The organism is Streptomyces phaeofaciens, from assembly GCF_014648915.1.
GTDB lineage: Bacteria > Actinomycetota > Actinomycetes > Streptomycetales > Streptomycetaceae > Streptomyces > Streptomyces phaeofaciens.
On sequence record NZ_BMSA01000047.1, the window covers coordinates 1 to 42,530 of the forward strand.

Consider the following 42,530-nt stretch of genomic DNA (forward strand, 5'->3'; position numbering starts at 1 on the left):
GGTCATGGCCGTCGCTGTCGCTGTCGGTGTCGGTGAGGCTGAGGTTGTCGCCGCGGGCGACGGTGTGCAGGAGTATGGCGCACACCGTCGCCGCGGCTGCGAAGCCGGCCGGGCTGCCCAGGACCGGGAGACGGCGCGGACGCGGGCTGCGACGTCAGGCTGGAGCAGTGTGCAGCCGTAGAGCGCGGCGTCGTCGAAGCCCTGCGGCGCTCGGCCCCATCCTTCCCGGTCCTCGTCTGAGCCCGCCGAGTCCTGCCTGGAGGCAGTTCGGGCTCAGCCGCCGCTCTTTCGACGGAACGACCGCTGACTCGCAGCCGGGCCGTGCGCGCCGTGGACCTTCGACGTGTCGAGGTTCGCGGCGGCGTCGGCGGTGTCCGCCTGCATGCCCCGCTTGCGCGCCAGGGCCTCCCGGAACTTGCGCTTCAAGTCGTACTGGCCGTCATCGTCGGGCGAAAGGGCAGGCCTCTCGCCGTCAGCCGGCTCCGAACCTTCGGGCGATGGAGACTCTGCGGCCATGGTGACCTCCTGGGGCCGGGCAATGGAAAGCACATCCTGTCATGCGAGTCACTGCTCAAGGCCGCTCGCAGCCCTCCGGTCACGGCGTCGCCTGCCAGTGGCGCCCCGCCGTCGAGCCGGACCGGCCACTCCCCCGCCAGGCCGAACGGCGAACGACGCGGTGTCCCTGTTCGACCACGGACAGGCAGCCGCCTCCCGAGGACGCAGGCGGCTCTCGTGATCACCACCATCAGAGCCGTCCGGCCGGCCGTTGGGCCGAAAGCATCTTGGTGAACGGGGTGACGGGACGCTCCAGACGTTCGCCGTCCACGGTGAGGTCGACGGTCTCGTTGTAGAAGGCGAGGAGCCCTTTGACGGCGCCCACCGCAGGCAATGGTTCGGGATAGCTCCAGAGGATGTTCGGCGGGGCCACGACCTCACCCCGCCGCGACCAGTAGGCGGCGGTCCCCTTGTAAGGGCACGCGGTGCTGTGGTCGGTCGGTTCGAACAGGTCGAGGCGGACATCCTCGCGCGGTATGTAGTACCGGGTGGGCAGACCGGTCTCGAAGACCAGGACCGGGCGATGGGTATCGGCGACGACCGCACCGGCGATCTCGACGACGACGTGGCGGCTGCTCGGGATCGCGTCCACCCGTTTGTGCGGGTCGCGGGGGTGAACGAAGATCTCTTCCTCCTCCTCGTACCAGTGGTCGAGGCCCCGGCCCGCACGCCGGAACCACTCGAACGCGATGTGCCCGGCCAGTTCGTCGGCCGGGAACGTCCAGGCCGCGTTCTCGATCAGCTCGCCGTCGGCGTCGAGGTCGTAGAAGATCCGTGATCCGGTGTGCGTGCCCGTCCGGGGGTTCTTCGCCGGGTGGAGGAGGTCCGCGCGGACCTCCTCGCGGGGGAACGCATAAAGCGGTACTGGCGTTCCGGGCTCCCATACGAGGACCGGGTGTCTGCTGTCCACGACGGTGAGGTCGCCCTTGCGGCCGCGCACGCGGCGTTCGCTGGGCTCCCACAGGAGACCTTCCGGGGTGGTCCTGATGTCTCGCGCGGTGGGGAACGTGGTCATGAGTGACTCTCCCTGCGGCTCGCTCACGCGGTCATGTGGGCAACGTGGGCTCGGTGCACCGGGCCGGGACCTGCTCGGGGGCGGCCGAACACCAGCAGGTACTCCTCGGCGCGGCTGCTTGCCTTCTCCCACACTGACACAGGTTCGACGTCGCGGACGTCCACCTTCACCATCGATATCGACCAGCGGAGGCGGCACCGCGGCGCACGGCGGGATCGGTGACTCTCTCCCCGGTAGGCGCTTGGGAGACGCCCCGCTGGCGGGCGCGGGGACACGCCTTCCCCAGGGCAGGCTGGGGCTGCGTCCCCACATCCGGCTGTCCCTGCTGGAGAAGGACCGCAACCGGGAGCTGCTCGCCGAGATGCTGGCACGGCCGGCGAAGCGCCGAAGCGCGGGCCGCGGCCGGATCAGGCGGGGGCCGGGGGCAGGGTCGCCGGAGTGGGGCCGGCCGGGCGGACGGTGATGCCGTAGGCCGCCCCGGCAGGGGTGGTGGTGAAGGCCGGGGTGTGGGACGGCAGCAGGTGTTCGAGCAGGACGGTGGATTCGCGGAGCGCGAACTGGAGGCCGAGGCAGGCGCGAGGACCGATACCGAAGGGGAAGTAGGCGCCCGGGTGGGCGGGCCGGCCGTCGGGGACGAGGAAGCGCCCCGGGTCGAAGCGCTCCGGGTCGGGCCACAGTCCGCCGTCGCGGTGGGTGAGGTACGGGCAGACCAGGAGATCGGTGCCCGCCTCGACCGTGTGGCCCGCGACGATGTCGTCCTCGGTCGCGTGCCGGGGCAGGATCCAGGCGGACGGGTAGAGCCTGAGCGTCTCGTGGACCAGGGCCTGGACGGCCCGGCGGCGTTGCGCCGAGCCCTCGCCGCCGGCGGCCAGGGCCTCCTCGCGGGTGGCGGGATGCCGGTCGAGGAGCAGATACAGCCAGGTCAGGGTGGTGGCGGTGGTCTCGTGCCCGGCGACCAGCAGCGTGACCAGTTCGTCGCGGATGAGCCGGTCGGTGTACTCGGGATGTTCTGCGGCGGCCTCGGTCAGGACGTGCAGCAGGCCCGGCCCGTCGGGGCCGGCCGCACCCGAGCGGGCGGCGTCGACGGCGTGCCGGGCGACCGCGTCGATCCGGACGAGGTCGGCGGCCACGGCGTCCTGGGCGTCGGTGACGTCGGCGGGCAGCGTCGGGAGGGCGGCCGCCACGGCGGCCACGGCGGCCAGTTCGCGCTCGGTGCCGTCGTCGAGCGGATACCCGGTGAGCGAGCGCCAGATGGCGTCCAGGGCGAAGCGGCGCATCTCCTCACCGACGTCGAAGGTCTGCCCGGTGCGGGCGTACCCGGCCCAGCGTGTGGCAGTGGTCCGGGCGGCTCCGGTGATCCGCTGCTCGTAGCGGCGCATGCCGGTGCCGGTGAACTGGGACTGCAACAGACGGCGTTGGCGCTTCCACGCCGTACCGGTGGCGGCGAGGACTCCGTCGCCGATCAGCAGCCGGGCGCGGTGGGAGCGCTTGACGTACCGCTCGGGGTGGTGGGCCAGCACGTGCTGGACGGCCTGCGGGTCGGTCACCAGGACCGTGCGGTTCGGGCCGTGGCTGAAGGCCGCGACGCCGCCGTACCGGGCGCGTACCCGGGTCAGCAGCTCGACCAGTTCGCCGCTCTCCGCCCGCCACCGCCGCACGAGTTCGGGCTCGGCCTCGGGTACCGGCCGACCTCCGCCGGGCGGGTGCGGGAGCGAATCGGGACCGGTCCGGGTGTCCATGGCGCATCTCCTGGTCGGCCGTTCAGCCGGTCGTGACGGAACACGGGCACCACGGACTGTACGCGATCGAAATCAACGAGTGACAGGTCGCTTCACGGGGCTTGAGGAGCGGCAAGGGTGGCAGAGGCGCCGCGCGTCGGACCGGCATCAAGTCCTCCGGGGCGAACGGAAGTTCTTACGAGAAGCTGACGCGGGACCGAAACCTCTTCATCCCACCCGCCCCACAGGCAACTCTGGCTCGGCACGGCACCGACGGGCGGTGGCGACGAGGGACGAGGAGTCAGGCGTGAGCAGGCATACCAGGCGCAGGTCGAAGTCGCGGGTCCGGATGACCGTCGCCGGCGGCGGCATCCTCGCATCGACGGCGGTCGCGACCACGGTGGCGATCGCCTCGGCGCCGAAGCCGAGAAGTCGACGGTCAGAACACGCTGTGCTGGCTGGAGCGCGCCGGTGACTTCTTCTACGGCGGCAACACCGGCTGTCGCACCGACCGGCACGGCAGGCTCGCACTCACCAACGAGATCGGCATCGCCGCACCGCCGTCAGCCATGTCCCAGGGCGTCATCGACCTGGCGGTGACACGGGACGAGAAGTTCCTGTACGTGCAGAACGGGACCTCCGGCACCGTCGACAGCTTCCGCATCGGCAGGAACGGCTCCCTCACCAAGGTCACCACAGCCTCAGGACTGCCCCCCTTCGCCGAGTCCGGCATGGAGGGCATGGTCGCGGTGTAATGAAGCTGCCGCCGCGCGGACCGGCGCCCCTGGGGACTCGTCCCAGGGGCGCCGAATCCGTTCCGACGTGGCCGGCGCCGTGACCGCAAGGGTTCACCGGCTCGCCAGCCGTGCTCGACGTCGGTCGGGCGCCTACCTGAGCTCGGCGGCGGTGTAGTAGCCGCCCGCGACCAGGACGTTCTCGTAGTTGGACTTGTCGACGTTGATCGGCTGGAGCAGGTAGGCGGGAACGGCCTTGACGCCGTTGTCGTAGGCCCTCCGGTTGTTGATGCGCGGCGTCTTGTCGTTGAGTACGTCGTCGGCCATGTCCGAAGCGACTGCGGCGAGTTCACGGATGTCCTTGTAGACGGTCTGCGACTGCTCACCCGCGATGATCGACTTCACCGAGGCCAGTTCGGCGTCCTGCCCGGTGATGACCGGGAGAGGCTTGCCGTCGGAGCCGTAGCCGTCCGACTTCAGTGCGGACAGGATGCCGAGGGAGATGCCGTCGTACGGCGACAGCACCGCGTCGACCCGTGCGGTCCCGTACGACTCGGCGAGGATGCCGTTCATCCGCTTGCCCGCGGTGGCACCGTCCCAGCGCAGTGTGGTGACCTTCTTGAGGTCGGTCTGGCCGGAGCGGACGACCAACTGCTTGCTGTCCAGGTACGGCTGAAGGAGGTGCATCGCCCCGTCGAAGAAGTACGCGGTGTTGTTGTCGTCCCCGGAACCGGCGAACAGCTCGATGTTGAACGGGCCTTCGCCGTCCTCCAGGCCGAGCTTGTCGATGATGTAGTAGGCCTGGAGTCGGCCGACCTGCTCGTTGTCGAAGGAGACGTAGTAGTCCACGTTCCCGGTACCGAGAATGAGCCGGTCGTAAGAGATCACCGGGATCTCCGCATCGGCGGCCTGTTGGAGCACGTCGTTGAGTGACGTGTTGTCGATGGCCGCGATGATCAGCGTATCGACCCCTTGCTTGATCAGGCTCTCGATCTGGGAGACCTGGGTCGCGGGGTCGTCGTCGCCGTAGACCAGTTCGGCCTGGTAGCCCTTGGCCTTCAGGTCCGTGACGATGCTCTTGCCGTCGGTCAGCCAGCGCTCGGAGGCCCGGGTCGGCATGGCGATGCCGATGGTGCCGCCCTTGGGGCTGCTCTCGCTGTCCTTGCCGCAGGCGGACAGGGTCAGGGCGAGGGCGGCGAGAGTGGCGAGCGCGGCTCTTCGATTGCGCATGGTGATCGTTCCTTGATCTTCTCGTCGTTGAGAGGATGACGGCATTTCAGATGCGGCAGGGCTGTGGCCGGATCGGCCGGGCATGTGGTCGGGCATATGGCCTGATCGGGCGGGCATGTGGCCAGGCATGTGGCCGGGTCGGCCGGGGTAGCCGGCCGGCAGGGCGACGGCGACACGGGCATGCCGGCGCATCCGTTGCCTGCGGTGGCCGGTGCCGGGTCCCACGGGGATGGCCATCGGAGTTGGTCCCGAACTCATTGGACGGACCGAACTCGAGGTGGAGGGCGCGGCGGCAGATGTTCGCGGCGACCTCGTGCATCACGTGCGCAGTTGCCGAGATCGTCGGCGTGTGCGGTGGACGTGCTTCAAATGGGGCGAGCGGCCGGCGGATCCCGTGGGGGCGGCCGAAGCACAGGGCGCTCGAAGTGTTGCCTCGGACACCGCTGGGGCACCCCGGTGTTCCGCGGCCCGCCCGTCGGTTCGCCGGTTCTGCCTGGCACCCGCGTTTCGCCGGTGCGCGCTTTGCCGGTGCGCGCCGCGACGTCCGTCGGGCTGCGCTGCGGCGTCCCGGATAAGTGGGTGCTGCTTCCGGTGCTGGGCAGGGCACTTGCCTTTCAACCGTTCGAAATACCGTCACACGGTCGGTATGTTGGCGAGACCCTAGGAGGCAGCGGGCGGAGTGTCAACGCGGTGAACAAAGGCGTTGCCGGACAGGTGATGAAGACGAGCTTCCGATCGCCGGCAGAGCCCTGCGCGCGCCGCGACGCCCAGCACAGCCGGACTTCTGTGTTTCCGCTGGTCAACGTCCTCGCGCCCGGCGTCGGCCTGGACGGCTGGGCGGCCATGCGGGGCGACCGCGGCGGTGTGGGGCGGCTGCGGCGGTGTGGGGCGGCTGCGGCGATGTGGGCCGGGCTCGTCCGTCGGCCGCCTGTTGCTGCCGCGCGGCGCCGACGGTCGCCCGGCTCGCGACCAGCAGGCCGCGGCGGCGGAGCCGTCGCCGACCTCTCCCCCTCATGCCGGTAACCGTCCTGCGCCTACTCCTCGGCACCCTCGCCACGACCCTCGGCGCGCCGGAGAGCCGGGCGGGTGAACAGCGATGAGCAGCCTCCGAGAAGAAGGGCTGGCGGGCCACCACGAACCTCGCCCGAAGGCTGGGCGGCGCCTGGAAAGGCCGGGCCTACGGCCACGAACCACGACGGCGCCGCCCGGTCCGCCGGGCCACCGCGATGGCTTGCCGGCCGCACGTTTGCACGACGGCCCGCTCCCACCCGAAACCCGGGTGGGAGCGGGCCGATCTCCCGGACCGTCGACAGTCCCTGACAGGAACCCCGACTTCCCGTTCAGAAGGCGGAGTTGGCGAACCAGAGCGTCAGCAGGTCCTTGTCTCCGTCGAGCGCGAAGAGCTCTTCGTCGTGGTGCAGGCGCCGCCCATACACGAGCAGCAAGAGGTCGGACGCGGTTCCCTGAACGGTCGCATCGGCGGGGTGAGCCGGCACAAGGGTCGTATCGAGGCCGAAGCCGTCGGGCCGCAGACGGACGACCCAGTCGCCGTCGCCGTTGCCGTCGGTCGCCCGGAAGCGGATCGTGCTGCCGGGACCGCGCAGGTTGGCGACCTTGGGTGCGAAGAAGGTGGCGAAGGGCAGGTTGACGAGGAACTCGTCGATCCCGTCGACCGCCGACGGGCGGTCGATCGTGGGTGGGAGGCCGAGCGCCAGGTCGGCGTCGGCCCGGTGCAGCAGGGTCTCGAAGAGCATCCGCCGTGCCCAGAAGCGGGCGTGCTGGTCGACGCCCCATGCCCACATGGGCTGGTCCGGGTCGGTGGCCGCGAAGGCGTCCTCGGCCACGGTCGCGCTTTCGGCCAGCCAGTCGGCGTAGTCGGCGTGCCGACCGGGGAGCCGCAGGTCCACCTCGCGGCTGCGCGGGGGTTCCTGGATGCGCGCGTGCAGCAGAGCCGAGAACCAGCGCTGGACGCTGCCGACGTGTTTCACCAGGTCGGCCAGCGTCCAGCCGGGGCAGCTCGGCACCGGGGTCGTCAGATCGGCGTTCTCGAGCGCCGCGACGAGTCGGCCGGTCTCCACCTTGATCTCCGCGCGGTGGTCGACCGGAGCCGGTCCGTGTGCGGGGCGGTCCGGGAGGTTCATCGTGGGGTGCCTTTCAGCGAGGGGGCGGGCTCGGGTGAGCGGCCGGTCCGGTGGCGATCTCCTGGCAGAACGTGTCGAGGCGTCGGCGGCGTCGAGCGGCCGGGGAACCGGCCCCCTTCGTCCGCGAGGTCCCGCCGGTGAGCGCGAAGGGGGCCGTGCCTGGCACGGAAGGAACCGCCTCCCCGGGGAGGCCTCGAAGTACCGGGCGGATCAGGCGGACTTGGCCGCGGACTCGACCTCCGCCTCCGCGCGTTCCGCCGTCTCGGATGCGACGGCCTTCCGCACCACCGGAGTGCGGAGCGTCTGCGCTGTCCTGAGTCCGATGAGGGCGACGGCGGCGACCAGGACGAACGCCGCTCCGGCGATGGCGAAGCTCAACGTGAACTGGCTTTCCTCGGGGAGGGCGGGCATGCCGGCGGGCAGCTGGACGGTCTTCGACGCCAGGAGCGATGTGATCACCGCGCTCGCGACGGCGCTGCCGACGGAGCGGGAGATGGAGTTGATGCCGTTGGCGATGCCCGTCTGGTGGGCCGGGACGCTCGCGACGATGAGCGCGGGCATGGCGGCGTAGCCGAAGCTGATCGCCAGGCCGATGAGCATGCCCGCGCCGATCACCGAGGGAGTGGTGTCGTGCGCGGTGGTCAGCCAGGTGAAGCCGAGCACTCCGAAGCAGGCGCCCGCGGTCAGCGTGACGCGTGCGCCGAGCCTGCCCACCAGCACACCGCCGAACTGGGCGCCCACGAGGGAGACGAGCGTGGTCGGCAGCAGGTAGACGACGGACGCGGCGAGCACCGAAGCGCCGAAGCCGTAGCCGACGAGGTCTTCCGGCATCTGCACGAGGTACGAGACGCCGATGAAGTGGGTGAACATCGCGAAGCCCAGCAGCAGGCCCGCCAGGTTGGTGAACAGCACCGGCCGGTGGACGAACATCTTCATGTCCACCATCGGCTCCTTGACCCGGCTTTCGGTGAGGACCCAGACACCCGTCATGACGACCGCACCGGCGAAGGCACCAAGCGTTCGGCCGGACGTCCAGCCCCACTCGTGCCCCTGCGAGATGGGCAGGAGCAGCAGCACCAGCAGCATTCCGAGGGTCAGCGCGCCCAGCCAGTCCGTCCGCCCGCCCGTCTTCGTCCGGGAGGCGGGCACCGTCAGCAGCACGCCTGCCAGTGCCACGACGGCGAGCACGGCCGCCAGCCAGAAGACCCGGTGGTAGTCGGGGTGGGAACCTCGTGTGAGGAGCCCCGCGCCGACCAGGGCGAGCCCGCTGCCGAACGCGAGCGTGCCGCTGACCAGGGCCATCGCTCCGTGCAGCTTCTCCGGCCTGATCTCCTCGCGCAGCACGGAGAGGGCGAGCGGGAAGATCGCGGTCGCCGCGCCCTGCATCACCCGACCGATGATCAGCCAGGTCAGGGAGGTGGTGGTGGCGGCGAGCACCGACCCGGCGATCATCACGACCAGTACACCGACGAGCGTGGGCTTCTTGCCGTGCTGGTCACCGAAGCGGCCGAGCAGCGGGGTGAACACGGCGGCTGACAGCAGGGTGGCCGTGGTCACCCAGCTGACGGCCGCCGTGGTGGCCTCCAAGTCGTTCTGGATGATGCCCAGGATCGGAACGACCAGGGTCTGCATCATCGAGACGACCATGGCGGCGAGCCCGAGCACCAGGACGATCCCGGTCTGTCCGGAGGATCTGGAGGACGGCGTCTGCAGGGAGTGAGACACGGAAGCTCTGCCCTAACTAGTTGAGAACGTCGATGCTTGAGAACTTCAAGCAATTGCCCAGACCGTATCCATCAATATTTGAGATGGTCAAGTTTCCTGGCTAAGGTGTGTCATATGACAGGGACCCGCGGTGTCGACACGGCCCAGCTCATGGAGCAGCTCTCGGTGTCGCTCGCCGCCTACTACGGCGACTTCACGGTGGCCGCGGCGAGCGAGAACCTCACGGCCAGCCAGGGCAAGACGCTCAACGTGCTGCGCCGGGGGCCCGCCGCGATGCGTGTCCTCGCCTCCATCCTGACCTGCGACGCCTCGAACATGACGGGGATCGTCGATCGACTGGAGAAGCGTGGCCTGGTACAGCGCGAGCCCAGCCCCACCGACCGGCGCGTCAAGAACGTCGTCCTCACCGCCGAGGGCGAACGCGTCATCGATGTGATCCGCGGGAAGATGCACACCACGCGGGCCGGACTCGACAGGCTCAGCGACCAGGAGCGCGACACCCTCCACGACCTCCTGGAACGCGCTTTCACCGCACAGCCCGCCGCCGCCTGAGCCCGCCCCGCCGGCCGGTGTCGGGGTCGCCCTGCGATCTTCCCGTTCACGAAGGGATCACGCCTCGTGCCTGCTCGTCGGATCGTCGTCGTCGGTGGCGGGGTCATGGGTTCCGCGGCGGCGTGGCGACTGGCCTCGCGGGGCGGCGAGGTCACGCTGCTGGAGCGCTTCGGTCCCGGGCACGACCGCGGCAGCTCGCACGGCACCTCACGGATCTTCCGACTCGCGTACACGGATCCCTTCTACGTCGATCTGGCGGTACGGTCACTGCCCTTGTGGCGGCGGCTGGAGGAGGAGACCGGACGCCAGGTCCTGTCCCTGACCGGCTCCGTCGACCACGGACCGGCGGCGATCACCGACGCCCTGTACGAGGCTCTGACCGCTTCCGGACGCCCCGCCGAGCGGCTGGTCCCTGAGCAGGTGGCCGAGCGGTGGCCGGGGCTCCGCGCCGACACGGGCGCCGTGTTCCACCCGGAGGCCGGACGCCTCCACGCCGACGAGGCGGTCGCCGCCTTTCAGCAGGCGGCGCGGGCTCATGGCGCCGATGTCCGGCACGGTGTGCGCGTGACCGGACTGTCGGTGCTCGGCGACGGCGTGCGGGTGGTGACCGAGGCGAACGAGGAGTGGCGCGCGGACGCGGTGGTCGTCGCCGTCGGCGGCTGGACCGCGGCCCTGCTCGCGGGCGGCGCGTCCGCGCCGGTGAGCGGTGTGCCGAAGTTGCGGGTCACTCAGGAGCAGCCGGCCCACTTCCCCGCGGCGGATCCGCTGTCCTGGCCCAGTTTCATCCACCACCCGGGTGCCGGTCTCCCGGCGACGGGCCGGACGACGGACGGTGTGTACGGACTCGGCAGCACGGACGGAGTGAAGGCGGGATTCCACGGGATCGGCCCGGTCGTCGACCCCGACCACCGCGACCGCACCCCGGACCTCGCGACCGTACGCGCCCTCGCCGCGTACGCCGAGCGCTGGCTGCCCGGCGTGGACCACACCGGGCCGGAGCCGCTGACCTGCCTCTACACGACCACCGCGGACCACGACTTCCTCGTGGACCGGCAGGGCCCCGTCACCGTGCTGGGCGGCTGCTCCGGGCACGCCTTCAAGTTCGCTTCCGTGATCGGCGAGCTGGCCGCCTCCCTGGTGCACGGCGAACCCGGCCCGTCCCGCTTCGCTCTCGGCCGCCGTCCACGAACCGCGCGCTGACCGGCCCGCTCCGAGACAAGTGGTCCACGGCAGGACATCGACCGCGTCGAGAAGGGACACCTCGTGACCGGATGGGTGCCGCGGCCCGACGGCGGCCGCCCCGAGGGCCGGTACTGCGCGCACGCCGACGCGGTGGCCACTCCCCCGGAGCGACACGAGGGCGAAGGGTGCGCGGAATGCGTCGCGCGAGGGCGGCACGCGTGGGTACGACTCCTGGAGTGTCTGGACTGCGGTCATCTCGGATGCTGCGACAGTTCGCCCGGCGCGCACGCCACCGCTCACCATGAGTCCACAGGTCATCCGGTGGCCCGCTCGGCCGAGCGCGGCGAGACGTGGGCGTGGTGCTATGCCTGCGAGCTGTACCTACGCCCCGTGGACGACGACGGTCCTGCGGCAGCGGAGGGATGAGCAGGGCCCTCCAGGGCGACCGTCCACCACGGACGACCGGCGGCGAGGGCGGAGCTTGTCCCGGAAGGGTGCTCAAGGGGTCGAGCCGCAGCACGTACGTCCCTCCTGGCTCGCGACACCGGCGCTCGGCGCCGGGTTCGCAAGTCGGCCTCGCAAGTCGGCCTCGCAAGTCGGCCTCGCAAGTCGGCGCCGAGCACGATGTCGCACCGCGCCGAATCGGCCGATCTTCCCGATCCCGATGACAGCCCCCACCCCCGTCCAGGCGGACCGAGATGCCCTCGCGCCCGCACGCCCCCGGCTCCGGGCCGCGAGACGCCGACTTTCGATCTTGTGCCGCCGCGCGGACGGCAGGCCCGCGAGCCGGGTCGTGCGGGGGCATGAGAGAAAGACCACCACTCGAACAAAAGGGATTTTCTGGATCTTCTACCTCTTTCAGCCTACGGTCGTAGGTCTACCCCTGACTTCTCACCACCCCGGGAGGGTGTGTGCTCCTGCGCTCCACGACCGACGACACCGCGGAGGGCCCGGCCGGGCACCGCGGTCACATACGCAAGACGGCGATCGCGACCGGTGCGGTCGCGATCGTCGTCGGCGGGCTGTACGTGGCGGGTCTCGTCGCCACCGGGGACGACATCTCCACGGGCACCCGGGTCGAGGGGATCGACATCGGCGGCCTGAGCCGTGCCGAGGCCGCCGACCGGCTCGCCTCCGCGGCCCCCGCCGCCTGGAAGGGCCCGATCCCGGTCACCATCGGTGACGAGACGACCACCATCGACCCCGCCTCGGCCGGACTCACGGTCGATGCCCGGGCCACCGCGGAGCGCGCGGCCGACCCGTCCCGCGATCCGTTCACCGTGATCGGCCGGCTCTTCTCCTCCGGCGACCGCGACATCGAGCCAGTCGTCTCGTTCGACGGGACGAGGGCACAGGCGGCCGTCACGGCGGCCGCGAAGGAGCACGACCGCCAGGTCCTCGAGGGAGCTGTCGCCTTCAAGGACGGCAGGGCGGTCGTGACGCAGCCCCACGACGGGCAGAAGCTGGACACGGACAAGGCAGTCGAGATGCTGCGCGCCGCCTATCCCGCGGCCGACGGCGTCGCGCCCGTCGCGCTTCCCGTCTCCGTGACGCGGCCGCACGTGCAGGGCGCCGAGCTCTCCCGATTCGTGACCGAGTTCGCCAAGCCCGCCGTGTCCGGCCCGGTCACGCTCACCGCGGGCGACAAACGGTTCCAGATCCCGGCGGCCACCCTGGCCGACCACCTGACCGTCAAAGCCGACGGCGGCCGGCTCACCCCGTCCCTGGACGCCCAGGCGCTGATGCGCGACCCGGCGGTGTCCCGTCCGCTCGACACGGTCACCGGCGAGCCCGTCGAAGCCCGCCTCGGGGTACGGGACGGCAAGGTCGTCGTGGAGCAGGACGGCCGCCCCGGCCGCACGGTGTCGGCCGAGGCCCTCGGCCGGGCGGTGGAGCCGCTGCTGACCAAGGAGGGCGCGACAGCCCGTACCGGAGCGGTCGCCGCCACGGTGACGCCACCGAAGCTGACGGCGCAGACGCTCGCCCGGCTCGGGATCACCGAGCAGATGTCGACGTTCACGGTGAACTTCCCGACCGCGCCGTACCGCACGACCAACATCGGTCGGGCCGTCGAGCTGATCAACGGCTCGGTGGTCCAGCCGGGCGAGGTGTGGAGCTTCAACCGCACGGTCGGTGAGCGTACGGAGGCCAACGGCTTCGTCGACGGCACGATGATCATGGACGGCCAGTATCGGAAGGCCCCCGGTGGCGGTGTGTCGGCGGTCGCCACCACCGTCTACAACGCGCTCTTCTTCGCCGGCGTCGAGCCCTTGGAGCACGGCGCCCACTCCTTCTACATCGAGCGCTACCCGGCGGGCCGGGAGGCGACCGTGGCCTGGGGCACGCTCGACCTGAAGTTCCGCAACGACTCCGGCAAGCCGATCTACATCAAGGCGAGTTCGACGGACTCGTCGGTGACGGTGAGCTTCCTCGGCACGAAGAAGTACGACTCCGTGACCGCGGTGGCCGGCCCCCGCACGAACACCACGCCGCCGAAGGAGCGCAAGGACACCGGCGAGACGTGCGAGGTGCAGGAGCCGCTGGAGGGCTTCGACATCAAGGTCGACCGCGTCTTCGCCAACCATGGTGTCGAGGTGAACCGCGAGACGTTCGGCACGCACTACACCCCGAGGGACAGGGTGGTCTGCGACTGATCGGCGGTCGGCGCGCGGCCACTCGGACGCGCACCGACGCCCGACGTCGTGGAGGGCGACGCTCCGGAGAGGCTCGCGGTGACCGTACGGGGCCTGCCTCCGCGGGCTTGGGGGGGCGCGTCGTCCCGCCCGTGGGCCGGCCGGGATCCACAGGGCCCACAGCGCGGATTGTCGGCCAATAGCTTCCGCGGTCGTCTCGGGCGCGGGAGATCGTGGTGGGGCGCTCCGGGCGTGCCGGCGGAGCGTCCCGCGCTTCGTCGGCGTCGTTCGCGGCCGTCCGCGTTCGGCTGCGCAATCGTTGCCCGGGCCGGGGGTACGTCCGGCGCCTCGGCACCGGACGCGGTGCACACGAACATGTGCCGTGCCTTGAGGACGATTCACCCGGTGTCGGGGGAAGTCCGCCCTGCAACGCCGTCGATATGCGGATGTGAAGCGGAACGCCTCGCACCGCGGGAGCGCCGTGTCGGCCACCCCGCCCGTCCCGCGTGCACGGGCGCTTGTTCCTGACCAGTCGGTCCTCAGCCATATGTACCTGTATCGGGTGACGATTCAACACTGTGTGGCACTTGTCGCTGACGTTTCCCCATGACTAGGCTCCCGCCCACTTTCACAGTTCACACACTTTCGACACATGGGGGCCGGCCGTCGGCGCGGCCTCCCGGGCGTACAGGGGGTGGGGAACGTCGACGCGTCACCGATCCGCCGGCCTCCCGGCCGGCCCGTCCCAGCGCACGACGAACACTCCCCCGCCGCCGAACGGCCGCGCCGCGCGAAGCGGTCGGACCCACGGGGCCGTCCGCCCGCTCCGGCGCACCGGGACCTCAGAATCCTGTGGTGGGTCAACGCAGTTGACGGGCTCGGCAGCCAGGCCTCCGGACTGGTCCTCCCGCTGCTGCTCCTGGAACTGGGCCACAGCCCCGGCACCGCGGGTTCGCTGGCCAGTGCCGCCGCGCTCACCGGGGTCGTCCTGGGGCCGCTCGTCGCGGTGCCGGCGGACCGGGGACGGCGGCGGCGCCTCATGACGGGCTCGGCGGCACTCGCGGCCCTGGCGACAGGGGTACTGGCTCTCACCTGTCTGGGCCGGCCCGCGTTATGGGTCGTGGTGTCGCTGGCCCTGACGGAGCGGCTGTGCGCCGTGGCCTACGACGCCGCGTCACGTGGAGCCCTCGTCCACCTGGCAGCCGTCGACGAGCTGCCGCGGGCGACAGCCGGGATGCAGGTCGGCGACCAGGTCTCACTCATCGTGGGTCCGGCGCTCGGCGGGGCCCTCTTCCACCTTGCCCGCCCCCTGCCCTTCCTGGCCGACGCCGTCTCCTACGCGGCGGCAGCTCTGGGCGTCCGGGCCATCCGCGCCCCCCTCGACACACCCGCCCCGGCGCCGGGCCCGCCGTCCGGTGCCGCGTCCCGTCAGCGCGGGACGTGGTCCGACCGGTTCGGCGCCGCGAAGGCCGGCGTGGTCACGGTGGCCGAGTCCCCGCTGCTGCGACTCGTCCTGGTCTGGACGTCGACGGCCGGGGGCGCGCTGACACTGTTGTTCTACACGGCGCTGTTCCGGCTGGGCGCGGACGCGCGGAGCGCGGCGGCCGGCCTGGTCCTCGCCGCGTCAGGAGCAGCCGGTCTGCTGGGCTCGCTGGTCGCGGCCCCCGTCGTACGCCGGCTCGGTGCGGCCCGCCTGTTGACCCTGACGGCCTGGCTGCTGCCCGTGCCGTGCGGCTCACTGGTGTGGGCGAACGGTGCGATCGGCTGGGGAGTGGCGTTCGCCGGGCTGTCCCTGCTGGTGCCGCTGATCACCGTGGTCCTGTCCAGCGCCGCCATCGCGTGCACACCGGCGGCGCTTCAGTCGCGCGCCGCGAGTGTGCTCGGCTCGGTCTCCGCGCTGGCCGCGGCCGGGGCGCCGGCGCTCGCCGCCGTCCTGGTCACCGCCTGGGACCTCCGCACGCCCGCGCTGCTGTGCACCGCGCTGTTCACCGCTCTGGCCGTGTACACGCAACTCAGGGCCCCTGCCGTACTGCGCGCGGGCGCCGCGGCCGCCGCCGGGACGGGAGAGAGCCGTGGGTGACACCTTCAAGGTCTTCCTCAGCGCCCTGCCGGAAGTGTGCCCACGCGACACGAGGCGCATGGTGCTGACGGCCGACGCCGACGGCCGCTGCGAGGTGTTCACGTGGGACGCGGCCACCCGAAGCACTCGGCAGGTCACGAACCGGCCAGCGGGCACGGTGCACTGCGCCATCGACGCCGACGCGTACGTGTGGTGGTTCGACGAGGACGCCGAGGGCCGGGGGCACTGGTGGTTCCAGCCGTTCGACGGAGGCTGCCGGCTGCCCGGTCTGCCGGGGGCCCCGACCGGGCTGCCGCGCGGACTGGCGGTGACGGCCGACGGGACGGTCGCCGCGGCGCTCGCACCCCGGCGCGGAGACACGAGGGTCCTGGTCGGACGGCGTGGCCGGGCCCCCCGCGAGATCCTCCGCATCGCCGGGGAGGGCCGGCTGAGCGGCATCACGCCGGAAGGCGATCTGCTGGCCCTCGCGACGGTGTCCGACGGCGCCGCGACCGTCACCGTCGTCACCTCGGCGGGCCTGATCGTCGCCGAGCTGCCCGAGGCCAGCGGCCCGGCCGGCCGATTATGGTGCCGGGGGTTCTCTCCACGGCCCGGCCGGTCCGAACTGCTGCTGGTGCACGAGCGGGAGGACGGCTACCAGTTGGCGACGTGGACGCCACGCCGAGGTCTGGTCACACACTCCTGGTGCGGTTTCGACACGGAGATCACCGCACGCTGGTACCCCGACACCGACGAGGTGCTGGTGCGCCAGGAGCGCCACGGTCGCTCGCTGCTGCACCGGGTGTCCCTGCGTGACCGTACCCGCCGCGTCGTCCCCACTCCCGCCGGGAGCCTGCTCGACGCGGCCCCGCGGCACGGCGGGGGGCTGCACTACCTGTGGACGGACACCGCCCACCCGCCCGTCCCGCGCGCCACCGACGGGGTCGCCCTGCCGACACCGGGTCTCCTGCCCCACGTACCCGGGCGGCACAGCGAGCTGTGGACCCCTACGCCCGACGGCCCGGTCCACACCCTCCTCAGCCTGCCCCACTCCGACGACAGCCGACTCGACGGCGCCGGTGCCGGTACGAGTGCGGGTACGGGTACGGGTACAGGTACGGGTACGGGTACGGGTACCGATGAAGTTCCGCCGCCCGTCGTGTTCCTGGTGCACGGCGGGCCCGCCGACCACGACCGGGACGCCTACGACGCCACGGTGCACTCGCTCGTGGCCTCCGGCTATGCCGTGGCTCGGGTCAACTACCGCGGGTCGACCGGTTACGGTCCCCGCTGGCGGCGGGCCTTCGGAACAGATGTCGGCCACCCCCAGGTGGACGACCTGGCCGCCGTACGAGCTGATCTCGTCGGTCGCGGGCTCGTCGACGGCCGGGCCACGGCCCTGTGGGGTGTGTCCTGGGGGGCGTACCTGGTGCTGCTCGCCCTCGGTACCCGCCCGGGGCTGTGGCAGGCCGGTGTCGCGGTGAAGCCGGTGGCCGACTGGGTGACCGCCCACCGGATGACCACTCCTGCGCTGCGTGCCCTGGACGTCCGCTGGTTCGGCGGCACTCCGGAACAGGTGCCGGAACGTTACGCCTTCAGCTCGCCCCTCACCTTCGCGGCAAAGGTGAGCGTGCCCCTGCTCGTGGTCGGCGCCGACAGGGACGTCAAGTGCCCGCCCCAACAGATCCGCAGCTATCTCGGCGCGCTGACCGCCGCGGGCGTGGCCCACGAGGAGATGTGGCTCGACACCGGCCACGACGGCTACGACGGTGCGACACACGTCGCGGTCCTGCACCGTTCCCTGACCTTCCTGCGTACGCGCCTGCCCGCGCCGACGCCCCCTCGCGTCCCCCGGCACGTCCGGGAGGACCCCGGTCCCGCCGACTGACACGGCGGGACCGGGTAGTGCACAGCACCACCCGCCCGAAGAACACGCCATGAACCCGAGAAGGAGGACGACCGTGCAGAAGGACATCATCCACAACGACCCGCTGGCCGGCGACGAGGAGAACCGCAGGCCGGGCATCGGCATCACCATCACCATCCCGTTCCGCAACGCCGCCGAGAGCGACGACGAGGAGTGACCCACGGCCCGGCCGGTCCGGTCCCACCGGGGCCGGCCGGGCTTCCTCCCGCACCTCCCGCACCTCCCGTCTCGCCGGCCGCTCGTGCGCAAGGAGCCCATCGTGCGCGTTCTTCTCGTCAATATGCCCTGGTCCCCGATAGACCTGCCCTCGCTGGCGCTCGGCATCCTCAAACGGAGCGTCGACGACCACGTCCAGGACGCCACGTGCGAGGTGCTGCACGCCAATCTGGAGTTCACCGACTGGATCACCAGCCGCTCCGAGTTCACGGCCGAGGACTACGAGTACTACGCCCTGTCCTCCTATTTCCTCGGCTGCGGCGACTGGGTGTTCTCCTCGGCGCTCTACGACGACCCGGCGTGGCGGGACGATCACTTCGTCGAGGTGATGACGTCGAAGCTGCGCAGGTCCCGGATGCGCATGACCCGGGAACTGCACCGCCTCGTACCGGAGTTCGTCGACGAGGTGGCCCGCCGCGTCGTGGCTCTCGAACCCGACGTGGTCGGGTTCACCTCCACCTTCCAGCAGAACACCGCCGCGCTGGCTGCGGCCCGGCGGATCAAGCACCTCGCCCCGCACGTCGTGACCGTCATGGGCGGGGCCAACTGCGACGCCGAGCAGGGCGCCGCCGTCCACCGCAACTTCCCCTTCGTGGACTACGTGGTCCGCGGCGAGGGCGAGGACGCCTTCCCCCGGCTGCTGACCGCGCTACGGGACAAAGACCCGGCCGCCGCTGCTTCGATCCCGGGACTGTGCCACCGCACCCCGGACTCCCGGCACACCGCCAACCCCATGCCGACCGGGCCGTTGCCGCCCAACGCCATCCTGCCCCCCGACTACAGCGGCTACTTCGAACGTCTCGCCGCGTCCGTGGCACGCAACTGGGTGGAGCCGAAACTGGTCGTCGAGGGCGCGCGCGGCTGCTGGTGGGGAGAGAAGCACCACTGCACGTTCTGCGGCCTGAACGGCTCCTTCATGGAGTTCCGCAGCAAGAGCCCCGACGTGTTCTACCAGGAGATCATGGACCTGGCGGAGCGCCACCAAGTGCTCGACATGTACGTGGTCGACAACATCCTGGACATGCGCTACCTGTCCACCGTCCTGCCCCGCGTCATCGACAGCGGCTACGACCTGCGCATGCACATCGAGATCAAGGCCAACATGCGGCGCTCTCAGCTGCAGGTGCTGGCGGACGCCGGGCTCATCTACGTCCAGCCGGGCATCGAGAGCCTCAACAGTCGCGTCCTCGATCTCATGGACAAGGGTGTCAGCGGCTGCCAGAACGTCCGCATGCTCCGCGACGCGGCGGAGACCGGGCTGTCGGTGTCATGGAACTACCTGCACGGCTTTCCCGGAGAGACGGCCGACGACTACGAACCCGTCATCCGCCAACTCCCCGCCCTGGAACACCTCAACCCGCCGGTCGACCTGTCCGCCCGTATCGCCATCGAACGCTTCAGCCCCTACTTCAAGCGCCCCGAACTGGGCTTCACCGGACTGCGGCCCGAGGAGCACTACCTGTTCACCTACGACCTGCCCGAGGCGGAACTGCACGACCTGGCCTACGTCTTCCAGGCCCCGGAACGCGGCATCACCGAGCCGACCGTCACCCTCCTCAACGACGGCATCACCGCCTGGAAGAAGCACCACGCCGACGCCCGCCTCACCCACACGGACCTGGGCGACCGGATCGTGCTGGTCAGCAGGCGGCCGTCCTTCGCCTGGCGGACCATGCAGCTCACCGATCCGTTCGAGACCGCGGTCTTCCGGCTCCTGGACCAGCCGCACACCGTGGTGGCGCTGCACCGCAAGCTGACGTCGGCCGCCGCCCCCGCCGGGGACGCGCCGTGCACGGCGCGAGATCTCGAGGCCCTCCTCACGGAGTGGGTCACGCAGGGCGTGGTGTTCACCGACGCGGGCCAGTACGTGCACATCGCCCCCGCCGCCGTGAACCAGGACCTGCTGCGTCTGGACTACATGCGTCACGCCCACACCAGAAGCGAGGCCGAGACCGGCGAGGCCAAGACCTCGGCCGGGAGCGGGACCGAGCCCGCGCCCGTCCTGTCCTGAGCGCCCGTCTCCCCACCTCCCGGCCGCCCTGTTCCCCGAACGGACGAAGGACCGAAGGACCGCATATGACAGCCACCACCGCATCGGACCTCGCGATACGCGCCTGGCGCGACCTCGACCCGCAAGCCCGGCACCTGCCGGGCATGTCGCTGGGTTCCCTCCCGGTGACCGCGCAGACCCACGAGGTCGACCGCCTCTGGGACCTGGGCGTGCGCCACGCCGAACTCGACGCGACCGTCGACCTGTCCACCGACGATCCCGCGAGCCATCGCGAGGCCGTCGACCGGCTGTGCCTGGTCCGCGACCTCACCGCACGCGCCGTCTCCGTCGACTGGGACCTTCGTCTCTCGCCCCGGGACTCCGCTCACCAGTGGAAGGTGTTGTCCCACCTCCAGCCGCCCCGCACCCTCACCGGCCTCGAAGACGCCGAGGAGGTACTGCACGCATGGCGGACCCGCCACTACCTGTGCAAGCTGGTCTGGCGCCAGGGGCCGGGCTTCATCCAGATCCGTGACCGCCGCTGGGGGGATCTGCGCCGCTTCACCGCCGTCGAACCCCACTACCGGGAGGCCATCGCCCTTCTCGGCCCCGGTGCGCACCACGCCGACGTACCCGTCGACGTACTGGAGGAGTTCACGAGCGAGCACCTGATCCTGCGCGTCGGTGAGCTGGCGTGGTGGCTGCCCTACCGGGTCTCCCGCTGGCTCCAGGAGGCCATGGCCGTGTGAGGCGGGCGGCCCTCGCTCCCGCTCGTGCGCCCGATGCCGGGCACTGGAGGGGACTACTGAAGGATGTGCCGGCTCCCGGCGCGGAGCTTGTCGACGATCGCGGTGGGAGCCTTCTGCGGCGAACCCGCGTCGTACGGCGGCCGGGGGTCGTACTCGGTCCCCAGCTGGACGGCCTGCGCGTGCGCGTCACCGGCGACGGTGCCGACCAGGGTGAGGGCCATGTCGATGCCGGCGGAGACGCCCGCCGCGGTGATGAACTTGCCGTCCGTGACGACGCGTTCGCCGGTCGGCTCGGCGCCGAACCGGGCAAGGCCGTCGAGGGCCAGCCAATGCGAGGTGGCGCGGCGGCCTTTGAGCAGTCCGGCCGCCGCCAGCAGCAGCGAGCCCGTACACACGGAAGTCGTCCAGGTACTGGCCGCATCGGCGGTGCGCAGCCAGTCGAGCAGCGCCCCGTTCTCCATCTGGCCGGACTGACCCGGACCGCCGGGCACCACCAGGATGTCAGGGGCCGGCACCTCCTCGAATCCCTTGTCCGCGACAAGCGCGAGGTCGCCGCGGTCGTTGCGTACCGGACCCGGTCGTTGGGCGACGAAGACGGTCTCGGCGTCAGGAATGCGGCAGAGCATCTCGTACGGGCCGACCGCGTCCAGTGCGGTGAATCGGTCGAAGAGGACAATCGCGATCTGCATGGTCTGCCTTTCAACGGGTGTGTTCAGCGGGTGGGTTCAGCGCATGAGTACGGGCGGAAACGACGGCGGTATTCGGCCGGAGCGGTGCCCAGGGCCTTCACGAAGGCGCGGCGCATCGCCTCCGGTGTGCCGTAGCCGCAGGCGCGGGAGATCTGCTCCACACCATCGGCCGAGTCTTCGAGGAGTCGCCGGGCGTGTTCGAGGCGCACGCGCTCGACATACCGGCCCGGTGTCGTCCCGGTCTCCCCCTGGAAGGCGCGGGCGAAGTGCCGAGGGGAGAGGCCGGCGCGCTCCGCGAGGCGCTCGACGGACAGATCCGCGTCCGGGTGCTCGGTGATCCACTGCTGGACGTCGCGCAGCGGCTCACGTCGGGCGGTCTGGGCGGCGAGTTGGGCGCTGAACTGGGCCTGATTGCCCGGGCGTCTGAGGAACACGACGAGATGGCGGGCAACGGTGAGGGCGGTGTCCCTGCCGTGGTCCTCCTCCACCAGGGCGAGCGCGAGATCGATGCCCGAGGTGACTCCGGCGGAGGTGGCGACATGTCCGTCGCGTACGAAAATCGGATCCGGATCGACGTTCACGGCCGGGTACTTGGCGGCCAGGTGGTCGCAGAGCGACCAGTGGGTCGTCGCGCGACGGCCGTCGAGCAGTCCGGCCTCGGCCAGCAGCAGCGCGCCGCTGCACACGGACACGACGCGCTCGGCGTGCCGTCCGTGCTCTCGCAGCCAGTCGATCAGACGAGGGTCGGGGCAGCGGGTGCCCTCGCCACCCGGGACGAGCAGGGTGTGCGGTGTCCCCGCTTCGGGCAGTGCGCGATCCGGGACGAGGGTCAGGCCGCTCGAGGTACGGACCGGAGCACCGTCGAGCGAGGTGGTGAGGATCTCGTAGGGCTCTCCACTGTGGCGCCCCGCCCCCGTGAACACCTCCAAGGGGCCGGTCACATCAAGACTCTGGACGTCGTCGAAGACGACGATCAGCACGGATCGCTGCGTCATGCCTTCATCCTTCGTGTCGGTCACGACGGCCGCAATGACGACTACCCCACTCTTTCTGCCATCGCGGGCCTGCCGGGATACGGCGTCAGATCACCGCCGGGTGCCGGAATTCGAGGGCCGGCCCGCTCGACGACGAGCCGCCGGCCGTTCGGGTCGGCTCATCGGCTCTCGCCGACCGCTCGGAGTTCGGCGTCGGCCTGCCCGGTCCATACGTGGGCACCGGACTGGTCGCACCCCATGACGGCACGGCGCAGTTGGGTGCGTGCTTCCACGGGACGGCGTCGGCGCCGCAGCCACATCCCGTACGCAAGAGGCGGCAGTGTCACGCGGCGAGGGCGCGTCGTGAATCGGCTGGCGGGCAGGGCGCAGCCCTCCTTCGTTTCGGCGGGAGTATTGACGCTTCCTGATACAAGTCAATAGTTTCAGTATCATCGGCTCACAGAGTCGTGCTCCCCAGGGAACCCAGCACAGCCGGGCCGGCCACCCGCACGGCACCGTGCGGCCGCAGCACCCGGATCGCACCCGGCTCACCTGCGACATCGTCATCCCGACCCGAACGTCAGCACTTCGCGGATCTGCCCCTGCACCGACACCGTGGCCACCTCCTGCCGATCGCCAGGCGCCTTCCGACGCCGGAGGTGACCACGGTGAGGCCGTCCACGTCGCCGGCATGACCGCTCACTCCGTGGGCGGGTGGCCGCGATTCCGACAGGAGGGATCACCCATGGGCCGCTACAGCCGGCTGCGCCGCATCCAGAAGATGGATCCGCAGCGGGACTTCGAGCAGATCTACCGGTGGATCATCCATTACGAGTTCCCCCGCGACTACCTCCATGGGACGTCGATCGCGTTCCTGCGCGACTACGGCGTCCCGCGCATCTCCCGACTCCTGGACCGCACCCAGGAGTTCGAACGCGCCGGCCAGAAGCGGTACGACGACACGGTGCTGATCACGTACGAGATGGTCAGCGAGGGGATGGACTCGGAGCACGGCCGGGCGGCCGCCCGCCACCTGAACCGCATACACGACCGCTACCGGATCCCCAACGAGGACTTCCTCTACGTCCTGGCCACCACGGTGGTGGGGCCGAAGCGGTGGATCGACCGGTTCGGCTGGCGGCGTCTGTCCGAGCAGGAGAGCGAGAGTCTGGCGCTGGTGGGCCACCGGATGGGCGAGATGATGGGCATTTCCGGCGCGCCCGAAACCTACGCCGCGTTCGAGCGACTGCACGACGACTACGAGCGGGAGATGTTCGCCTACGACCCCGCCAACCGCAGGGTCGCCGCGGCCACCCTGCGGATCCTGGCCTCCTGGTATCCGGCCCCGGCACGGCGGCTGGCGTCCAGGGTCTCGCTCGCCGTCCTGGACGAACCGCTGCTGAAGGCGCTCGGCTTCCGCCCGGAGCCGCGCTGGCTGCGGACCGCCGTCCACCGCATGTTCCGCGCCCGGGCGGCGCTGATCCGGCTGCTGCCGGGGCGACCGGAGCGGTTCCCGCGCAGGCCCAAGGCGCGCACCTACCCGTTCGGCTGGACCCTGGACGACCTGGGTCCGCACTGGGCGCACTCCCGTCCGCCGGCCCCGCTCCAGGACGAGGCGCCGCCGGAAGGGGCTCCCGTTCCGGCGCGGTCGCCCGTCCCCCGTACTCCGCGTGAGGAGACCCGATGACCGACACCACCCCTGCCGCCGCACCGCACGCCGCGACCTTCACCACGTACTCCCCCGCGACCGGCGCGCCGATCGCCGAACACCCGGTGAACGGGCCGGAAGGGGTCGCGCGCGCCGTGGCCCGGGCCAGGATCGCCCAGGCCGGCTGGGCGGCACTGTCCGCGTCCCGGCGCCGTGACCATCTGCTGCGCTGGAAGAAGGCGCTCGCCACCGACCTGGACGCCGTGGCCCGCACCATCGCCGAGGAGACCGGCAAGCCGGCCGGTGACGCCGCGCTGGAGGTCGTCCTCACGTTGGAGCACCTGGGCTGGGCCGCCCGCAACGCCGGGCGCGTGCTGCGCCGGCGGAAGGTGGGCACGGGACTGTTCACCGTCCACCAGCGGGCCTCGCTGGTGCACCGGCCGCTGGGCGTGGTCGGGGTCATCGGCCCCTGGAACTACCCCCTGTACACCCCGATGGGCTCCATCGGCTACGCCTTGGCCGCGGGGAACGCCGTGGTGTTCAAGCCGTCCGAGCTGACCCCGGGCGTCGGGGTGCTGCTGGCCGAACTGTTCGACGCCGCCGTTCCCGGGCATGCCGGGCTGCTCACCACCGTCACCGGCGCGGCGTCCACCGGGGACGCCCTGGCCCGGTCCGGGGTCGACAAGCTGGCGTTCACCGGTTCGCCGGGGACGGCCCGCAAGGTGATGGCGGTGTGCGCCGAGACGCTGACACCGTTCCTCGCGGAGTGCGGCGGGAAGGACGCGGTGATCGTCACCGCGGACGCGGACCTGGACGCGGCCGCCGACGCGATCGTGTGGGGCGCGCTGAGCAACGCGGGGCAGACCTGTGCGGGGGTGGAGCGGGTCTACGCGGTGCGTGAGATCCACGCGGCGCTGTGCGCACGGGTGGTCGAACGGGCCGAGGCGTTGCGGCCGGGTGCCGAGGCGGACGCCTCCTACGGCCCGATGACCCTGCCGGGCCAGGTCACGGTCGTCGAGCGGCATGTGACCGGTGCGGTCTCGGCGGGCGCGCGGGCCCTGCTGGGCGGGCCCGAGTCGGTTCGCGCCCCGTACGTCACGCCGGTCGTGCTGGCCGGCGTTCCGGAGGACGCGGCGGCGATGGCGGAGGAGACGTTCGGGCCGGTCGTGGCGATCAACCCGGTGGCCGACGTGGACGAGGCGGTGGAGCGGGCCAACGCCTCCCGTTACGCGTTGGGGGCCGCGGTGTTCTGCCGCAACGGGCGTGCCGGTGCGGTGATCGCGGCGCGACTGCGCGCGGGGGCGGTGTCGGTGAACTCGGTGCTGGGCTTCGCGGCGGTTCCGGCGCTGCCGTTCGGCGGTTCGCGGGACTCCGGCTTCGGACGGATCCACGGTGCGGAAGGGCTGCGTGCCTTCGCCTCCGTGCAGTCGACGACGGTGCAGCGGTTCGACCCGCCGATCGCGCTGACCTCCTTCGAGGTTTCGGCCGCCACGCGGGAGCGCGCGGTGCGATGGGCGCGGGCGCTGCACCGGCGCCGCTGAACGGCCGGGCGGCGCGCCGCAGGCCGGACGGACCGTTCGAGGGGACCGTCCGGCCGGTCAGGCGTCCAGCAGTGGGGCCAGATAGCGGCGGGCGAAGGCCCGGGCCTGGTCCTCGTCCTCCATCTCGATGCAGCTGGCGGGGTTCAGCAGGAAGGACACGGCGACCCGCACCATCAGCTCGGCAACCGGACGAAGGTCCTCGTCGGGACGGCCCTCGGCCTGTTGCGCGCGGCGCAGATGGGCCGTCAGGTACTCGACGGTGGCGGACAGCGACGAACTGCCGTGCACGGTCAGGTAGGGCAGCACCACCTCGGGTTCGAGGCGCAGCAGGCCGCCGAAGAGCGGATGGGCGCGGGTGTGGCGCAGGGCGACCACGAAGCCCTCGACGACCCGCTCCTTCATGGTCGGCAGCGCCGCCACCGCCGAGTCCAGCCGCTGGAAGAAGCGGCTGAGCTCGCGCAGCAGGGTGCTCTCGACCAGGTTGTCCTTGGTCTGGAAGCGCCGGTAGACGGTGACGCGGGAGACGCCGGCCCGCTTGGCGACGTCGTCCACGGAGGAGCGGCGCAGGCCCAGGAGGGTGAATTGCTCCAGTGCCGCGTCGAGGATCCGCGACGCCACGCGGTCCTCCGGCTCCGGCTGGACGAGGGCCCGGGCGAGCCACGAGTCGTTCGGGTCAGTTCTCATGGTGGCCCTCACGATACCCGGAGAACACCTTCACAGAGGCACTGAAACAATTATCGTGTCTTTGTAACCCACCGCGGGCCGGAACCTGACCGAGCCGCCGACCGGCAACCTGATCACGGAGGACCTGATGGGCAGTCGTCTCACCGAAGAACAGGCCGATTTCGTCGCGACCGTCCGCGATTTCGCCAAACGGGAGTGCGGTACCCGGGAGCAGCGCGACGCGCTGACCGCGGGCGGCCGCGAGGCCCACAGCCCCACGCTGTACGGCAGGCTCGCCGACCTGGGCTGGCTCGGTGTGTGCCTGTCCGAGGAGTACGGCGGCTCCGACGGCGGGCTGGCCGACGCCTGCCTGTTCCTGGAGGAGACCTCGTACGGGATGGTTCCGTGCGGGGGCTTCGTCACCACCGTCATCACCGCCAAGGCGTACGAGCGGTTCGGCACCGATCGGCAGCGGCGGGAGGTGCTGCCCGGCGTCGTGGGCGGCGACGTCCTGGCCATCGCCATGTCGGAGCCGGGCGCCGGGTCGGACGTCGGCGCGCTGCGCTGCCGGGCCCGGCGGGCCCCCGACGGCGGCTGGCTGGTCGACGGCCAGAAGACCTGGATCTCCAACGCGCACCATGCGAAGAGCATTCTGCTGGTGGCCCGCACCGGTGAGGACAAGCACGGCGGGCTCACCATGTTCCATCTGCCCGCCGGCACCCCCGGTGTGGAGATCCGGGGCATCGAGACCATGGGCGGCCGGGAGGTCAACGATGTCTTCCTCACCGGCGTCCGGCTTCCCGCGGATGCCGTGGTCGGGGAAGTCGACGGCGGCTGGCGGCAGTTGATGGCAGGGCTGAACTACGAACGGCTCTTCCTGGCCGCGAACATGCTGGGCCTGGCGCGCCGCGCGTTCGACGACGCCGTCGCCTACGTCCGTGAGCGCGAGCAGTTCGGGCGGCCCGTCGGCTCCTTCCAGGCGTTGCGGCACCGGATCGCCGATCTCGCCACCGAGATCGAGTGCACCCGGCTGCTGGTGCGCGAGGTGGCGCTCGACTGCGACGCGCAGCCGGACCGGCTGTTCCCGCGCGAGGCGTCCATGGCCAAGCTGAAGGCCACCGAGATCGCCAAGCGGGCCGCCCTGGAGGGCATGCAGATGATGGGCGGCTACGGCTACACCACGGAGTTCGACATGGAGCGCCACCTGCGGGCCGCCGTCGTCTCCACGGTCTACGGCGGGACCAGCGAGATCCAGCGGGACGTCATCGGGAAGACCTACGGTCTGTGAGACGGCCCCACGCGGCGGCCGCCCACCCCCGGGAAGGAGTTGGCGGCCGCCGTTCGTGTGCGGGAGGCCCGAGGCGCGGAAGGAGTGCGGCCCCGGGTCAGTCCCGGTAGAGCTCGGACAGCTCTACGGCGTACTTGTCCCGGATGACCCGACGCCGCATCTTCAGCGACGGTGTCAGCTCGCCGGTCGCCGGCCCCCACTCCCGCGCCAGCAGCTCGTACCGTTTGACCTGCTCGGTGCGGTTGAGCCGGGAGTTGGCGGCGGCCACCGCGCGCTCCACCTCCGCCCGGACGGCGGGGTGTGCCACCAGGCCGGGCAGTCCCCCGGCCGCCGCGAGGCCGTTGGCCGCGGCCCAGGCGGGCGCCGCCTCCGCGTCGAGCACCAGCAGGGCGACCAGGTAGGAACGGTTGTCGCCGTGCACCATCGCCTGGCCGATCAGCGGGTGTTCCTTGAGCGCGTTCTCCACCAGGGCCGGAGAGACGTTCTTGCCGGTGGAGGTGATGATCATCTCCTTCTTCCGGTCGGTGAGCCAGAGGTAGCCGTCCTGGTCGATCCGGCCGATGTCCCCGGTGGCCAGCCAGCCGTCGGCGTCCAGGGCGGACCGCACCGAGCCGTCCGGCTGCAGATAGCCGGTGAAGACGGACGAGCCCCGCACCAGGATCTCGCCGTCCTCGGCGATACGGATCTCCACGGACTCCACCGGGCGTCCCACCGAGCCGAGCCGGAAGCCGGTCTTCGGGCTGTTGCCGGTGGCCACGCCGGTGGTCTCGGTCAGCCCCCACGCGTCCATGATCACGATGCCGAACCCGGCCCAGAACCGCACCACGTCGACCGGCATCGGCGCCGAAGCGCTGGCCGACCAGGTCACCCGGTCCAGCCCGCCCGCGGCCAGCAAGGGCAGCAGCACGTCCTCGCGTGCGCGGACGTAGCGCTCCTCCAGCCCGACGGGCACGGTTTCGCCCCGCTCGCGGTACCCGACGTGCTCACGGGCGACCTCGAACGCCTGGTCGATGACCACCCGCTGCTCGGCCGGCATCAGCGAGAGGACGGCCCGCACGGCGGCGGACAGTTTCTCCCAGATCCTCGGCACTCCGAAGAACTGCGCGGGGCGCACCTTGCGCATCACCTCGCCGACCCGCGTGGGGTCGGCGCAGAGATGGACGTGCGAGGCCCGGTGACAGGGCAGGTAGATGCCCAGCATCCGCTCGGCGATGTGGGCGAAGGGCAGGTAGCAGATGTGCGCGACGTGCGGCGGCAGCTCCACCACGGCGTCCAGTGCCAGGGCGTTGGACATCACCTCGCGATGGGTGAGGACGACGCCCTTGGGCTCGCCGGTGGTGCCTGAGGTGTAGACGACGGTCAGTGGGTCCTCGGGGCGGGCGGTGTCCAGTTCCTTGGCGAACTGCTCCGGCACCGGTTCGCGGAACAGGGCGGAGTACGGGACGTGACCGTCCCCCGCTCCCGCTTCGGCCACCACCAGCCGCTCCAGCGGCGTGTCGGCGTCGGCCAGCAGCGGCTTCCACACCGCCACCTGGGCCGCGCCCTCCACGACGGCGAGGCGGGCCCGGCAGTTGCGGGCGATGTGGGTGATCTGCTCGGGAGCCGCGGTGCCGTAGACACTGACCGGGATCGCACCCAGGCGGACCAGTGCCAGGTCCGACAGCCAGTGCTCGGGCCGGTTGGACATCATCACCAGTACGTGGTCGCCGCGGCCGACGCCGAGGGCCCTGTAGCCGGCGGCGAGGCTCCGCGTGTGCTCGTGGATCTCCGCCCAGCCGAGCGTCGTCCATTCGCCGTCCGCGTCCGCCGACTGCCAGGAGAGGCCGGGGAGTCGGGGGTACCGGCGGGCGTTTCGGGCCAGCAGTTGTGGCAGGGTCCGGTCGGCCGGGTCGTCGGGCAGGTCGCCGGTGGTGCTGCGGGGTGCCGGTGTCATCGGAGCCTCCGTACGGGGTCGGTGGGAACGTCTGGGAGACCGGGGCGGTGGGAAGCCCCCGCGGGCGTGCCCGGTGGAGGTGGGGTGGACCGCCCAGGGGTCCGGGCCCCGGCGACGGACTGCCCTGCCCACGAAACCGGCGGGTGCGCGGGAGGCGCCGACTCGGGCCGGGGCGGGCCCTCGCGGCGGTCAGGAGCCGGTGAAGGTCTCGCCCCGCTCGGCCTTGCGCAGCAGCAGCTCGGGCGGGGCGAAGCGCGCGCCGTGCTTCCCGGCCAGTTCACGCGCACGGGCCACGAAACCGGGCAGCCCGCCCTCGTAGCCGTTGATGTACTGCAACACGCCGCCCGTCCAGGGCGGGAAGCCGATACCGAGCAGCGAGCCGATGTTGGCGTCCGCCACCGAGACGAGCACGCCCTCCTCCAGGCAGCGCGCCGAGTCCAGCGCCTCGACGAAGAGCATCCGCTCCATCATCTCGGTCAGGTCGGCGGGCTGCTTCGCGGGATCCGTGAAGTGCTCGCGCAGCCCCGGCCAGAGCCCGGCGCGCCTGCCGTCGGCGTAGTCGTAGAAGCCCGCGCCGCCGGACCGTCCGGGGCGGCCGAATTCGTCGATCATGCGGTCCACCACCGCGTCCGCGGGGTGCGGCTCCCAGGTGCGGCCCGCGGCCTCGACCGCGCGGCGGGTCTCCTCGCGGATCTTGCGCGGGAGGGTGAGGGTGAGCTCGTCCATCAGGCTGAGGACCTTGGCCGGGTAGCCGGCCTGGGCGGCGGCCTGTTCGACGGAGGCCGGTTCGATGCCCTCGCCGACCATGGCGACGCCCTCGTCGATGAAGCGGCCGATGACACGGGAGGTGAAGAAGCCGCGCGAGTCGTTGACCACGATCGGCGTCCTGCGGAGCTGCCGCACCAGATCGAAGGCCCGCGCCAGCGCCTCGTCGCCCGTCTTCTCACCTTTGACGATCTCCACCAGCGGCATCTTGTCGACCGGCGAGAAGAAGTGCAGACCGATGAAGTCCTGCGGCCGTTCCACCCCCTCCGCGAGGACGGTGATGGGCAGAGTGGAGGTGTTCGAGCACAGCAGGGGGTACCGCCGGCCGGAGTCCGGAGGAGCCTCCGGGGCGACAACCTCCTGTATCTCCAGGAACACCTTGCGCTTGACGTCCGGGTCCTCGAAGACGGCCTCGATCACCACCTCGCAGCCGGCCAGGTCCTGGACGTCGGCGGTCGGGGTGATACGGGCCAGCAGGGCGTCCGCCGTCTCCTGCGTCGAGTCGCCGCGCGAGACGGCCTTGGCACACAGCTTCTCGGAGTAGGCCCTGCCCTGCGCCGCCTCGTCCGCGGAGACGTCCTTGAGCACGACATCGATGCCCGCCTCGGCGCAGGAGTGGGCGATCCCGGCGCCCATCATGCCCGCGCCGACCACGCCCACCCTGGTCACCTTGCGCGGCTCGACGCCCTTCGGGCGGCCGGCGCCGGAGTTGACCGCCTGCAAGTCGAAAAAGAAGGCCTGGATCATGTTCTTGGTGATCTGCCCGGTGACCAGTTCCGTCAGGTACCCGGCCTCCACCACGAAGGCCGTGTCCACGTCGACCTGGGAACTCTCCACGGCCGCCGCGAGGATGTTGTGCGCGGCCGGGTGCGGGGCGCCGCCCGTCCTGCGCTTCAGCGTCGCGGTGAGAGCGGCGAATTGCGCGGCCGACTCCGGGTTCGAGGTCGAGCCGCCGGGGATGCGGTACCCGGGGGCGTCCCAGGGCTGTGCGGACCGCGGATGCGCTTCGACGAACGCTCGTGCTCCGGCGAGGAGTCGGGCCGGGTCGGCGGCGATCTCGTCGACCAGGCCGGCCTCCAGGGCGCGCGCCGGTCCGTACCGGGTGCCCTCCAGGAGGACCTTCCGCAGGGCGTCCGCCACACCGAACATGCGGACCGTGCGGGTCACTCCACCGCCGCCGGGCAGCAGGCCCAGGGTGACTTCGGGCAGGCCCACGCGAGCGTCCGGGCTGTCCAGCATCACCCGGTGGTGGCAGGCCAGAGCGATCTCGTAACCGCCGCCCAGTGCCGCGCCGTTGATCGCGGCGACCACCGGCTTGCCCAGCGTCTCCAGGACGCGCAGTGACCGCTTGACGCGCATCCCGGCATCGAAGGAGAGACCGGCGGTCTCGGGAGTGACGGAGATCAGATCGCGCAGGTCGCCGCCGGCGAAGAAGCTCTTCTTCGCGGAGGTGACGATGACACCCCGGACGGTGTCACGGCATTCGGCCAGCCGCGCCACGACCGCGTCCAGCGAATCGATGAACGCGGCGTTCATGGTGTTGGCGGTCTGGTCCGGGTCGTCGAGGACGAGGGTGACGATGTGGTCGTCGGACTCTTCCCAGCGGATGGTGGAAGGTCCCGCGGTGGTGTCCATGGCTGTTGTCTCTCGTGAGGGTGAACGGCTGTGGGAGGGGGACGGGGCGGGGCGGTCAGAGGCGCTCGACGACCGTGGCGACGCCCATGCCTCCGCCGACGCACAGGGTGGCCAGCCCGTACCGCAGGTCGCGGCGCTCCAGTTCGTCCACGAGGGTGCCGAGGATCATCGCGCCGGTGGCCCCGAGGGGGTGCCCCATGGCGATGGCGCCTCCGTTGACGTTGACCCTGTCCAGGCTCAGCCCCATGTCCTTGACGTAGCGCAGGACGACGGCGGCGAAAGCCTCGTTGATCTCGACCAGGTCGATGTCCTCGACGGTCAGGCCGGCCCTGGCGAGCGCCTTGCGGGAGGCGGGTGCGGGCCCGGTCAGCATGATGGTGGGATCTGCCCCGGAGACCGCGGCGGCGGCGATCCGGGCACGCGGGGTCAGGCCGTGTCGCCTGCCGACCTCCTCGTTGCCGATGGCGACCAGGGCGGCGCCGTCGACGATGCCGGAGGAGTTGCCCGCGTGGTGGACGTGGTCGATCTTCTCCACCCAGTGGTACTTCTGGAGTGCCACCGCGTCGAAGCCGGCCAGTTCGCCGGGCCGGGCGAAGGAGGGCTTGAGCACGGCCAGGCTCTCGGCCGTCGTGCCGGGCCTGATGTGCTCGTCCCGGTCCAGGACCGGCAGCCCGTTGCGGTCCCGCACGGGAACGACGGAGCGGTCGAAGTGCCCGTCCTTCCATGCGGCGGCCGCACGCTCCTGGGAGAGCGCCGCGTAGGAGTCCACGTCATACCGGGAGAAGCCCTCCAGAGTGGCGATCAGGTCGGCGCCGATGCCCTGCGGGACGAATCCGGTGACGTGACTGGTACGCGGGTCCAGTGACCAGGCGCCGCCGTCACTGCCCATCGCCACACGTGACATGGACTCCACGCCGCCCGCCAGGACCAGGTCCTCCCAGCCCGAACGGACCTTCGCCGCCGCCAGGTTGACGGCTTCCAGTCCGGACGCACAGAAGCGGTTCTCCTGCACGCCCGCCACCGTCTCCGGCAGACGCGCGAGGACCGCGGCGGTGCGGGCGATGTCCGCGCCCTGGTCGCCCACCGGACTGACCACCCCGAGCACGATGTCGTCGATCGCCGCCGGATCGAGGTCCGGGAAGCGGCGCAGGGTCTCGTGGATCAGGCCGACGACCAGGTCGATCGGCTTGGTGCCGTGCAGGGATCCGTCGGCCTTGCCGCGGCCGCGCGGGGTGCGGATCGCGTCGTACACATACGCTTCGGTGCTCACCTTGGGTGCCTTCCGGGTCGGGTCTGAAGCAAGCCGCGAACGCGACACATGGGGTGGCGAGGAGAGCCGGCCGACGCTCAGCCGAGCAGCGAACGCCCGACGATCTCCTTCATGATCTCGGTGGTGCCGCCGTAGATGGTCTGGATACGGCTGTCGACGAACGCTCGCGCCACCCGGAACTCGCTCATGTAGCCGTATCCGCCGTGCAGTTGCAGACAGCGGTCGACGATCCGCTTCTGGAGTTCGGTGGTCCACCACTTGGCCATCGAGGCGTGCGCGGCGTCGAGTCGGCCCTGACCGTGCTCGGCGACGCAGCGGTCCACGAAGGTTCGGGTGACCGCGGTCTCGGTGGCCATCTCGGCGATCTCGAAACGGATGTGCTGGAGCTCGGCCAGCGGTCTCCCGAACGCCTCGCGCTCCTTCACGTACCGCGTGGTGACGTCCAGGATCTCCTCGGCCGCGGCGGCGGCCCCGACCGCGATGGCCAGCCGCTCCTGGGCGAGGTTGCCCATGAGGTAGGCGAACGCCCGGTTCTCCTCGCCCAGCAGGTTCTCCTTGGGGACGCGCACGTCGTCGAAGAACAACTCGGCGGTGTCCTGGGCCTTCTGGCCGATCTTGTCGAGGTTGCGGCCGCGTTCGAAGCCCTCCGTGCCGCGCTCCACGACAAGCAGGCTCTGCCCGCCACTGCCGCCCTCGGGGGTGGTGCGGGCGACCACGACGACGAGGTCGGCGAGGATGCCGTTGGAGATGAAGGTCTTCGCGCCGTTGAGCAGGTAGTGGTCGCCCTGATCGGTGGCGGTGGTGCGGATGCCCTGCAAGTCGGAGCCGGCTCCGGGTTCCGTCATGGCGATGGCGGTGACGATGTCTCCGGAGGTGAAACCGGGCAGCCAGCGACGCTTCTGCTCCTCGTCGGCGAGCCGGGTCAGGTAGGGGCCGACGATGTCGTTGTGCAGGCTCAGGGCCAGCCCGGAGACTCCGGCGCGGGCGAACTCCTCGATGAGGACGGCGCTGTACCGGAAGTCGCCGGTCCCGCCGCCGCCGTACTCCTCGCCGACGGCCATGCCCAGCAGGCCTTGGCGGCCCGCCGAGCGCCATACCTGGCGGTCGACGACACCGTTCTTCTCCCAGCGTTCGTGGTGCGGGGCCACCTCCTTGGTGAGGAAGGTCCGCACGGTCTCGCGGAAGGCCTCGTGGTCGGGGCCGTAGAGGTTGCGTTCCAAGGTCACAGCCAGCTCCTGACGTGCTCGATCAGCCGGGCGGGATCGGGACCGACGGGGGTGACGTCGAGCATGGTCACGCCCGCCTCGCGGAAGGCCTCGACGCGGTCGCGGACATGGCCCGCGGGGCCGGCCAGGCAGAGCCGCTCCAGCAGTTCGGCCGGTACGGCCGCCTCCGCGTCCTTCTTGCGGCCCGCGAGGTAGTGCTCCTCGATCGCGGCCGCGGCGGATCCGTAGCCGTAGGAGCAGACCAGGTCGTGGTAGAAGTTGCGGCCGGGCGCGCCCATGCCGCCGACGTAGAGGGCGACGGTGGGGCGCATCAGGTCACGGACGGCCTCGGCGTCGTCGCCGATGGCCAGCAGGCCGCCCGCGACGACCGAGAGCGGGCCGAGCCCGGGATCGCGCGCGGCACCGCCCTCGGCCAAGGACCGGCCCCAGACCTCGGCGGCGTGCTCGGGAACGTAGAGGAAGGGCAGCCATCCGTCGGCGATCTCGGCGGCCATCCGGACGTTCGCCGGGCCCAGCGCCGCGACATAGACAGGGATGGTGTCGCGGACCGGGTGGTTCAGCAGCTTCAGCGGCTTGCCGAGGGTGCCTCCCTTCTCGGGGGGCAGGGGCAGGTCGACGATGCCGTGGTGCTCGATCACCTCGCGCCGCCAGATCCGCCGGGACAGTTCGATCACCTCGCGGGTGCGGCCCAGCGGGCGGTCGTAGCGGCGGCCGTGCCAGCCCTCGACGACCTGCGGCCCAAAGGCGCCGACACCGAGGATCGCGCGTCCCCCGGTAAGGGCGTCGAGGCCGGCCGCGGTCTGGGCGATGAGCGCGGGGGTGCGCGAGTAGACGTTGAGGATGGCGGAGCCGATCCGCATCCGCTCGGTCTTCGCGGCGAGGTATCCCATGACCGTCGGGGAGTCGAAGCCGTACGCCTCGGCCACCCAGACGGCGTCGAGGCCAGCGGACTCCAGGGCTGCGGCCCGGTCCGCGGCGGCGCGCGGATCGCCGGCGTACGCCAGGGGTGAGGACAGTTCCATCAGCGGGAGTCCTTCAGCAGTTCGGGCACTTCCCAGTCACGGGCCACGTCGAAGGTGTGCGCGCCGGGGACGGCCGGGGGCAGGCGGAGGGTGCCGGGGGTGTCGGAGAAACGGGGTGCGGGTGCGGGCTGGGTGATGCCGTACGCCTCGGTGTAGGTGCCACGTCCGGTCAGGTGCCGGTGGCCGGCCGCCTCACGCAGCGAGAGCACGGGTGCGACGCAGGCGTCGGTGCCTTCGAAGACGGCTGTCCACCGCTCACGGGTGGCGGACTTGAACCGGGCCGTGAACACGGCCCGCAGGGCGGGCCAGTTGCGCGGGTCGGCGCGGTCCGGCAGGCCCGTGCCGTCCAGGCCCAGCAAGGAGACGAAGACCGTGTAGAACTGCGGTTCCAGGGCGCCGACCGCCATCCAGCCGCCGTCGGCCGTCTCGTAGACGCCGTAGTGGGGGCAGCCGCCGTCGAGCAGGTTGCGGCCGCGGGCGTCCTGCCAGGTGCCCTCGGCGAGCATGCCCCAGAACAGGGCGGTGAGATGTGCGGTGCCGTCCACGATCGCGGCGTCCACCACCTGCCCGCGGCCGGTCGCGCGGGCGGTGAGCAGCGCGGCGAGGACGCCGGTGGCCAGATAGAGGGAGCCGCCCGCGTAGTCGCCGAGCAGGTTGACGGGGAAGACGGGCTGCCCGTCCGGGGCGCCGATCATGGACAGGGCGCCGGCGGTGGCGATGTAGCCGATGTCGTGTCCGGCCCGGGAGGCGAGGGGACCCCGCTGGCCCCAGCCGGTCATCCGGCCGTACACCAGGGCTGGGTTGACGGCCATGCACTCCTCGGGGCCGACGCCGAGCCGCTCCATGACACCGGGCCGGTATCCCTCGACCAGGATGTCGGCGCGCGCCGCCAACGCCCGCACCGTTTCCGGTCCTTCGGGGGACTTGAGATCGACCAGGACGGAGCGCTTGTTGCGGTTCGTCACGTCGCGGGCGGGATCGCCGCCGAGCGGCGAGGCGCCGGGGCGGTCCACGCGCACCACGTCGGCGCCCAGGTCGGCGAGCAGCATGGCGGCGAACGGACCCGGGCCGATCCCCGCCAGTTCGATCACTTTCACGCCGTCCAGCGGGCCCGCCACCTGACGGCCGGGAGGGCCGGTGGAGCAGTGGCTCATGGGTTCCTCTCTCGGTGCGAGGCGGGCTCACCGCCGTCAACCGGGGACTTACTGAGCGTTCGCTAAGAACCTAGGAGTGCGATACCGTTCGGTCAACTCCCGCAGCACCAAGAGTTTTTGCGGAAGAACACCAGGGAAGTGACATCAGGTCGGACGGCGGATGCCAGGCTTACTGATCGATCGCTAAGCGTCCGGAAGGAAGGGTGGGGATTCACCGCCGTACGATGCCGGACATCGCCGCTCGTCCCGAGGAGAGTCGTTGAACACCGCGCCGAGCCAGGACGCCACACCCCCGGCGGAGCACTGGCGCTCCTACGGGCCGCTCGCCCTGCACCCGATCCTGATGCACGCCATGGAGGCCTTCAACGAGCAGGGTTACCACGGCACTTCGGTCCGGGACATCGCCGGCCGGGTGGGCGTCACCGTGCCCGCGCTGTACTACCACTACGCCAACAAGCAGGCTCTGCTGACCACGCTCCTCGAGATGTCCATCAAGGACGTCCTGGACCGCTGCCGGACCGCCGCCGGGGAGGCCGGGGACGATCCGCTGGCACGCTTCTGCGGCATGGTCGAGTCGATCGTGCTCTACATGGCCCACCGTCAGCAACTGGCCTTCCTGGACACGGAGATCCGCAGCCTGGAGCCCCAGAACCGGGCGCGCTACGTCGCCCTGCGCGACTACCTCGAGCACATGCTGCTGGACACGGTCGAGGCGGGCTGCGCCCAGGGCGTCTTCACCACGCCGATCCCGGCCGACGCGGTGCGTTCGGTGCTCGTCATGTGCCAGGGCGTCGCCAACTGGTTCCGCGGGGACGGGCCGCTCACCGCGGAGGAGGTCGCCGAACGCCACGTGCTGCTGTGCCTCGGCACCGTGGGCCATCCCGGCGCGGTCACCGGCGACCCTCGACTCCCGTTCCCCCGGCACGCGCCCCTCCGGCCCCCCTCCCCCACACGGAACTCGACCCCCCGGAACTCCACCCCCCAGGACTCCACCCCCCGGGACTCCGCTCCGCGCACCTCCGGTTGACCCACCTCGACGTACCCGCGCCTTCCCGACGTTTCAGTTCACCGTGACAGCACCTACGAGAGGACACCCCGCATGGACGTGCTCGAGGCCCGCGCCCGGTTCCAGGAACTCCGGGAGAGGGACGGCTCGATCGATCCCCTCGAACTCGACGAGATCTGGGCGGCGTTGGAAACCGTCCGCCCCGAACACATCCTCGGTGAGTGGAAGGGCGGCGAGTTCCGCACGGGTCACCCCCTCAACGGCATGCTGGCGAAGGCCGGCTGGTACGGCAAGACGTTCACCACCGTGCACGATGTCAAGCCGCTGATGTGCCGTGACGCCACGGGCGAGCTGTACTCCCACCGCGAACTCGGCAAGGGCGAGGCCAGCCTGTGGACCGTCGAGTTCCGCGGGGAGACGACGGCCACCATGATCTACGACGGCCAGCCGGTCTTCGACCACTTCAAACGGGTGGACGACACCACGCTGATGGGCATCATGAACGCCAAGGGGGTCCCCGCCGAGGGCCCCTTCTACTACTTCTTCCTCGAGCGCGTCCCCGGGGCCCCGCACGAGAGCCCGCGGGCCGGAGAGGACGCGTGAGGCGCGTCCGCGCAGCGGTCGTCGAGGCGCCGGGCGCCCCTTTCACCCTCCAGGACGCACACCTCGAGGACCCGCGGCCGTGCGAGGTGCTGGTGAGGACGACCGCGGTCGGCATCTGCCACACCGACCTGGCGATGCGGGACAACTGGCCCCGCCACCTCACCCCGATGGTCTTCGGCCATGAGGGCGCCGGCCGGATCGAGGCGGTGGGTGCGCAGGTGACCGGCCTCGCGCCGGGAGACCACGTCTGCCTCAGCTTCGCCAGTTGCGGGGCCTGCGAGCAGTGCGCGGCGGGCCACCCGGCCTACTGCCACACGGCGCGGGCCCGGAACCTCTCCGGTGGACGGTACGACGGCACCTCTCCGCTCTCCGCCGACGGCAACCCGCTCCACGCCGGCTTCTTCGGCCAGTCCAGCTTCGCCACACACGCCGTCGTCCACGAACGCGGTGTGGTAAAGGTGCCCTCCGACCTGCCGGCGGCGGTCGCCGCGCCGCTGGGTTGCAGCGGCCAGACGGGCGCGGGCGCCGTACTCAACCGGCTTCGCCCCGAACCGGGCTCCTCGCTGGTCGTCCTGGGTGCGGGCGGGGTCGGCCTGAGCGCGCTGATGGCCGCGGTGGCCGTGGGCTGTGACCCCGTGGTGGCCGTCGACCCCGTCGCCTCCCGCCGTGCCCTGGCCACCGAACTCGGCGCCAAGGCGGCCCTGGCGCCCGAAGACGGTCTGGTGGCGGTGCTGCGCGAGCTCACCGGCGGTGGCGCGCACCACGTCGTCGAGACCACCGGCCGTCCGGAGATGGCCCGCCGGGCCGTCGGCGCACTGCGCCCGCGCGGCGAACTCGCTCTCCTCGGCCTCGGCGGTGACGTGACGTTCGACGTGATGGAACTGCTCGCCAAGGGCGTCCGCGTCCATGGGGTGATCGAGGGAGACTCCGATCCCGGCCACTTCGTCCCCGAGCTGATCGGCCTGCACAGACGTGGCCTCTTCCCGCTCGACCGGCTGGTGACCACCTTCCCGTTCGAGGACATCCGCGCGGCCGTGACGGCCATGGGGAACGGCAGCGTGGTCAAGCCGGTCCTGACCTTTCCCTGACCGGCCGCTCCGCCACCGGAAAACGGTCCGGTCCCTCGACGGGGCAGCGCGGCGCACAGGAAACGATCCTCGCGTCGTGCCCTGTGCGGTCCGCTTCGAGAGAGCCGGACCCCCTGACCGCGTGTGATTGACTGATCTGCATGGCTCCCGCCTCCACGTCGGGCCGTTCGGCCGAGACCGCTCGTCCGGCCGTGGCCACCCGGCCCCGCAACCGCAGGCAGCTCATCATCGACGCGGCCGGGCGGGTCTTCAGCGAACGCGGCTACCACAAGGCGTCCATGGAAGAGGTCGCCGCCGGCGTGGGTATCACCGCGGCCGCTCTGTACCGGCACTTCCCCAACAAGTACGCGCTGTTCGCCGAGTGTGCGCACGTCATGGTGGACGGCCTGGTCGCCGCGCTCGACGAGGTGCCGTCCGGGGCGGCCCTGACGGATGTGCTCACCGCCCTCACCCGGGTCACCGTCGCGCACCGCGCGTCGGGCGGCGTGTACCGGTGGGAGGCCCGGTACCTCAACCGCGAGGACCGCCGACGTCTCGGGGTGAAGTTCGGCCGCCTGGTCGAGCGGGTCGACGAGGCGGTGCAGCGCGAGCACCCACTGCCCGACGAACGTCTGCGGGCCACGGCGGCCCTCGGTGCGATCGGGTCCATCACGATGCACCACACCTCCATCGCCCAGCGCCGGGCCGAGGACCTGCTGCTGGCGTCCGCGCTACGGGTGACCGCGACGGATCCGGCAGCGGCCCTGCCGGGCGCGCACCCCGTCGAGTTGCCCGCCCGGCCGGTGCCGCGCACCCGGCGCGCGGAGATCCTCGCGGCCTCCGTCCCGCTGTTCGCCCGGGACGGCTTCGTCAACGTCACGAACGGACAGATCGCGGAGGCACTGGGGCTGACCCCGTCCGCGCTCTACCGTCACTATCCCGGCAAGGTCGACATCCTGTCGGCGGCGTGCCTCCAGGCCGCGGGGCTGTTGGCCCAGGGTGTGGAACGGAGCCTGCACGAGGTGGCCGTCCCGCACGACGCCGTCGTCGCGCTGGCGGAGACGTACGTGGCCTACTGCTTCGAGTACACGGAGCTGAACAGCGTCGCCGAGGCCGAGGTCGTCGGCTTGCCGGCCGACCTGCGGCGGCCCTTGGTCCTCGCGCAGCGGGAACACATCGCCGTCTGGGAGCAGCAGTTGCGGCTGGCCCGTCCGGAACTGGACCCACGTCAGGCGCGGGTGCTGGTGCACGCGGGGTTCGGCGTGGTGGTCGAGGCGGGACGCAGACTGCGGTGGCAGGACAGCCCTGACCATCGCGGAGCCGTGACCGCTCTGGTCGTGGGCGCTCTGGGGCTCTGAAGGCCCGACGAAACCCGGCGGCGACGTGACGCCGCCCGCGCCGTGGAGCGCCCTCGCGCGAGAGTCGCTCCGTGATGCCCGCCCCCGGCCCGGCTGCCGCGGGGCGGGCGGAGGTGGAACCGGATCGAGGGTTCAGCCCGCCCTGTTTCCGGTGGGGATCGTGATGGGGGTGGTGGTCCCGGAGGAACCCTTGTTGAGGAAGAGCATGGCCAGGGCGCGCACGAACTGGTCGAACATGTAGAAGGTGCCGGGCATGACGGGCGACAGCCCCTCACGGAACAGGATGAACGCCGGCCATGCGGTGCGGACCAGGGCCGCCGACGCGTAGTCGCGTTTCAGGCCCAGCCAGTCGCCGACCTCGTCGCTGAGGACGTAGCGCACGAACTCGTTCAGGAACCCGCGCGTGACGCCGAGGTCGATCTGCGCGGTCAGGCCGAGCAGTTCCTCGGCCAGGGCGATGCCCTCGGTCGACGGGGTGAGGATGGGGGCGAGCACCTGCGCCGACTGCTTCTCGGCGGCCGCCCACGTCTGGGGGATGTGCTCGTCCGGCACACCGAGCAGGTGAACGGCGACCTGCCACGAGTGCAGGAACGCCTCCTGGTCCGCGGCCGGGAACGGGATCTTCCAGTCGAGCAGCTTCCGGTAGACGTAGGTGCCCAGGCTGTGGAAGGTGACCAGGATGTCGGCGGCGCTGATCGGGACGGTCTCGTCGGCGACCGCCCGCCAGTGCGGTGACTGCGGCAGCAGGTGACGCACCGCGGCGTGCACCACACGCGTCTTGTTGGCGGTGACGACGAATTGCCCCGTCGATTCAAAGGCTCCTCGCTGGGACAGGTCGTAGCCGAACGTGAACGTCTTGGCCGCGCGGTCCTGCATGTCGGCGCCACCCGCGGACCAGTAGACGCTCTTGGCCTCCCGCGGAATCACGGTGCTCATGATTCCGCTGCCGAGGCCGTACAGCATGAAGAGGTACGTGTCCCTGCGCCGGTTGAAGTCCGCGGCGCGGGCCAGCTTCGCGGGGTCGGCCCAGCTGGGCAGCCGGTTGACCTGTCCCAGGTATGCGGCGAATTCGGACGGCAGGCCGCTGGGCAACACGTCGTTGTTGTTCACCCACGACGCCCATGCGGTGTTGATCGTCGGCACGTGTCCGTTGTCGAGCATCGAAGCCATCAGAGGGTCCGCCGCGTCGTCCCAGATCCACTCCGGGCCGGTCCCCGCGGCGGCTCCGGTCACCGACCCCGTCGACGCCCTCGCCTGGGCGGATCCCGTCACGCCCACGAGACCGAGTGCGACACCGAGCGACAGAGCCCGTCGCCTGCTGAGGTTTTCCATTGACTTACCTGCTTCCCTGATAGGACCAGACGGTGCCAGGTGCCTGCGCAGACTTGCCAGTTGAGTGACCAATGCGTGCGGAATTTCGTCGCACGGATGTGATTCTGGATTAACATAGCGAGGTGCGTTGCTGTCGGCAATGGTCGTAACCGAGGGGCCCGTCACCGGCGAGCCGGACGACGAAGCAGGGCGGGCCGGCGCCCTGTGGCGCCGGCCAGGAACAGCGGGCGGCAGCGACCGTCGACGCTTACATGAAGTTTTCCCATGAACCCGCTCCGTGAGCAGGCCGGGCCCGTGGTGGAGGCCGCGGTCACATTCGACGCGCCCGCAGGGTGAGATCGCGTGCGCGCTGCGCGACATGACTCTCCCCGACCGGTGAAGCACCGCACATGACCCACCTCACCTACTACCCACCCTCGTAGGGCATATCGGACGCCATGCCCATGCCATAACCACCCCTGACCTGCACATTGAGAGCCAGCTCACACAGACCGCCCGGTTCGCGAATACGACCACAACTAGCAAAAGGGGTCTTTGCGGACGCCGTCCCGGGCTGCTTGTCTGGATGACGTCGCACGGCGCCGACGAGCCCCCCGGGCCCCGGCGCCGAGGCATGCAGCCACCCACCGCACACCACGCGGCGCGGCCACGCACCGCGTGACTTCCGCATGCAAGCGACCGCAACCGTCCCCGACGAAAAGGGTTAGCCGTGACCGTCTCGATCATCCGCCGCATCGCCAGCCCGAAGAAGGCCGTCACCGCCGTCGCCCTGGCCGCCGCCTCCGCCGGCATCGCCATGACCGCCGCCCCCGCCCACGCGGCGACCACGTCGTCCGCCTCCCAGGCCCAGGCCATCGCGCACAAGATGATCCCCAACGCCGCCCAGTACAAGGCCTTCGCCAACATCGTCAAGCACGAGAGCGGCTGGAA

33 protein-coding genes and 1 pseudogene are annotated in these 42,530 nt (G+C 71.2%); 18 read left to right on the forward strand and 16 right to left on the reverse strand.

From position 1 onward, the window contains the following. Positions 1-273 precede the first annotated feature (273 nt). From IE275_RS42430 to IE275_RS42440, 3 genes are all read right to left on the reverse strand, one after another. Positions 274-516: a DUF5302 domain-containing protein gene (locus IE275_RS42430; protein WP_189718050.1), complete on the reverse strand. Its 243-nt coding sequence runs from the start codon at positions 514-516 to the stop codon at positions 274-276. Positions 517-745: 229 nt separating this feature from the next. Then, a complete protein-coding gene (locus IE275_RS42435; protein ID WP_189718051.1) occupies positions 746-1,570 on the reverse strand; it encodes a DUF427 domain-containing protein in 825 nt (274 codons plus the stop codon). A 407-nt stretch (positions 1,571-1,977) separates the two neighbouring features. After that, positions 1,978-3,309 carry a cytochrome P450 gene (locus IE275_RS42440; protein ID WP_189718052.1) on the reverse strand — a complete coding sequence of 444 codons (1,332 nt, stop codon included), beginning with the start codon at positions 3,307-3,309 and terminating at the stop codon, positions 1,978-1,980. Between the two features lie 548 nt (positions 3,310-3,857). Here IE275_RS42440 and IE275_RS46470 point away from each other — a divergent pair. Beyond that, complete coding sequence (locus tag IE275_RS46470; protein ID WP_229871230.1) at positions 3,858-4,043, forward strand: lactonase family protein; 186 nt, start codon at positions 3,858-3,860, stop codon at positions 4,041-4,043. A 132-nt stretch (positions 4,044-4,175) separates the two neighbouring features. Here IE275_RS46470 and chvE read toward each other — a convergent pair whose 3' ends face one another. The 3 genes from chvE to IE275_RS42460 form a co-directional block, all read right to left on the reverse strand. Further along, positions 4,176-5,252, reverse strand: coding sequence for a multiple monosaccharide ABC transporter substrate-binding protein (gene chvE, locus IE275_RS42450; protein WP_189718053.1), 1,077 nt, complete (start codon positions 5,250-5,252; stop codon positions 4,176-4,178). Positions 5,253-6,592: 1,340 nt separating this feature from the next. Next, a complete protein-coding gene (locus tag IE275_RS42455) occupies positions 6,593-7,393 on the reverse strand; it encodes a maleylpyruvate isomerase family mycothiol-dependent enzyme (protein WP_189718054.1) in 801 nt (266 codons plus the stop codon). Positions 7,394-7,603: 210 nt separating this feature from the next. Continuing rightward, on the reverse strand, positions 7,604-9,118 hold the full coding sequence (locus IE275_RS42460; protein ID WP_229871233.1) for an MFS transporter: 1,515 nt from the start codon (positions 9,116-9,118) through the stop codon (positions 7,604-7,606). Positions 9,119-9,232: 114 nt separating this feature from the next. Here IE275_RS42460 and IE275_RS42465 point away from each other — a divergent pair, with 114 nt between their 5' ends. The 9 genes from IE275_RS42465 to IE275_RS42500 all read left to right on the forward strand — a co-directional run bounded on the left by IE275_RS42465 (position 9,233) and on the right by IE275_RS42500 (position 20,426). Then, positions 9,233-9,670, forward strand: a complete 438-nt coding sequence (locus tag IE275_RS42465; protein WP_229871234.1) for a MarR family winged helix-turn-helix transcriptional regulator — start codon at positions 9,233-9,235, stop codon at positions 9,668-9,670. Positions 9,671-9,736: 66 nt separating this feature from the next. Continuing rightward, on the forward strand, positions 9,737-10,870 hold the full coding sequence (locus IE275_RS42470) for an FAD-dependent oxidoreductase (RefSeq protein WP_229871236.1): 1,134 nt from the start codon (positions 9,737-9,739) through the stop codon (positions 10,868-10,870). Positions 10,871-11,002: 132 nt separating this feature from the next. Continuing rightward, positions 11,003-11,278 carry a UBP-type zinc finger domain-containing protein gene (locus IE275_RS42475; RefSeq protein WP_189718076.1) on the forward strand — a complete coding sequence of 92 codons (276 nt, stop codon included), beginning with the start codon at positions 11,003-11,005 and terminating at the stop codon, positions 11,276-11,278. Positions 11,279-11,763: 485 nt separating this feature from the next. After that, positions 11,764-13,506, forward strand: coding sequence for a VanW family protein (locus tag IE275_RS42480; RefSeq protein ID WP_229871238.1), 1,743 nt, complete (start codon positions 11,764-11,766; stop codon positions 13,504-13,506). A 631-nt stretch (positions 13,507-14,137) separates the two neighbouring features. After that, complete coding sequence (locus IE275_RS42485; protein WP_189718055.1) at positions 14,138-15,565, forward strand: MFS transporter; 1,428 nt, start codon at positions 14,138-14,140, stop codon at positions 15,563-15,565. After that, positions 15,558-17,432, forward strand: coding sequence for a S9 family peptidase (locus IE275_RS42490; protein WP_229871240.1), 1,875 nt, complete (start codon positions 15,558-15,560; stop codon positions 17,430-17,432). Before IE275_RS42485 ends, IE275_RS42490 begins: the two co-directional genes overlap by 8 nt. A gap of 73 nt (positions 17,433-17,505) precedes the next feature. Continuing rightward, on the forward strand, positions 17,506-17,628 hold the full coding sequence (locus IE275_RS46965) for a hypothetical protein (protein WP_268255356.1): 123 nt from the start codon (positions 17,506-17,508) through the stop codon (positions 17,626-17,628). A 102-nt stretch (positions 17,629-17,730) separates the two neighbouring features. Further along, positions 17,731-19,698 carry a RiPP maturation radical SAM C-methyltransferase gene (locus IE275_RS42495; RefSeq protein ID WP_189718056.1) on the forward strand — a complete coding sequence of 656 codons (1,968 nt, stop codon included), beginning with the start codon at positions 17,731-17,733 and terminating at the stop codon, positions 19,696-19,698. 65 nt (positions 19,699-19,763) lie between these two features. Beyond that, entirely contained in the window at positions 19,764-20,426 is a 663-nt protein-coding gene (locus tag IE275_RS42500) for a DUF5825 family protein (RefSeq protein ID WP_189718057.1), read from the forward strand. Between the two features lie 53 nt (positions 20,427-20,479). On the opposite strand, the gene IE275_RS42505 is transcribed toward IE275_RS42500, so the two are convergent. Together IE275_RS42505 and IE275_RS42510 are read right to left on the reverse strand one after the other, a co-directional pair. Next, positions 20,480-21,115: a DJ-1/PfpI family protein gene (locus IE275_RS42505; protein ID WP_189718058.1), complete on the reverse strand. Its 636-nt coding sequence runs from the start codon at positions 21,113-21,115 to the stop codon at positions 20,480-20,482. Between the two features lie 23 nt (positions 21,116-21,138). Then, the gene (locus IE275_RS42510; protein WP_189718059.1) at positions 21,139-22,110 is read right to left on the reverse strand and encodes a GlxA family transcriptional regulator; all 972 of its coding nucleotides are present in this window, start codon (positions 22,108-22,110) and stop codon (positions 21,139-21,141) included. 724 nt (positions 22,111-22,834) lie between these two features. Here IE275_RS42510 and IE275_RS42515 point away from each other — a divergent pair. After that, positions 22,835-23,776, forward strand: a complete 942-nt coding sequence (locus tag IE275_RS42515; RefSeq protein WP_189718060.1) for an oxygenase MpaB family protein — start codon at positions 22,835-22,837, stop codon at positions 23,774-23,776. After that, on the forward strand, positions 23,773-25,278 hold the full coding sequence (locus tag IE275_RS42520; RefSeq protein ID WP_189718061.1) for an aldehyde dehydrogenase family protein: 1,506 nt from the start codon (positions 23,773-23,775) through the stop codon (positions 25,276-25,278). The genes IE275_RS42515 and IE275_RS42520 overlap by 4 nt, the downstream gene beginning before the upstream one ends. A 57-nt stretch (positions 25,279-25,335) precedes the next feature. Here the strand turns inward: IE275_RS42520 and IE275_RS42525 are convergent, their stop codons facing one another. Further along, complete coding sequence (locus tag IE275_RS42525) at positions 25,336-25,962, reverse strand: TetR/AcrR family transcriptional regulator (protein WP_189718062.1); 627 nt, start codon at positions 25,960-25,962, stop codon at positions 25,336-25,338. 127 nt (positions 25,963-26,089) lie between these two features. Here IE275_RS42525 and IE275_RS42530 point away from each other — a divergent pair, with 127 nt between their 5' ends. Next, positions 26,090-27,229 (forward strand): acyl-CoA dehydrogenase family protein, encoded by a 1,140-nt coding sequence (locus tag IE275_RS42530; RefSeq protein ID WP_189718063.1) that lies wholly within the window; start codon positions 26,090-26,092, stop codon positions 27,227-27,229. Between the two features lie 97 nt (positions 27,230-27,326). On the opposite strand, the gene IE275_RS42535 is transcribed toward IE275_RS42530, so the two are convergent. From IE275_RS42535 to IE275_RS42560, 6 genes are all read right to left on the reverse strand, one after another. Further along, positions 27,327-29,162 (reverse strand): AMP-dependent synthetase/ligase, encoded by a 1,836-nt coding sequence (locus IE275_RS42535; protein ID WP_189718064.1) that lies wholly within the window; start codon positions 29,160-29,162, stop codon positions 27,327-27,329. A gap of 189 nt (positions 29,163-29,351) precedes the next feature. After that, positions 29,352-31,562 carry a 3-hydroxyacyl-CoA dehydrogenase NAD-binding domain-containing protein gene (locus tag IE275_RS42540; protein ID WP_189718065.1) on the reverse strand — a complete coding sequence of 737 codons (2,211 nt, stop codon included), beginning with the start codon at positions 31,560-31,562 and terminating at the stop codon, positions 29,352-29,354. A gap of 55 nt (positions 31,563-31,617) precedes the next feature. Next, complete coding sequence (locus IE275_RS42545) at positions 31,618-32,832, reverse strand: acetyl-CoA C-acetyltransferase (protein ID WP_189718066.1); 1,215 nt, start codon at positions 32,830-32,832, stop codon at positions 31,618-31,620. 77 nt (positions 32,833-32,909) lie between these two features. Beyond that, positions 32,910-34,058, reverse strand: coding sequence for an acyl-CoA dehydrogenase family protein (locus tag IE275_RS42550; protein WP_373299389.1), 1,149 nt, complete (start codon positions 34,056-34,058; stop codon positions 32,910-32,912). After that, positions 34,055-35,080 carry an LLM class F420-dependent oxidoreductase gene (locus IE275_RS42555; protein ID WP_189718067.1) on the reverse strand — a complete coding sequence of 342 codons (1,026 nt, stop codon included), beginning with the start codon at positions 35,078-35,080 and terminating at the stop codon, positions 34,055-34,057. Before IE275_RS42555 ends, IE275_RS42550 begins: the two co-directional genes overlap by 4 nt. Continuing rightward, positions 35,080-36,234 (reverse strand): CaiB/BaiF CoA transferase family protein, encoded by a 1,155-nt coding sequence (locus IE275_RS42560; protein ID WP_189718068.1) that lies wholly within the window; start codon positions 36,232-36,234, stop codon positions 35,080-35,082. Before IE275_RS42560 ends, IE275_RS42555 begins: the two co-directional genes overlap by 1 nt. A 259-nt stretch (positions 36,235-36,493) precedes the next feature. Between IE275_RS42560 and IE275_RS42565 the strand changes: the two genes are divergently transcribed. From IE275_RS42565 to IE275_RS42580, 4 genes are all read left to right on the forward strand, one after another. Next, the gene (locus IE275_RS42565) at positions 36,494-37,261 is read left to right on the forward strand and encodes a TetR/AcrR family transcriptional regulator (protein ID WP_229871243.1); all 768 of its coding nucleotides are present in this window, start codon (positions 36,494-36,496) and stop codon (positions 37,259-37,261) included. A 72-nt stretch (positions 37,262-37,333) separates the two neighbouring features. Next, positions 37,334-37,843: a DUF4334 domain-containing protein gene (locus IE275_RS42570; RefSeq protein ID WP_189718069.1), complete on the forward strand. Its 510-nt coding sequence runs from the start codon at positions 37,334-37,336 to the stop codon at positions 37,841-37,843. After that, on the forward strand, positions 37,840-38,931 hold the full coding sequence (locus IE275_RS42575) for an NAD(P)-dependent alcohol dehydrogenase (RefSeq protein ID WP_189718070.1): 1,092 nt from the start codon (positions 37,840-37,842) through the stop codon (positions 38,929-38,931). The genes IE275_RS42570 and IE275_RS42575 overlap by 4 nt, the downstream gene beginning before the upstream one ends. Positions 38,932-39,071: 140 nt before the next feature. Beyond that, positions 39,072-40,268: a TetR/AcrR family transcriptional regulator gene (locus tag IE275_RS42580; protein WP_189718071.1), complete on the forward strand. Its 1,197-nt coding sequence runs from the start codon at positions 39,072-39,074 to the stop codon at positions 40,266-40,268. Positions 40,269-40,400: 132 nt separating this feature from the next. Here the strand turns inward: IE275_RS42580 and IE275_RS42585 are convergent, their stop codons facing one another. Then, entirely contained in the window at positions 40,401-41,600 is a 1,200-nt protein-coding gene (locus IE275_RS42585; protein WP_189718072.1) for an oxygenase MpaB family protein, read from the reverse strand. A gap of 709 nt (positions 41,601-42,309) precedes the next feature. Between IE275_RS42585 and IE275_RS42590 the strand changes: the two are divergent. Next, positions 42,310-42,530: pseudogene (locus IE275_RS42590) on the forward strand (lytic transglycosylase domain-containing protein); the annotation flags it as partial.

Bases quoted from the DNA above. Each gene is read 5' to 3' on its own strand.
- IE275_RS42430 (WP_189718050.1), bottom strand. From the start codon at position 516: ATGGCCGCAGAGTCTCCATCGCCCGAAGGTTCGGAGCCGGCTGACGGC.
- IE275_RS42435 (WP_189718051.1), bottom strand. From the start codon at position 1,570: ATGACCACGTTCCCCACCGCGCGAGACATCAGGACCACCCCGGAAGGT.
- IE275_RS42440 (WP_189718052.1), bottom strand. From the start codon at position 3,309: ATGGACACCCGGACCGGTCCCGATTCGCTCCCGCACCCGCCCGGCGGA.
- IE275_RS46470 (WP_229871230.1), top strand. From the start codon at position 3,858: ATGTCCCAGGGCGTCATCGACCTGGCGGTGACACGGGACGAGAAGTTC.
- chvE (WP_189718053.1), bottom strand. From the start codon at position 5,252: ATGCGCAATCGAAGAGCCGCGCTCGCCACTCTCGCCGCCCTCGCCCTG.
- IE275_RS42455 (WP_189718054.1), bottom strand. From the start codon at position 7,393: ATGAACCTCCCGGACCGCCCCGCACACGGACCGGCTCCGGTCGACCAC.
- IE275_RS42465 (WP_229871234.1), top strand. From the start codon at position 9,233: ATGACAGGGACCCGCGGTGTCGACACGGCCCAGCTCATGGAGCAGCTC.
- IE275_RS42485 (WP_189718055.1), top strand. From the start codon at position 14,138: ATGGGGGCCGGCCGTCGGCGCGGCCTCCCGGGCGTACAGGGGGTGGGG.
- IE275_RS42500 (WP_189718057.1), top strand. From the start codon at position 19,764: ATGACAGCCACCACCGCATCGGACCTCGCGATACGCGCCTGGCGCGAC.
- IE275_RS42505 (WP_189718058.1), bottom strand. From the start codon at position 21,115: ATGCAGATCGCGATTGTCCTCTTCGACCGATTCACCGCACTGGACGCG.
- IE275_RS42510 (WP_189718059.1), bottom strand. From the start codon at position 22,110: ATGACGCAGCGATCCGTGCTGATCGTCGTCTTCGACGACGTCCAGAGT.
- IE275_RS42515 (WP_189718060.1), top strand. From the start codon at position 22,835: ATGGGCCGCTACAGCCGGCTGCGCCGCATCCAGAAGATGGATCCGCAG.
- IE275_RS42520 (WP_189718061.1), top strand. From the start codon at position 23,773: ATGACCGACACCACCCCTGCCGCCGCACCGCACGCCGCGACCTTCACC.
- IE275_RS42525 (WP_189718062.1), bottom strand. From the start codon at position 25,962: ATGAGAACTGACCCGAACGACTCGTGGCTCGCCCGGGCCCTCGTCCAG.
- IE275_RS42530 (WP_189718063.1), top strand. From the start codon at position 26,090: ATGGGCAGTCGTCTCACCGAAGAACAGGCCGATTTCGTCGCGACCGTC.
- IE275_RS42535 (WP_189718064.1), bottom strand. From the start codon at position 29,162: ATGACACCGGCACCCCGCAGCACCACCGGCGACCTGCCCGACGACCCG.
- IE275_RS42540 (WP_189718065.1), bottom strand. From the start codon at position 31,562: ATGGACACCACCGCGGGACCTTCCACCATCCGCTGGGAAGAGTCCGAC.
- IE275_RS42555 (WP_189718067.1), bottom strand. From the start codon at position 35,080: ATGGAACTGTCCTCACCCCTGGCGTACGCCGGCGATCCGCGCGCCGCC.
- IE275_RS42560 (WP_189718068.1), bottom strand. From the start codon at position 36,234: ATGAGCCACTGCTCCACCGGCCCTCCCGGCCGTCAGGTGGCGGGCCCG.
- IE275_RS42570 (WP_189718069.1), top strand. From the start codon at position 37,334: ATGGACGTGCTCGAGGCCCGCGCCCGGTTCCAGGAACTCCGGGAGAGG.
- IE275_RS42580 (WP_189718071.1), top strand. From the start codon at position 39,072: ATGGCTCCCGCCTCCACGTCGGGCCGTTCGGCCGAGACCGCTCGTCCG.
- IE275_RS42585 (WP_189718072.1), bottom strand. From the start codon at position 41,600: ATGGAAAACCTCAGCAGGCGACGGGCTCTGTCGCTCGGTGTCGCACTC.